At 59.5% G+C, this 53964-nt stretch carries 46 protein-coding genes and 4 pseudogenes (1 of these 50 only partly in view); 23 read left to right on the forward strand and 27 right to left on the reverse strand.

The features are described 5' to 3' along the window. The 11 genes from repC (BHD07_RS26840) to BHD07_RS26890 all read left to right on the forward strand — a co-directional run. Window positions 1–969, forward strand: partial view of a plasmid replication protein RepC gene (repC, locus tag BHD07_RS26840; RefSeq protein WP_153313800.1) — the 3' portion only. It extends 309 nt beyond the left edge of the window; 969 of the gene's 1278 nt are visible here — the last part of the coding sequence; its start codon lies off the left edge, out of view; its stop codon occupies window positions 967–969. Window positions 970–980: 11 nt separating this feature from the next. Further along, complete coding sequence (locus BHD07_RS26845) at window positions 981–1478, forward strand: thermonuclease family protein (protein ID WP_127615513.1); 498 nt, start codon at window positions 981–983, stop codon at window positions 1476–1478. A 398-nt stretch (window positions 1479–1876) separates the two neighbouring features. Beyond that, on the forward strand, window positions 1877–2209 hold the full coding sequence (locus BHD07_RS26850; protein ID WP_015241541.1) for a DUF736 family protein: 333 nt from the start codon (window positions 1877–1879) through the stop codon (window positions 2207–2209). A 120-nt stretch (window positions 2210–2329) separates the two neighbouring features. Further along, complete coding sequence (locus BHD07_RS26855; protein WP_012881325.1) at window positions 2330–2533, forward strand: antitoxin VbhA family protein; 204 nt, start codon at window positions 2330–2332, stop codon at window positions 2531–2533. A gap of 69 nt (window positions 2534–2602) precedes the next feature. Then, on the forward strand, window positions 2603–3601 hold the full coding sequence (locus BHD07_RS26860; protein WP_338283831.1) for a Fic family protein: 999 nt from the start codon (window positions 2603–2605) through the stop codon (window positions 3599–3601). Window positions 3602–3823: 222 nt separating this feature from the next. After that, complete coding sequence (locus tag BHD07_RS26865) at window positions 3824–4708, forward strand: ArdC family protein (protein WP_128205234.1); 885 nt, start codon at window positions 3824–3826, stop codon at window positions 4706–4708. A gap of 227 nt (window positions 4709–4935) precedes the next feature. After that, the gene (gene repA, locus BHD07_RS26870; RefSeq protein ID WP_012881175.1) at window positions 4936–6138 is read left to right on the forward strand and encodes a plasmid partitioning protein RepA; all 1203 of its coding nucleotides are present in this window, start codon (window positions 4936–4938) and stop codon (window positions 6136–6138) included. After that, the gene (gene repB, locus BHD07_RS26875) at window positions 6135–7169 is read left to right on the forward strand and encodes a plasmid partitioning protein RepB (protein WP_153313793.1); all 1035 of its coding nucleotides are present in this window, start codon (window positions 6135–6137) and stop codon (window positions 7167–7169) included. The genes repA and repB overlap by 4 nt, the downstream gene beginning before the upstream one ends. Window positions 7170–7343: 174 nt before the next feature. After that, window positions 7344–8558, forward strand: coding sequence for a plasmid replication protein RepC (gene repC / locus BHD07_RS26880; RefSeq protein ID WP_153313794.1), 1215 nt, complete (start codon window positions 7344–7346; stop codon window positions 8556–8558). Window positions 8559–8612: 54 nt separating this feature from the next. Then, complete coding sequence (locus tag BHD07_RS26885; RefSeq protein ID WP_153313795.1) at window positions 8613–9347, forward strand: NYN domain-containing protein; 735 nt, start codon at window positions 8613–8615, stop codon at window positions 9345–9347. 185 nt (window positions 9348–9532) lie between these two features. Further along, complete coding sequence (locus BHD07_RS26890; RefSeq protein WP_318851710.1) at window positions 9533–9868, forward strand: hypothetical protein; 336 nt, start codon at window positions 9533–9535, stop codon at window positions 9866–9868. 6 nt (window positions 9869–9874) lie between these two features. On the opposite strand, the pseudogene BHD07_RS26895 reads toward BHD07_RS26890, so the two are convergent. Beyond that, window positions 9875–10748, reverse strand: a pseudogene (locus BHD07_RS26895) (integrase). Between BHD07_RS26895 and BHD07_RS26900 the strand changes: the two are divergent. The 3 genes from BHD07_RS26900 (at window position 10677) to BHD07_RS26910 (ending at window position 11596) form a co-directional block, all read left to right on the forward strand. Then, complete coding sequence (locus tag BHD07_RS26900) at window positions 10677–10832, forward strand: hypothetical protein (RefSeq protein ID WP_318851711.1); 156 nt, start codon at window positions 10677–10679, stop codon at window positions 10830–10832. The pseudogene BHD07_RS26895 and the gene BHD07_RS26900 overlap by 72 nt on opposite strands. A gap of 67 nt (window positions 10833–10899) precedes the next feature. Beyond that, complete coding sequence (locus BHD07_RS26905; protein ID WP_153313797.1) at window positions 10900–11178, forward strand: type II toxin-antitoxin system Phd/YefM family antitoxin; 279 nt, start codon at window positions 10900–10902, stop codon at window positions 11176–11178. Next, entirely contained in the window at window positions 11165–11596 is a 432-nt protein-coding gene (locus BHD07_RS26910) for a plasmid maintenance toxin (PemK-like) (protein ID WP_153313798.1), read from the forward strand. The genes BHD07_RS26905 and BHD07_RS26910 overlap by 14 nt, the downstream gene beginning before the upstream one ends. Here the strand turns inward: BHD07_RS26910 and BHD07_RS32000 are convergent. After that, on the reverse strand, window positions 11532–11900 hold the full coding sequence (locus BHD07_RS32000) for a DUF7673 family protein (protein WP_420376731.1): 369 nt from the start codon (window positions 11898–11900) through the stop codon (window positions 11532–11534). The two genes, BHD07_RS26910 and BHD07_RS32000, sit on opposite strands and share 65 nt — an antisense overlap. A 273-nt stretch (window positions 11901–12173) precedes the next feature. Between BHD07_RS32000 and BHD07_RS26920 the strand changes: the two are divergent. Beyond that, a pseudogene (locus BHD07_RS26920) lies at window positions 12174–12416 on the forward strand (helix-turn-helix domain-containing protein); the annotation flags it as partial. A 136-nt stretch (window positions 12417–12552) separates the two neighbouring features. Here BHD07_RS26920 and BHD07_RS26925 read toward each other — a convergent pair. The 5 genes from BHD07_RS26925 to BHD07_RS26945 form a co-directional block, all read right to left on the reverse strand. Next, entirely contained in the window at window positions 12553–14778 is a 2226-nt protein-coding gene (locus BHD07_RS26925; protein WP_338283832.1) for a hypothetical protein, read from the reverse strand. 162 nt (window positions 14779–14940) lie between these two features. Then, a complete protein-coding gene (locus BHD07_RS26930; protein WP_338283833.1) occupies window positions 14941–16911 on the reverse strand; it encodes a DUF3732 domain-containing protein in 1971 nt (656 codons plus the stop codon). Beyond that, window positions 16908–17393 (reverse strand): three component ABC system middle component, encoded by a 486-nt coding sequence (locus tag BHD07_RS26935; RefSeq protein ID WP_338283834.1) that lies wholly within the window; start codon window positions 17391–17393, stop codon window positions 16908–16910. The genes BHD07_RS26930 and BHD07_RS26935 overlap by 4 nt, the downstream gene beginning before the upstream one ends. Then, the gene (locus BHD07_RS26940) at window positions 17390–18598 is read right to left on the reverse strand and encodes an ABC-three component system protein (protein ID WP_338283835.1); all 1209 of its coding nucleotides are present in this window, start codon (window positions 18596–18598) and stop codon (window positions 17390–17392) included. The genes BHD07_RS26935 and BHD07_RS26940 overlap by 4 nt, the downstream gene beginning before the upstream one ends. Before the next feature lie 257 nt (window positions 18599–18855). Continuing rightward, window positions 18856–21825 carry a Tn3 family transposase gene (locus BHD07_RS26945; RefSeq protein WP_338283836.1) on the reverse strand — a complete coding sequence of 990 codons (2970 nt, stop codon included), beginning with the start codon at window positions 21823–21825 and terminating at the stop codon, window positions 18856–18858. A 71-nt stretch (window positions 21826–21896) separates the two neighbouring features. On the opposite strand from BHD07_RS26945, the gene BHD07_RS26950 reads away from it, so the two are divergent. The 3 genes from BHD07_RS26950 (at window position 21897) to BHD07_RS26960 (ending at window position 25023) form a co-directional block, all read left to right on the forward strand. Beyond that, window positions 21897–22538: a recombinase family protein gene (locus BHD07_RS26950; RefSeq protein WP_445190502.1), complete on the forward strand. Its 642-nt coding sequence runs from the start codon at window positions 21897–21899 to the stop codon at window positions 22536–22538. Window positions 22539–22968: 430 nt separating this feature from the next. Beyond that, on the forward strand, window positions 22969–23631 hold the full coding sequence (locus BHD07_RS26955; protein WP_338283837.1) for a CBS domain-containing protein: 663 nt from the start codon (window positions 22969–22971) through the stop codon (window positions 23629–23631). A gap of 63 nt (window positions 23632–23694) precedes the next feature. Then, on the forward strand, window positions 23695–25023 hold the full coding sequence (locus BHD07_RS26960; RefSeq protein WP_338283838.1) for a glucoamylase family protein: 1329 nt from the start codon (window positions 23695–23697) through the stop codon (window positions 25021–25023). Between the two features lie 129 nt (window positions 25024–25152). On the opposite strand, the gene BHD07_RS26965 is transcribed toward BHD07_RS26960, so the two are convergent. The 20 genes and pseudogenes from BHD07_RS26965 to BHD07_RS27060 all read right to left on the reverse strand — a co-directional run bounded on the left by BHD07_RS26965 (window position 25153) and on the right by BHD07_RS27060 (window position 46780). Continuing rightward, window positions 25153–25335 carry a hypothetical protein gene (locus BHD07_RS26965; RefSeq protein WP_338283839.1) on the reverse strand — a complete coding sequence of 61 codons (183 nt, stop codon included), beginning with the start codon at window positions 25333–25335 and terminating at the stop codon, window positions 25153–25155. A gap of 58 nt (window positions 25336–25393) precedes the next feature. Further along, window positions 25394–25957: pseudogene (locus tag BHD07_RS26970) on the reverse strand (acetate/propionate family kinase); the annotation flags it as partial. Window positions 25958–25989: 32 nt separating this feature from the next. Next, window positions 25990–26076: pseudogene (locus tag BHD07_RS26975) on the reverse strand (acetate/propionate family kinase); the annotation flags it as partial. Window positions 26077–26085: 9 nt separating this feature from the next. Continuing rightward, window positions 26086–26352, reverse strand: coding sequence for a hypothetical protein (locus BHD07_RS26980; protein ID WP_338283840.1), 267 nt, complete (start codon window positions 26350–26352; stop codon window positions 26086–26088). Between the two features lie 85 nt (window positions 26353–26437). Continuing rightward, a complete protein-coding gene (locus BHD07_RS26985) occupies window positions 26438–28843 on the reverse strand; it encodes a phosphoketolase family protein (protein ID WP_338283841.1) in 2406 nt (801 codons plus the stop codon). A gap of 238 nt (window positions 28844–29081) precedes the next feature. After that, window positions 29082–29507: a Spy/CpxP family protein refolding chaperone gene (locus BHD07_RS26990; protein ID WP_338283842.1), complete on the reverse strand. Its 426-nt coding sequence runs from the start codon at window positions 29505–29507 to the stop codon at window positions 29082–29084. A 234-nt stretch (window positions 29508–29741) separates the two neighbouring features. After that, the gene (locus tag BHD07_RS26995; RefSeq protein WP_338283843.1) at window positions 29742–30962 is read right to left on the reverse strand and encodes a YVTN family beta-propeller repeat protein; all 1221 of its coding nucleotides are present in this window, start codon (window positions 30960–30962) and stop codon (window positions 29742–29744) included. A gap of 66 nt (window positions 30963–31028) precedes the next feature. Then, window positions 31029–31298 (reverse strand): hypothetical protein, encoded by a 270-nt coding sequence (locus BHD07_RS27000; RefSeq protein ID WP_338283844.1) that lies wholly within the window; start codon window positions 31296–31298, stop codon window positions 31029–31031. Between the two features lie 304 nt (window positions 31299–31602). Then, on the reverse strand, window positions 31603–32694 hold the full coding sequence (locus BHD07_RS27005; RefSeq protein ID WP_338283845.1) for an efflux RND transporter periplasmic adaptor subunit: 1092 nt from the start codon (window positions 32692–32694) through the stop codon (window positions 31603–31605). A gap of 129 nt (window positions 32695–32823) precedes the next feature. After that, complete coding sequence (locus tag BHD07_RS27010; RefSeq protein WP_338283846.1) at window positions 32824–35187, reverse strand: ABC transporter permease; 2364 nt, start codon at window positions 35185–35187, stop codon at window positions 32824–32826. Between the two features lie 4 nt (window positions 35188–35191). Then, a complete protein-coding gene (locus tag BHD07_RS27015; RefSeq protein ID WP_338283847.1) occupies window positions 35192–35899 on the reverse strand; it encodes an ABC transporter ATP-binding protein in 708 nt (235 codons plus the stop codon). A 108-nt stretch (window positions 35900–36007) separates the two neighbouring features. After that, window positions 36008–36907, reverse strand: a complete 900-nt coding sequence (locus tag BHD07_RS27020; RefSeq protein ID WP_338283848.1) for a ribose-phosphate pyrophosphokinase — start codon at window positions 36905–36907, stop codon at window positions 36008–36010. After that, window positions 36904–38415, reverse strand: coding sequence for a thymidine phosphorylase family protein (locus BHD07_RS27025; protein ID WP_338283849.1), 1512 nt, complete (start codon window positions 38413–38415; stop codon window positions 36904–36906). The genes BHD07_RS27020 and BHD07_RS27025 overlap by 4 nt, the downstream gene beginning before the upstream one ends. Further along, window positions 38412–39797 (reverse strand): MBL fold metallo-hydrolase, encoded by a 1386-nt coding sequence (locus BHD07_RS27030; protein WP_338283850.1) that lies wholly within the window; start codon window positions 39795–39797, stop codon window positions 38412–38414. Before BHD07_RS27030 ends, BHD07_RS27025 begins: the two co-directional genes overlap by 4 nt. Before the next feature lie 37 nt (window positions 39798–39834). Next, window positions 39835–41106 (reverse strand): MFS transporter, encoded by a 1272-nt coding sequence (locus tag BHD07_RS27035; protein ID WP_338283851.1) that lies wholly within the window; start codon window positions 41104–41106, stop codon window positions 39835–39837. Further along, window positions 41103–43517: a heavy metal translocating P-type ATPase gene (locus BHD07_RS27040; protein ID WP_338283852.1), complete on the reverse strand. Its 2415-nt coding sequence runs from the start codon at window positions 43515–43517 to the stop codon at window positions 41103–41105. Before BHD07_RS27040 ends, BHD07_RS27035 begins: the two co-directional genes overlap by 4 nt. Before the next feature lie 70 nt (window positions 43518–43587). Beyond that, the gene (locus BHD07_RS27045; RefSeq protein ID WP_338283853.1) at window positions 43588–45030 is read right to left on the reverse strand and encodes a multicopper oxidase family protein; all 1443 of its coding nucleotides are present in this window, start codon (window positions 45028–45030) and stop codon (window positions 43588–43590) included. 108 nt (window positions 45031–45138) lie between these two features. Continuing rightward, window positions 45139–45807: a methyltransferase family protein gene (locus BHD07_RS27050; protein WP_338283862.1), complete on the reverse strand. Its 669-nt coding sequence runs from the start codon at window positions 45805–45807 to the stop codon at window positions 45139–45141. Between the two features lie 2 nt (window positions 45808–45809). Continuing rightward, entirely contained in the window at window positions 45810–46136 is a 327-nt protein-coding gene (locus tag BHD07_RS27055; RefSeq protein WP_338283854.1) for a DUF2933 domain-containing protein, read from the reverse strand. A gap of 230 nt (window positions 46137–46366) precedes the next feature. Continuing rightward, window positions 46367–46780: a hypothetical protein gene (locus tag BHD07_RS27060; RefSeq protein ID WP_338283855.1), complete on the reverse strand. Its 414-nt coding sequence runs from the start codon at window positions 46778–46780 to the stop codon at window positions 46367–46369. A 251-nt stretch (window positions 46781–47031) separates the two neighbouring features. On the opposite strand from BHD07_RS27060, the gene BHD07_RS27065 reads away from it, so the two are divergent. The 5 genes from BHD07_RS27065 to BHD07_RS27085 form a co-directional block, all read left to right on the forward strand. Then, on the forward strand, window positions 47032–48324 hold the full coding sequence (locus tag BHD07_RS27065; RefSeq protein WP_338283856.1) for a hypothetical protein: 1293 nt from the start codon (window positions 47032–47034) through the stop codon (window positions 48322–48324). A gap of 679 nt (window positions 48325–49003) precedes the next feature. After that, window positions 49004–49879 carry a pentapeptide repeat-containing protein gene (locus BHD07_RS27070; RefSeq protein ID WP_338283857.1) on the forward strand — a complete coding sequence of 292 codons (876 nt, stop codon included), beginning with the start codon at window positions 49004–49006 and terminating at the stop codon, window positions 49877–49879. Continuing rightward, the gene (locus tag BHD07_RS27075) at window positions 49876–50571 is read left to right on the forward strand and encodes a nucleotidyltransferase domain-containing protein (protein WP_338283858.1); all 696 of its coding nucleotides are present in this window, start codon (window positions 49876–49878) and stop codon (window positions 50569–50571) included. The genes BHD07_RS27070 and BHD07_RS27075 overlap by 4 nt, the downstream gene beginning before the upstream one ends. 741 nt (window positions 50572–51312) lie before the next feature. Continuing rightward, complete coding sequence (locus tag BHD07_RS27080; protein ID WP_338283859.1) at window positions 51313–52203, forward strand: hypothetical protein; 891 nt, start codon at window positions 51313–51315, stop codon at window positions 52201–52203. 469 nt (window positions 52204–52672) lie between these two features. Beyond that, a partial coding sequence (locus tag BHD07_RS27085; RefSeq protein ID WP_338283860.1) for an SIR2 family protein occupies window positions 52673–53964 on the forward strand: 1292 nt, incomplete at its 3' end.

The raw sequence follows: 53964 nt of genomic DNA on the forward strand, positions 1-53964 counted from the left end.
AGCCTCTTCGACGCTGGCCTGATCACGATGCAGGACAGCGGCAACTATAAGCGCTATCCCATCCGCAATGGCGACGGCGAGATCACGGACGGTTGCGGGATCGACCTTCGCATCTTGATCGTGCGATATGCCGAGCTTGACGAGCTCGTGAGACAGGCAAGGTCTCAGAAGAAAGCCGCCGACGCGGCGCTGCGGCGCTATCGTGGGGCGCTTCGCAATGCTCGCTATGCCCTCGCGGCCGCCGCGCGTCTCTCGGAGGATTCTTTGAGCCGTCTCGGCGCCCGGATCGAGCGGGTGAGCAACATTGTCGGAATCGCCGGCAAGGCATCGAGTCGCGTGCTACGGCGGGCAACGGCTCTTCTGGAGTGGTTGATAGAGCGGATGATGCAGCTCCCGCGCCGATCGGCAGAAGCGCAGAAAACGCAAAATATGACATGCCCGTATGTCGAAAACGGCATGCACAAACAGATTACAACCCCTCATCCCTTTGACGATAGTAGTGAGGAACGGCGTTCGGCTTACGCCGAACAACTCAGTTCGCCAAAGGCTGGCTCCGCCAGCAAATGGGCTTTTGAAGAAAGCCTGAGGCGGCGCCGGAGCGAAATCAACCAGCCACGGCGCTTGCGGCACGCAATGGTGGCATTGCAAGACGTGCTTAGGGCGGTGCCAGCGTTGAAGACCTACGGGTTTGTCCCCACCACTTGGGCCGACCTGGCGCGGGCCGTGCCGCTGATGTGCCGGTTTGCCGGGATCTCCGAGGATGCCCGCGCTCGCGCCGTGGAGCAGATGGGCGAGCAGCAAGCCGCCGTCGCCGTTGCCGTGACACTTGAGAAATACGACCGGCAGGAAGTCAGCTCGCCGGGAGGATATTTGCGGGCTATGACGGACCGCGCCGCCGCGGGCGAATTGCATCTCGCCCGCTCTGTCTTCGGGCTCGCCGCCCGAAATTCCATGGAGGTCAGACATTGAGACGTAACGCTTTGCCGGCGCTTTTCGCGGCCCTCGTCATCGTTCACGGGCCGGCGGAGGCGGCCGATTATTCCGGCCGTGCCCGCGTGATCGATGGCGACACCATCAGTATCAGGAATCAGCGGATCAGGATCGCGGCCATCGATGCTTGCGAGCGCGACCAGACCGGATTGAAAGACGGGAAGGTTTGGCGCTGTGGCGTCGCAGCTCGCAGCTATCTTGGAAAAATGATCGACGGCCAGCACGTTCGCTGCGACATTATCGATCAGGACCAGTATCGCCGCCTGGTGGGCCACTGCTTCATTGGAGACGTCGATATCGGCCTTGCGATGGTGAACGCCGGACTGGCAGAGGCAATGCTGCGGTATCTGCCGGCGACCCACTCAATCAGCGAGGTCGAGTACGGCCAGGCCGAGAACCGCGCTCGCGATAACGGCTTTGGCATGTGGTCGGCCGAGATCGATAGGCCGCACGTCTATCGTCGTGCCAAATCTTCCGGAAACCAGTGACCCGCGAGATATCCAGTACGGAGCATTGGCGCCGATGGTTCGCGAGCCATATTGCTTCAGTATCGCCGTCGGAATTGCCGGAAAACCCGTTGATCAGGCTGCTTAATTGCAGCATATTGGCGCAAATTGTGCGGTTGGTACGTCGCTGACAAACGGGGAAACGTTGCCAAAACGGTTCAAGCCATACTCCTCCAGGGCGGTTGCTTTTGACGCTCGTTCGCACGTCGACGCGATTTACGCAAAGCGGACGCCACAAAAATTTCCCCGCCTTCGGCTTCCTCGCGAAGCAAATTTTTGCGGCCTCTCGCCTCCTCCGCTCACGCTCCGGCCTACGGTGCGCACCGCTTTCCGCCGTGCCTTGGAACGATCATCGCAACCACCAAAGAGGAGTGAAAGACATGAACATCACCAACTACATCCAGTTCGACGGCGACAACCTCGACACCGCAAAGGGCGCCGGCCTCATCTCCACCATCGACCGCGACATGGACATCAAGGTTGTGCCGTTCGCGTCCGACAATGAAAAGGCTCCGACGCACCGCGTCTACGCCAAGTCACCGCGCGGCCATGACATCGAGGTCGGCGGCATCTGGAAGAAAGATAACCAGGACGGCAAGCCGTACTACACCCTCTCTATCCGCAAGCTTCGCTACAACGCCAATCTCGGCCGGTTCCCCGGCCAGGACGACGCCTCCCTGCAGGCGATCATCGAATGGGAACCCCGCGATTAAACCGTTCACAGCGCCCGGCGAGCAGCCGGGCGCCCACCTTCGAAAGGCCGGAGAATCCGGCAAAGTGCTGGATTTTCAGCATTTTTTCTGCTAGGGTGGCCCGTAACTGGAGATTTGCCGATGAACGTTCATTCCCGCCGTCCGGATCGTTCCCCGGAAGCTATCGAGAAGAGGCGCAAGGCCGCCGAGCAGGCGCGCGCTGCCAATATCCGGCAGGGCTACGTTCACGATCCTGCTCTCGAGGAGGCGACCGCGCGGTATGTCGCCGGCGACATCACCCGCGAGGAATACCGGCAGCTCATGATCGAGCCGCCTGTCAGATAACCTCCCGATCAACCTTTAAGAGCAGAAGGCCGCCTGCTTAGAGCTGGCGGCTTTTTGTTGAGCTTCTCCATGGCTGATGAGCGCCTCAAAGGTTCCTACACCTATCCCAACAGGTCGGACGATCCAGACCGGACGAACGTTCTGAAAAACAGATGGGGAATTGAAACCGATTCCGAGCTGCGCGTGAAAGAATATCGCGCGACCGCCGTGCGGATGCAGGAAATTGCTGAAGGAGACGGCCCGAAAGGCAATTTCGACAAAGCTCACCTGAAGGCGATTCACGGCTACATTTTTCAGGATGTGTACGAATGGGCCGGTCATACGCGCAACGAAAGTCCCGTCGTTGAGGGTCAGCGCGTAGAGCCGATCGGCGGCGTCTCTAAGGGCGGCACGTCCTTCCTGCCCGGCTCGCGCCTAGAAATGGGTCTGGACGGGGCGCTGAAGCCGATCCGAGATCCACAGGCCCTTCGCAATGCAACGCCTGAGGAGTTCGCTGAGCGCGCCGGGAAAGTCCTCTCAGAGTTGAACTATGTGCATCCATTCAGAGAGGGAAACGGACGTGCCCAGGAAGCGTTTATTTCCGAGCTGGGCTGCCATTACGGCCACGAAATCGACTTCTCCGTAATCACCAAGCCGCGCATGATCGAGGCGTCGATCGAGACCACAAACGACCCGTCCAGTCCCGCGATGAAGCATGCGATTGAGGACGCGATGAACCCGGGGCGCCGGGAGGCTCTCCGATCCGCATTCGAAGACTTGCGGGAGGTCGGCGAAGAGCCCCTGCAACACCATGTCCGCACCGCCCGCGCCGGCGAGGAGATCACAGGGATTGTCGTCGCCGATCGCACGGATTTGCCGGAGAGGTTGCCGGACGACGAGGAGATTACCTTCACTGCCCGGTCGGACTTTTCCCGAGTGAGGCGCGAGCAGTCGGCCCAGGTGGCGCAATCGCAGCCGGCGCCAGCGCGGCAGCCACAGCAGGACCATAACCCGGAGTTGAAGGCGATCGAGGCGCAAATGGCGGCACAGCGCAGTCTGGAGCGTGATGACGACGATCGCGAGCGGTAACCTGCCCACCGGCTCTTTAAGCTGCAAGAGCTATCCGTGAGCAAGAGGCGCCGATGTTCTGCGCCCTCTCCTTCCGTTGGGTGATTTGACGGACAAGCTACGATAGCCCCTCCCCCACGCAACCGCTGGCGCGGTCCTCCACTCTGTTGCGGCCCTTCGGGTGCATGGGCTCGCTTCTGCTATCTCCGTTTTTTTGCCGTCAACCAACGGAAGGAGACGGTAATGCAGAGCATCAAGGACACCTACCAGCGCATCACCGATACCATCATCGAGCAGCTTGAAGCCGGCACAAAGCCGTGGATCCGGCCCTGGCGCGGAAACAGCCGCGGCTCCCTCGTTCCGCGCCGCGCAACAGGCGAAGCCTATCGCGGGATCAACGTCCTGATGCTGTGGCTCGCAAGCGAGCTCGCCGGCTACGAGGAAAACACCTGGATGACCTACCGCCAAGCTCAAGATCTCGGCGGCCAGGTCCGAAAGGGCGAGAAAGGTTCCCTCGTCGTCAAGTACGGCACCTTCACCCCCAAGGAGCGCGAGGATGACGACGAACGCGCAATTCCCTATCTCAAGGGCTACACGGTCTTCAACGTCGAGCAGATCGAGAACCTTCCAGACCGGTTCTATCGACCTGCCGCGGATCTGCCGGCGACGCCAGTTCCGCATCTTGAGACCGTCGAAACCTTCGTCCGCAACACCGGCGCGGCTATCGCCTACGGCGGAACGACCGCCTGCTATCGTCCAACCCCCGACGACATCCTCATGCCCGACCGGGCACGCTTCGTCGACGAGGTACACCTTTACTCGACCTTGCTTCACGAAATGTCGCACTGGTCAGGTGCAAAGCATCGCCTGGACCGTGACTTGAGCGGCCGATTCGGCAGTGAAAGCTACGCCATCGAGGAGCTGGTAGCCGAGCTCTCCGCTTCGTTCCTCTGCGCTGATCTTGGAGTGGTTCACGATCCTCGCGACAATACCGCAACCTACCTGGAAAGCTGGCTCAAGGTGCTGAAGAAGGACAAGCGCGCCATCATCACCGCGGCCGCCAAAGCCCAGGCAGCAGCCGACTATCTGCACGGGCTGCATGCGCGGGAGGAGAGCAGGGCCGCTTAGCGGCCCTCTGCCCCGTCGAAACAGGCTCGATGGCATCGAGGTCTACGAGTAGTTTCTTTGCCCTTGCGGCAAGAGTTGACCGTGGTCAACTTAGGCCTTCGCTCTTGATCAAGAGATCTCGGTTAACCTTTCGTTAACTTAAAAACTCTTGCCGGATCGACAGAATCACCTCTACATGCGGTTAGTAGATCAAATTTGCCTTAAAAGTGCATGTGCGAGATTTATCGATGAATGTGAAAGTGAGCATCCAGGACGAGATTGCGGAAGTCGATTTGCTGATCACCCAGCAAGCGAATGAGCTTTCCGCAATGCTCCACGAACATCGCCTTGAGATGTTTCCGCCGAATGCCCAAAAAACGCTGCGGCCGTTTCAGTTGTCGGAGGCCGCGCAATATCTTCGGGTCACAAGCGGATACCTCAAGAACTTGAGCTTGGAAGGGAAAGGACCGCAGCCGATGGTAACACCAACCGGCCGGCGTTCCTACACGGCCGAGCAGATGCTCGAGATGCGCTATTTCCTGGACAGGAATAGCCGTTCTGCGGCCAAATATGTACCCCACCGACGTGGCGCTGAGCACCTTCAAGTAATTGCTACTGTCAACTTCAAAGGCGGCTCTGCAAAGACGACCACGACTGCTCATTTGGCTCAGCATCTTGCGCTTACGGGACACCGTGTTCTCGCCATCGATCTCGATCCGCAGGCATCGCTTTCAGCCCTTCACGGATTCCAGCCGGAGATCGACCACAATGAATCTCTGTATGAAGCCCTTCGGTATGACGACCAGCGGAAGTCTCTTTCGGAGCTGGTTAAGAAGACCAACTTTCCTGGTTTGGACATCGTTCCAGCGAACCTCGAACTGCAGGAGTACGAGTATGATACTCCGCTTGCGCTAGCCCGGAATGACGGCTCCATGGGCCGCATTTTCTTCGGTCGTCTCGATGAAGCCCTAGGCGACGTTGCGGATAACTACGACGTGGTCATCATCGATTGCCCGCCGCAACTTGGCTACCTGACCCTCACAGCTATGTCGTCCTCGACGGGTATCTTGATCACTGTCCATCCCCAAATGCTCGACGTCATGTCGATGTGTCAGTTTCTGCTGATGATGGGAGAGGTGATGGGGACCCTGAAGCGTGCCGGCGCCAATATGCGTCTCGACTGGCTCCGTTATTTGGTGACGCGGTATGAGCCCACCGACGGGCCCCAAAGCCAGATGGTTGCTTTCATGCGCTCGCTGTTTAAGCAGCATGTGCTCGTCAATGAGATGCTGAAGAGCACGGCGATATCGGACGCGGGGATTACGAAGCAATCACTTTACGAGGTTGAACGCTCGCAATTTACCAGAACAACCTATGACCGGGCAATGGAATCCCTACATCGCGTGAACGATGAAATCGTTGGTCTGATCCACAAAGCGTGGGGTCGATGATGTCCAGAAAGAACCTCCTGACCTCTATCACCGAACGCAAGTTGACCATGGTCAACTCGGCGCCGGCACCCGATAACTCGACGCCTTCGCTTTCGCCAGCCATGGAGCGAAACCGCAATCGAGGTGCCTTCGGCGCCATAACGAAATCGATCGACGAGCTCGCTGAAAAAGCCCAAGCAGCTAAGGAGTTCGAGGCACGATTGCTCGAAGGGGCGACCGTGGTGGAACTGGACCCCGCAACAATAGATGCGTCCTTCGTAGCCGACCGCATGGGTGATAACACAGAGGCTTTCGAGGAACTCGTCGAGGCCATTCGTCAAAGAGGGCAAGACAGCGCGATCCTGGTGCGTCCACACCCGGATTTGGAAGGCCGTTACATGACGGTCTTCGGCCATCGAAGGGTGCGTGCCGCAAGAGTGCTCGGCAGACCTGTTAAGGCGGTTGTTAAGGAGCTCGATAACAAAAACCACGTCATCGCCCAAGGGCAAGAAAACAGTGCCAGGGCCGATCTCTCGTTCATCGAGAAGGCGGTATTTGCGAGCAATCTCGAACGTAGCGGTTACGATCGGGAAGTGATTATGGCGTCGCTGTCGGTCGACAAAACCGTAGTTTCCAAGATGATGTCCGTCACCAATGACATCCCTGTAGACGTCATTCGCGCCATCGGACCTGCCAAGAGCAGCGGCCGCGATCGTTGGTACAGGCTCGCCCTCAAATTCCGTGACGGCGGTGCAGAAGAGAGGGTAGGGGAGCTTACGGGATCTCCGGAATTTCAATCTGCTGATAGCGATCAGCGCTTGGAACTCCTGACGCGCCACCTCGATACCGAAACGCCAAAGAAGAAAATCAGCAATTCGAGACCGAACGGCCAAGCTTGGGTCCCTGAGGACAAGTTGGTTAGCGTCGTGGCAAAGGCACAACCGAAAGGCTTCTCGCTCGACATCAGAAATAAGGATGCGAAGCCATTCGGCCAGTGGATTTCTAGCAATCTTGAGAGCCTATACGAGGCGTTCAGGAAGTCGGAGCAGTAGGAAAAACGGAGACAATAACCGCAAAGAAAAAGGCCCCCAGACATCACTGTCGTGGAAGCCCTTCTCATATCCTTAAGCAAGATCGAGAATCGCATTTCCACGAATCCCTGTCAAGAGTCGCAACGTCCGTTTTGGGCGGCCGGTATTCTTTGCCTAATTGAAGGCGGAAGTGAAATGCAGGTTGGAAATGTGACGACGCCCTTCGGGCGGCGGCCGATATCGCTTGCCCAAATCAAAGGGCAGATGCGGACGGCCGAAATCAAAGCCGGTAAGAAAGCCGACAAATGGAAGGTGTTTCGCGACGCCTGCGAGGCGAGGGTGGTGCTCGGCGTCCAGGACCGCGCCTTGGCGGTGCTGGACGCGCTGCTGACGTTCTATCCGGACAACGAGCTCTCGGAGGACCGCGGCCTGGTCGTATTCCCATCGAACGACCAGCTCTCCGTGCGTGCGCACGGCATTGCCGGAACGACGTTGCGCCGGCATCTCGCCGCGCTGGTCGACGCTGGCCTGATCCAGCGCAAGGACAGCGCCAACGGCAAGCGCTACGCCCGCAAGGACGAAACCGGCGGGATCGAAGAGGCGTTCGGCTTCAGCCTGGCGCCGCTGCTTGCGCGCGCCGAGGAACTAGCGCACGCCGCACAACAGGTTGCCGCGGAGCGCAAGCGCTTCCGCATCACCAAGGAAGCGTTGTCGATCTGCCGGCGCGACGTCCGCAAGCTGATCAGCGCCGCGATGGAGGAGGGGGCTGCCGGCGACTGGGGACACATCGAGGGGATATTCCTCGGCCTGACCGGGCGCATCCCCCGAACGCCGACGATCGCGGATCTACAGCAAATCCTCGAGGAAATGGAGATGCTCCGCGAGGAAATCATCAACCGGCTGGAAATCCACGATGATTCCCAAAATATGAGCAGCAATGCTGTTCAAAACGAACGCCACATACAGAATTCAAATACCGAATCCAGCAATGAACTTGAACCTAGCTCTCGAAATGAGCAGGGGGCGAAGTCAAACCAGACCAGCCGGCCGACGAGCGAGCCGATAAAGGCATTTCCTTTGGGCATGGTGATGAAGGCCTGCCCAGAGATCAACGATTATGGGCCGGGCGGCGCGGTTGGAAGCTGGCGCGACCTGATGTCCGCGGCGATCGTCGTGCGATCGACGCTGGGGGTCAGCCCGTCAGCCTATCAGGACGCCTGCGAGGTCATGGGACAGCAGAATGCCGCGGTTGCTGTCGCATGCATCCTCGAAAGGGCGGGGCACATCCACAATGCCGGCGGCTATCTCCGGGATCTCACGCGGAAGGCGGCGCGCGGCGAGTTTTCGCTCGGGCCAATGCTGATGGCACTGATGCGGGCGAACCAGGACACGGGCCGGAAGGCCGGATAGTGCGACCGCAAAGCGGCTGTTAAGCTTTGCCGATCTGGAGGAGGGGAACATAGCATGCCGTCGGAACCTCGATCACCACGCCTTGCGGTCCTAATCGATGCCGACAACACGTCGGCTAAGATTGTCGACGGGTTGTTCGAAGAAGTTGCCAAACTGGGGGAGGCTAGCGTTCGTCGCATCTATGGCGATTTCTCAGGCACACGGTCCAAGGCGTGGGCGGATGTGCTAGCGAAACACGCTATTATTCCACAGCAACAGTTTGCCTATACGACGGGAAAGAATGCCTCCGATATCACCCTGGTGATTGACGCAATGGACTTGCTGCACAGCGGCCGCTTCGACGGCTTCTGCCTTGTTTCCTCCGACAGTGATTTCACAAGGCTGGCCGCCCGGATACGCGAGCAAGGTGTCGATGTGTTCGGCTTCGGCGAGCAGAAGACGCCGGAGAGTTTTCGTCAAGCCTGCCGACGGTTTGTCTACACCGAGAACCTGCTTCCCGGCGCGATCAAGGACGAGCAGGACACAGTGACTGTCGACAAGCCGCTACAGCCGGCGAACGCGGCCGTTCCGCTGATCAAGAAGGTGCTCTCACAGGAGGACACCGAGGACGGCTGGGTCAATTTAGGCACCGTCGGCAAGCAGCTCCTGAACCTGGCACCGGATTTCGACCCCCGCACCTTCGGCTTCCGAAAACTCAGCGATCTTATCCGCAAGACGAGCCAATTCGAAGTTCGCCAGGCCGAGGGCGGTCCCATCAGCATCCGGATGAAACAACGAAGCAAAAAATAGCGCCACCGCCACGGCGATTGGAGAGGACGGGCGACAAATCGTTCGGCTTTCCCCTGCGGTCAGAGGCGAAGCCCGGGTGGATCTCTTCCCGCGCCGGGCTTTTGTCGTATCCGCAAGAACTCTATTGTGATTTTGCCATTCTATCAGTCAATTCCGGGCATGAGCAGTTCCAAGGAGGAGGGATGGTGGAAGTCAGCGCCAGTGACCGCGAGCTGATCGCGGTGATGAGACAGTATTTTGCTGCGAAAGCCGAGCTCGAGAGTTTGAAAGAACAATTGGAGGCGGCGAGACAGGCCGCCGGCGAGGCAATCGGCGTCTTTTACGATCCCCGCCAGAACGCCGCGTACGCCGCCGACCTGCAACGCTCGCATCATTTGAGGGGAGAGATGGCGTCGCTGATGCAGCGTGCCGAAGCCTGGGGTAGGGCAGCATCGGCCGCTGACCGGCACGATAGATCGGAGGCGGAACCGGAAGAATGGCAGTCGTTTGAGAGGCGAGCCGACGCACTGTTCGGCGCTTAGTCCCGCCTAGACGATCAGCCGGGCCGCTCGTCCATTCTTTCGTTCCGCGTTGTTGTAGTAGCTCGCCGCTTGAGTCACCGATTTGTGCAGTGACTGCTGCATCGCTTCCGGCAGGGAAACACCGCGGTTTGCCGCCTCCGTCAGATAGCCGGATCTCAGGCCATGTGCCGAAAACAGCGCCGGATCGAGGCCGGCCTGTTTGCAGCGGGCTTTCAGGATCAGGTTGACCGATTGTGGCGTCAGCGCCCGCCGGTCGATATTGCCCCACTGATCGATGCGCCGGAACACCGGCCCGTTCTTGATTCGCGCGTCGGACAGCCATCAGTGCCTGGTCGCGCACATCCACCGGCCTGTCGCCGGCGCAAGCCTCAAGCAGTTTCGTCAGAATAATGCGGGTCACCGCCTTCTTGCTCTTGCGCTGGCGCGGGCGGTTACTGGCCTTGACTGCCAGCCGGAGCGCGCTCTTCAGCGACGGTGCACCGAAGGCCCCAGTGAGACCGCGCCAACGGGTGAGGATCGACCAGGAGCTCAGCCGCCGCCGCACCGTGCCCGAAGCGTGCGGTCCGTCGGCCCTCAGCAGGCGCTCGGCACGCAACCCGAGCTCGACGTTCGCCGGCATACCGTGGGCCGGATCCTCGGCGCGCTTGACCGGGTCCCAGAGGTGATGCGCGACGAATTTTAACAGCAGCGATTCTGGCGCCGGCCAGGGGAGGGGGGCGCCGGTCGCCAACTGGCACCAAGCCTCGAGGTAGCCGAGATCGGAGGCGAGCGCCCGCAGCGTGTTTTCGCCCATGCCTTCGCTGGCGAGGTGCTTCAGGGTTTCGACATCGTCGTCGGTCAGCAAGGCGGCGAGCTGGTCGCGCCGGTCGAAGGGCAGGATGGCGTCGAGCGCGTCTTGCTGTTCCGCACGCCGGTGGACCGCTTGGCTGTCCGATTCCGGCCCTCTATGATTGTCGATCATTGACCCTAGTCTCCGACGATCTTGCGGAAATTACGGAAAATCCGTATATTCCGGAAAAAGGAGTTTTGTGATGACGTCGACCGTGACCGCCGCGGCAGTTTCCAAGAATTTCGGGGCCTATCAGGATGCTGCCGTGCGCGAGCCGGTGATCATCACCAAGAATGGCCGACCGCGGACCGTGCTCCTCGCCTACGAGGACTATCTGCGGCTGGCGCGGCGCGACCGTCGCGTCGAGGCGACGGCGGACCTGAGCGACGATGACATCGCCGCGGTCGAGAAGTCCGAAATGGAGTCGGGCTTCGATCATCTCAATGCCGAACTGCTGACGCGCAAGCATGCTGCCGACTGAAATCAAGATCGGCCACATCTTCCGTTATTCGTATCTCTGGCACTGGCAACATCTCGAAGGCCGCGAGGAGGGCGACAAGGACCGCCCCTGCCTGGTGCTGGCGCTGGTCACCACGCTTGAGGACGGAACGCCGGTCGTGCGCGTCCTGCCGATCACCCATACGCCACCGGCCCGCGGCGACGAGGCGATCGAGATTCCGCCGGCAACCAAGCGGCGGCTCGGGCTCGATGACGAGCGCTCCTGGATCGTGCTTTCCGAAAGCAACCGCTTTGCCTGGCCGGGTCCCGACATTCGGCCGGTCGACAGCGACAGCGGTTATTTCGGGCCGTTGCCGCCGGCGCTGTTTGCCGAGGTCAAGCGCCGCTTCGTCGAACTTGCCCGCGCCCAGCGACATAGGCCGACCACCCGTACCGAGTAAAGGTGGCATAACAGCGTCCCTTCTCAGACCGTCTCCGGCCGCCAGCGTTGATGATGCCTTCGATCTCGCCACGGTTTCCGTCGGATAGACGGCGTCCCCCTCGCGCGCGAGCCAGGTGAACACGGTGGCCATGTCCTCGGACACCTCGCGATCCACGGCAAACAGGCTCAGCGATATCGACTCCGCCGAGCGCCTCGGCGTTCCACCAGGCGAGCAGGAAGTTCGCCACTCGGCGGCCTTGGCCGGTATCGTCGTGGGCGATGTTCAAGAGCTTCTCGAGGGCAAATCTGACGCGGTCTTCCATGTTTTAAGCTTCCAGCAGCCGTGATTGGCGGCGAGCTTAGGCCATTTGCGACTCGAAAACCATCACTATCGATACTTGGTCCCTATCGATAGTGACAGGCCGCGAAAATTGGCGTCTGCGTGACGGAAGTAGAAAGTCAATTGACTTCCGTTGACGAAATTTACCGCGTTAATACAGATGGTTAATGATCGCCTAAGATGGTCAAAATGGCTTCGAGGATGGTAACCGGGCAAACTTACTGGATGTTTTTTGCTTTGTGAATCGAAGCGCTTTGCTCACGCCCTGGCTGGGGCCGCAGAAATTGGGCTGAAGGAACATGACCGGCTGGCGCTGGCGCAGCAGTTAATGGAGCGAAGGTTATCAGGCCGACAACCCTCGTTCAAACTGCCGGAACTGGTTGGATTGTTCATGGCAAAGCCTCTCACCTCAGTTAGCATGGCGGAGACGCTTGAGGTCACGCCGCAGGCCTCGCCGCGGATTGTGCGGAGTTCGGGCTCCTATTCAGGGCAACTTTGATCTTCGACCTGGGGGCGCAACATCCATTGACGCCAGCAGCAGATCAGCCTCTGTCCGACTGCGAGGAGATTTTTCGATATAGAGACAACGCAATCCACCGTCGATTTTCAGGTATTCGACTCTGCGTATTGGATTGTCAGCCTAGCGAGGAAGTGCCGGCAAAATTGAGTTGCGGGTAGGGCGCTTGGGGTTGGCGCTGCTTGACGAGTCCAATAAAGTCATATGGTTCTGAAGTACGTGGCATGAACCAGTATAGAACCAAAACGTCGCCCTGATCTCCCTGTGAACGTGCACTCTCAGCGCAAGTCAATAGGTTGAGGGCAAACTGCGATGGTGGTACTTCCGCGCCGACAGCGACTGAGATCGTCTGCATCTTAACGCGCGTGCCGAAAGTAAATTCGGAATGAAAGAAAAGATCCGACCGTTTCCGCGTCTTTTTTATTCCCTCTTTCACGGACTTCTCAATCTGCTTCTGGTGGGAAACATGTACGTTCAGCAGGCGATGACCAAAACGGGTCCAGCCTTCTGGCATCCTATCTTCTAGCGCGTCCAAAAGCTTTGCCCAGAACTCGGTGGTGATCGCAGACATCGCGGAAAGTCGAATCCGACGGTTTTCGTCTGGAACGTACGTCAGAGACCCGGATAACCCGTACCAAGGATGATGCCTCCCATCGAATTCGTCCTCACCGATGTTGAATCGGGTTCTAGAATACAAGGCCAGAAGATCCAATTCGTCGGCTGTATAGATTGCATTCCGCTCAAGTTCCGCCCTTCTGCTCAGATAGTGGCAGCGTTCGAGCTCCCTGGGCACAAGCTCGAAAACCGTTTCTAGATCGAACACCGACATTGTTGGCGCGATGTCCGAGTTTTCGGGAACAAACCCAGCGTGCTTCAGCTGCGGCCAGTGTGATGACAGTGGGCCAACTGCATCGTGGACGATGTTTACTCGAATGACGTCGCGAACCTCGTTTGCCTGAAGGATCAAAGAGCCTTGGCGACTGATGAATGATAGCGAACCGCTTGCTCCGAGGATGTGTTGTTTCAATCTGAGCGACTGTTCCGAAGGGGCGACAATCAGTTCGTTCAGTGCGGCTTTTAAGCTGCGGAGGGCTCCCCGGCGGGCAGGAGCACTTATCTTAGCTGACTTCGCTTCGAATATTAGTACGGTCTTGTCGATGATCGCCACGAGGTCAGATTCCCACGTCGTTATGCCACCGTTATCGCTCCATTTTACCTGCTCGTGAACATCTGCATGAGGTAAGAATTGCCGCACCGTCGCGCTTAGTCGACCTTCAAGCCAGTCGGCACGGGCTTTCTCAGCGGCCCTCTTGAGGTTGTCCCCCTTCCCGCAGAGGTTCTCGACAATCTCGGCCAAGTGAACACCGAGGATCTGATGTCCAGCACAAAAAAAGTTGTTACCGTCGAGCCTAATGAGCGGTTTGCGTTGGACCGGATTATCAAGGTGCAGGTGTTGAAGGTTCGCCTCTGTAACGTCGCCGAAATCCAGCGACAACTTCGAAAGCACATCGATGATAGAATGCCTCTGTTCGATTGGTGCCGTTGCGACCAGATCAAGATACGAAAAATTGAAGAGCGTCATCCAGCGACGTTCGTTGATGTTCCACAAAAGTGCGAATAATTGTTCGCGATCATGTTGAACCATCGCAGCGCGAGACGATATCTCCGCCTGTTCATCGGGTTCGAGGTTGCGGATGAAAGCCTCCAGCATCCCTTTTCCGGAATGTTTCAGCATCATCCACGATCGCAGGTCTTCCAGATGAGCTTTAATCCGGTCTTCGCAAACGTCAATGACTGCGGAGAGCGCCTTGACAACTTCGGTCGCTTCGCAGCCGTAATGATGCCGAAACGATCCATTGACCGACAGCGCTAGCTCTAAGGCATATTGCCGAGTTTGATAGCCTTGTCGCGCGCCCCTTACTGCCAGCGTCCAACGTTGGATGAGGTTCAACATTTCCTGTCGAAAGTCCTCGAGCACGTCAGCCGAGACCTTGCTTTTAGCCTGATCTTGATGTGCTTGCGCATTTTGAGCGATCAATTCGACGATACGCTCCGTGACCAGTGGGTAATCGGTTTTTGAATCGGCCGACGCGCGCGGACGCGAAAGGGCTAGCGCCTGCATCAATTCAAGATGAAAAAGCTGCAGGTCCGTTTTCTTCTCTGGCTTCTGATTCAATCTATTTATTATCACCGTCATTGCGCCCCGCGCTAGAAATTCCAGTGCGTCGACGGCGGTCGTCTCTTCCACGAGTGCATTTAGCGTCTGTCGAAAATGTTCCGTGGCGACGCCCCCAGCTAGATGCGCGGCGACTACCTCTTCATCGGTTAGCTGCTTCCGTTCCATTTGATAACACTGCCCTTAACTATTTTCTCACGACCGCCAAGCCCGTCCTCTTACGATTTCGGGCGCCGTTAATCTCTCTGCGATCTGCGTCAGACACTTCGTTCTCGAACAACGGCGACCCATCGCTGAATGGAGCCGCCAGCGGGGAGCGATGCGACTACTCTAGTCGACGGCACGCACGGGCCAATTGCTCGGGACTAAACCGCGTCCGGAGGCTCGGGTCCACCGTTCCCGTGTCGCCGCGACATAACGGGGATCATCGGCGAAAAACGCGTGCTCGATTAGGATAACTTGCAGGCCGGCCCGCCGAGCGGTTTCGGCGAACAAGAAATCGACGTGGCGTCGCATGGCAATGATGTCTTCGTCCTCTTCATCGTCGCCTGTAGCCGTAATCGTCCGTTCGTCGCGCTGCTCTTCGCCCTTTGCAGGAAAATAGGGGCGACTGATCTGATCAAATACCAGCACACCTGGAACCGGCGAGCCGGCCTCGCCAAGGAAATGCTGGAGGGCGAAAGAAAGTGCGATATGGATGGCGAGATAGTTCTGGTCAGAGCCAACATCTGCCATCTGCAGCACGATGCTGCTGTCGGACTCGATCACCGCGACCTCTGGTTCTGACGATGAGAAATATAGCTCAGATCCCACGCACGGCTCGATCGTTGGAAGGTTCGAGAAGGCCTCGGTGGCATATTGCGAGATTTTGCGTTCGGCACGGCGCAACCTGACGAGACGAGCGTCGCGGTCTACCAGACCTTCAAGTTCTCGAATCTGCGATTTCAAAACGGTCAGGTCACGTTCATCGGGTCGGCGTTCATCATTCATCGTCTCAACGAAAAATGATACGCGTCCCAAGAGATGAGCGCGCAGATGAGCGAGACTCGCGAACATCCTGGCGTCGTCCGACTGCCGCAGCCAAGTCCTGATTTTGTCGTCAACGCTCTTGAGATCCTTATTAATCGCCGCGCGCTTGGTCTGCAGTGCGCCATCGAATTCAATGAGTTTGGGCTTTACTCGGTCGACAGCGGCACTTTCGCTGCTCACCTTGAACAGGGTTGCTCGCAAGGCTTCGACGGTGTTGATGCCAACGTCGGACGGCTGCTCGCAGACCGGGCAAACATGCCCGACACCATCGAGTTTAAGATGGGAAGCCAGCATTAGCTTCTCACGTTGTTTGCGGACTGTGCCCTCGAACCCCGAAACTTCCTCCATGACACTCTGCGCTGCGGCAGCTTGGCGCCTGATCTCACTAAGTTCTGCCAACAATGCCTTTCTTTCCCGGTGCAGTTCCGCAAGTTGACCTTCACTTGGAACGACCTTTGCCTTGGCCGTATCTTGGTTCAATGCATTCAGCCTTTCCAATAATTCGGCATCCGGAGTATCAGCTGGCGTGGGTTCGGCCATCTCCAATCGCTCTGCCTCCGCCAAAAGACTGAACGCGCGGTCACGAAATGCACTGGCCGCAGTCGCACGGGTGCGTGCTCGACGCTCCTCCAATTCCAAGGTTCGCTGTAGTTGGCGGAGCCGCCGCTCATTTAGGGCGCTAGCCTCGTCGGTTGCGCGCAAAAAATACGGCATCGTCGCGACGATGTCGGGTGCCTTGTCTGCGCGTTCAAGACCATGCAGAAGTACCTGTTCGCTGTAGATCACCTCCTTGGTGACGAACATGTACGGAGTGACGTGGCGAACGGTGGCGCGGCCGCGCGTCTTTCCCCAGGCGTCAGGCTCCCCGGGCAGGTCGCCAATGCCGAATGCGCGCTCGAGGAAGGCTTTGGCTGCGAGGAGGGTCGTCGGCCCCTCGAATTGGTCCACCGTTGTCGGCAGAGGCAGATGGCGTCCTGAGCTCGCGAACATCTGATGACTTGTGCCCTGACCCATTGCTGGAATCAGCCGGCCGACAATCATCTCGTCTTCGCCAGCAGTCCACTTGATACCGACTGCAATGCTGCGCTTTCGGACATATGCGGGCAGTTCGCACCGGCTTGACCCCAAACAATAGTCGATCGCCTTGATGAGAGCCGATTTACCTGTGCCGGACGCGCCAGTTATGATGTTGACGCCTGGTTCAAAGGTGACAGGACGATGCCGGCCATCAAGGCCGAGGAAGAAGATCGAGGCGATGTTCCAGCGGTTCAAAGGGTCAGTCCCATCATGTCATAGATAGTTTTTGTCGAGCCCGCAGTCGCGCTCCAATACCCGAGGCGGTCGGCATAACGCACAGATTGAGTGAGGTCATCCGAAAGCCCGGAGGTGAGATCCTTTTTCAGACCTCGAGTACCCACAACCAGACGCGCGCCCTCAGACAGTCTAACCGCGTGCGAGAAACAGCCCAGCCGGATCGCGCCTGCGACAAAATCCATAGAGCTGTTTAATCTTTCAGCCAGATTGACCTGGATTTGCGGGCTACGCTCAAGCCATTCCTGAAGACCTGTCTTGCGGTTCGTTCGATCGAAACTCGGATGCAAATCGCCTGAGATCGCGAGCGGCAACGCCAAGTAGGCGACTGGCAGTTCCGGGCCGTTTGGATTGACTTCGACGAAGCCACGTACGAAGGAGACGAGCAGGTATGCGCCAAAGGCGGGATTTGTCTCTGCATAAAGGTCATGCGCGATCTTCATGCGTCGTCAGCCAAAAGGGCCAGGTAGTCGGGGTGCCAGCCAACCTCCCGGTCGATTGCCAGCACCTGATAACTCCCTCGAATATAGTAGGGGGCCTCGAATCCGGCAACGATCGGTCGAATTGTCATCGGCGCGTCGTTGTGTGCCCACCGCAGAAGCCCAAGACCTTTATTGCGCTTTTCGACCTCCTCAAGCGCCTCGCAGATTTCGACAATTTCTACATGCTTATCCGACCAATGTTCCTTGAGGACATGATCATAGGAGGCGATCTGGGCCGCCATTCCGGGTCGTTCGTTCACCCATCGCGAACGCTGCTGACGTGCCTTCCATTCTTCGCGAATTGCCTTAGCCAGATCATGACTTTTGCCGTCGACCAAAATGATTTGCCGGGTGAGCATGCCGTCTGGCTGATAGTCGGCTGGATAGGCCATCGTCTCGAAATCTGCGGTAAGCCTGTCATGCTCAATATCACCGATCAGTTCGGTAATATGCTCTTGCAATTCGCCGCGCGAGATGAATTGAGGTCTTTTCCCGCAGAGGGAATAGACAACCTGCCGATCCCACCACTCGATAAGGCGTCGTGCAACACTTTCGCGATCGTCCGGCTTGATCAGCGTCAGCAGCTGCGCGATCACACCCTCCATCTCATCGATCGGCAGACTGCCTGCCTGTGTTCGAGCCTGACGCAATAAATTCAGTCTGGCATCCGGCGTCAGGTTCAGGAAGGCTTGGCATCCCGCTACCCGGTCCTTGTGTGGAAGCGGCCTTTCTTCTTGGGCTGCTGCCTCCCGTTCGGCGATGACACGTTCTGCCTCGTTGACGAGTGCGGCGACAAGTGGTTTCCGGTCAGCCTCGGGTGTGCCGAGAGCCTCCAAGACGCTCCCTACGGCGATAGGAGCGACCGTGACAAGGTAGAATTGCGTCTCCGATAACGTCAGCCGGGGAAGAATGTCGATCCAGACCTTGAGCGTCCGCCAAAGCCCCTTCGAACTGATTGTTATCGCCGTTGGGGAAGACATGAGGGAGTGTTTGAGCTGAAACAAAAGGCGCTGCCCGTTATCTTTCAGCTCAACGTCGTCCGCGCTTTCAATAGCAACGGCTCCATCGTCACTTGTTAATGCAACCAGGGTCTTCAACGCAAAGAATGACTGATAGTAAAAGCCAAGGGCGGCTGGACCGGCTGCATGGCTGCTATCGTCTGTCATAGAAAAGCGCTTTCATAAATTGATCTAAAGCGCCGCTGGTCGCACCGGAGAAGCTCAGTCGTTTTTGGGTATTGGTTCTGAGGTCTTCGATAACGCCGTCAGCGGTGTTATCCGTATCCAGAGCTCGGAACAGGGGGTACTCACATTGGTACACGTAACCGATAAACGACACCGCGGCTGAAAACTTCGCACTATCTGAGGGCATAGCGTTGGTTTCCCGCTAAACAACGATAAGGGAGAACGGAGCCTGAACGCCCTCACGCTGCTCGCTGTTTTCCGGTCAGGTTGAGTGGTTTCCGGCCGGTCGCGGTCGCGGCACGATCCCAGAGGAAATCCCCGGAGAAGGCGATGTGTTCCCATCCGACCGGCGAAGTATGGGCCAAGAGATCATCTGGGACGATTTTGCCTTCTGAGCGCAGATGCGCGACGGCATCGGTGATATAGACGGAATTCCAATGGACGATCGCCGCGGTGACGAGGTTCAAGCCTGACGCCCGGTATTGTTGGGCCTCATGACTGCGATCGATGACGCGCCCCTGCCGGAATGTGTAGATCGCCTGCGCTAGGGCATGGCGTTGTTCGCCTTTGTTGAGCCCGGCGTGGCATCGGCGGCGCAGTGCCGGATTCTCCAACCAGTCGAGCATGAACAGGGTCCGCTCGACCTTGCCGATTTCCTGGAGGGCAATATCCATCTGGTTCTGACGCTCATAGGCGGCAAGCTTCCGCAACATCACCGAGGGCGCGACATGGCCGGCCTTGAGCGAGGCGACGAGCCGCATGACGTCATCCCAATGTTCGCGGATGACGTCGGCACGGATGCGTTTTCCGAGAAGCGGCGTGATCGTCTGGTAGCTCGCAGGGTGGTCGATCGGGATCAGCCGCCGGTCCGGAAAGTCGCGCAGTCTCGGGCAAAAGCGGAAGCCGAGCATGGCGCAGAGCGCAAACACATGATCGGTGGCGCCGCCGGTGTCGGTGTAATGCTCCATGATTGAGAGATTGCTCCCGTGGTGAAGCAGGCCGTCGAGGACATAAGGTGCCTCGTGCGTCGTCGCCGAAATCACCTTGACGTGATAAGGGCCATGCTGGTCGGAGACGTGAGTGTAGAAGCTGAAACTGGGATCAACGCCGTAGCGGGCGTTGATGTCACCGCCTGAGGCGCCGCGCTTTGCGCCGCGGAAGAACTGCCCGTCCGAGCTTGAAGTCGTGCCATCGCCCCAGATCCGTGCGATCGGCAGGTGATGTTGAGCGTTGATGATGGTGGCGAGCGCTGCCCGATAGGTATCCTCGCGGACATAGGCATCCTGCGTCCAGATGAGCTGGTCGCGGGTCACCCCCTGGCTGGCAGCCGCCATCCGGGAGAGCCCAAGATTGGTGGCATCGGCCAGAATAGCGGCGAGAAGGGCACTCTCGTTGGGACAGCATTCGCCGGTGCGCAGGTTTGTGAAGGCCGCCATGAAGCCGGTTTCGCGAGCGACTTCATGCAGGAGTTCGGTGATGCGAATACGCGGCATCAACGCGTCAAGCTGATCGGCAAGCGCTTCTGCTTCGGAGGGGACTGCGGTCTTGACCGACGAGATCTGCAGGCGATCCTCGACAAAGCGCACGCCTTCGAGCTGGTCCCGTTTGAGGCGCTGCGCAAATTTCTTCAGCCGCCAGTCGAGCTCGCGGCCACGTTGTTGGAGCCATTCATCGGCGGCCGTGGGCAGTCCGAGGTCGGCAACGATCGGCGCGGCGGCTCGCTCCGGCAGGAGATAGCTGTCGAAACGCCGATAGGCGGAAGATCGCTCGACCCAGACGTCGCCCGAACGCAGCTTGTTGCGCAGGTGAGCGAGCATCGCCGTCTCGTAGAGCCGGCGATTGATCCTGCCGTCCGGCCCGATCACGAGTTTGTGCCACTCCTTCTTGAAGGGCATTGGCGCATCGGGCGGCACATCGCGTTTGCCCGATCTGTTGAGATCGCGAAGCAAATGAATGCCGGCGATCGTCCGAGCGCTTCCTCGTCCGGCCTTGAAGTCGAGCGCCTCGATCAGCGCCGGAGCGAACTTTCTCAGTGTCGCATAGCGGTCCACCGCCACCATGAGCGGATCGATATCCGCGTTCTCAGCGAGTGCTGCGACTTCGGGTCTCGCCTTAAGCAAGTTCGTCCAGCCGACGGTCTCGTCGATCGCCTCGATCGGGTCGGAGTCGTTGTCGAGAGCGGTGGAAAGTGCGTCGATTGTCCCGCGAAACAACCGCATCAGTCGGCCGACATCCTTGGCGGTGGCAGCGTATCGCCGGGTTTGTTTGTTCTGGGCACGGCTGAAGGCATTGCCGATCAGCTTGTCGGCCAAGCCAATGGCGGCGTCTGTCAGACGTTCTTCCAGATCGATCAGGCAAGCGACAAGTGTCGCGCGCCGGCGTGATGCCGTGTAGCGTTCGAGCAAATAGGCAGGAGACGCGCGACCCTCGCGCACGAACTGTCGATATCGGTCGGGGTGCACGGCGGCGGTCAGTTTCGCCGGAATCCCGATTTCCCTCACCATTCGCAGGCGCTCGAGAATGTCGCGAACGTGATCGGGCTTTGCCGCCGTCGGGATTGTCTTGAGCCACGTGAGCGGCATGGTACCCTTGCCGGCCTCGGGGATCATTAGGGCATCGAGCGCGTCCAGTTGCACCGGCCGAAGACCGGCGACAAGCGCATGAGCCGACTGTTTCCTGGCCCGCGCCCGGCCCGCGATGCCGGCGCGCTCGATGGTTGAGATCGCGGGGAGGAGAATGTTGGCCTGGCGCAGCGCGTCAATGATGCGGGCGGCGATCACTATGCCTTTATCTGTGTCCCAAGCCGCCTCGGCAGCCGCCTCGATCATGATGGGGATATCTCTCCTGATCGCCCCGCGAAGCCCATACGCTGCCGCGAGCTCGCGCGCGTGATCCGACATTGTCTGCTCTCGGCCTGCATAGTCGGCGAACGAGGCCGCCTGTATGTCGAGCTGCTCGGCGATGAAGAACACCAGTTCTTCGGGGAGACCGGCGGAGCTCTGAAGTATCTGCGCGAGGGTCATGCCAGGGTGGCGAACCAACGCAAGCTGTAGAGCAACACCGAGACGATTGCGGTCTTCCCGGCGAAGCCTGATCAGGTCGAGGTCGCCGCGCTCGAAGGTATAAAGCCGGGCGAGATCGTCACGCTCGGTCGGGATTCCCAGCAACTGTTCCCGCTCCGCTTCGGTCAGTAGTTCGTGCTTCCGCATTTGCTATCCTCCCGGCGTCCATAAAAGGCTCATGGATTTCATGGACAGGCAAGGGTAAAGAGGCATATTCTGTGGACGGAATCAGAGCCGTTCCACAGGTCAATGAAGTTTGTCCACAGAACGGCCGTTTTGGAGACACACGAATGGGGGACATCCTTGGCTATGCGCGCGTCTCAACCGGCGATCAGGATGTCGCCGGTCAAATACTGCGCCTTCAGAGCGCCGGAGCCATCAAGGTCTTCTCCGATGTCAAATCCGGAAAAAGTATGGATCGGCCAGGTCTGGCCGAACTGTTTGCTTTTGCGCGCCCCGGCGATACGCTCGCCGTGGTGCGCCTCGATCGCCTCGGCCGGTCGCTGGCGGAATTACTCGCAACTGTGAAGATGCTTCGCGAACGGCAGATCGACCTGCTCAGCCTCGAAGAGAAGATCGACTCGTCTTCGGCCGCTGGCGAGCTCGTGTTCCATGTATTCGGCGCCATTGCGCATTTCGAACGCCGACTAATCTCGGAACGGACAAAAGACGGTGTGGCAGCGGCAAGGGCGAAAGGAAAACGACCCGGTCGGCAACCGCTCGACGTGATGAAGGTCGAGGCCGCGATCAAACTGATCAAAGCCAACGTGTCGCCGGCCGAAGCGGCAAGGCAACTGGGTCTCGGCCGCTCCACGGTCTATCGAGAAATGAGACGACTAGGCATCAGTCGGCCGGCGTAGAAAGCGTTTCCGATGCTTCCAAACTCTCGCTCTGGGAACTTCGAGAGCAAATCGTGATGCAATGCCGTTGAGGCCGGCATCGGTCGGACGAACGTGTGCCGTGAGATCCAGAGCGCCGGTCCGCTGACCCGCGCAAAGTGAGCGGCAGGCGCAGATTCCAAGCGTTGGAGGGGGTCTGATCGGTTCGGTCTCGAAGGCCAACATTCAAGGAACATGCCTTCGAGAGAAACAACACCAAAACCTTCGGAGCGAGGACGATTGTGTTCGGACCGGATTGATCTGCCTCAAGGAGGCGGCAGTTGCTTGCGATATGATGCGATCGCATTGGAAATGACTTGTTAGACCCTAACGGGCGGACGAGAAGTAATAGCATCGACGGACACGTCGATCCTGAAGGCAAATTCCAACTAAGTTTGGGGGTTCAAGGGAGATGAATGCAAAGGATGTAATGACTTTGGACGTGGTTACCGTTTCGCCGGACCATAGCGTAAGACATGCAGCGCGGATCATGCTGGATCACCGCATCAGCGGCGTGCCCGTCGTTGACGATGATGGCCGCGTGGTTGGCATTCTGACCGAAGGCGATTTAATGCGACGATCGGAATTCGGTTTCAAAGCGCTCGCGTCCATCAATCGGCAGTTCGACTCGAGTGAGGACAACGCGGGCGCTTATGTGAAAAGCCACAGCTGGAAAGTGGCTGATGTGATGACCTCGGATCTCGTTGTGATCGACGAGGAGACTCCGGTATCTCGAATAGCAGCCCTCATGGAGGAGCATCGCATTAAGCGCGTCCCGGTCATGAACGGAGAGCTTCTGGTTGGCGTCGTCAGCCGCGCCGACCTCCTCAACGCTCTTGTCACCGCCAAACTCGACGACACGGCGCCAGGCGATGATGCGATCCGGCGCAGCATCCTTACGCGATTGCGGGAAGACGCGGGCGTCAAGGGAGACGAGCTAACCCTCACCGTCGCTGACGGCTTGGTCCATTTTTCGGGAGTGGTCTCCTCGCAGAGCGAGCGGGATGCCGCCCGCGTGGTTGCAGAGGGCGTAAAGGGAGTCAAAGGGGTATTCGACCACCTATCGGTCGCCTAACTCCACACCGGCTGCCAACGCTATGCAAAGGGCATCGATCGGAAACCCGCAGCAGGTGCCATCGTGAGTACCTTGGACGCATACGACGACCTGGCGACGCTGCAACGGGAGACGTTCGACTACTTCATCCATGAAGCGAACCCAGCAAACGGCCTCGTTCGCGATAAAACCGAAGCGGACTGGCCAGCAAGCATCGCCGCCACTGGCTTGGCACTGGCGTGCTATCCGGTCGGCGTCGAGCGCGGATTCATGAGCCGGAATGCCGCCGTTGAACGCACTTTGGCCACGCTACGCTTCTTTTGGAACAGCCAGCAGGGGCCGGAGCCGGATGCCACGGGATATCGTGGCTTTTACTATCACTTCCTCGACATGCAAACCGGCCGGCGGGCCTGGCGCTGCGAGCTGTCGACCATCGACAGCACGTTCCTGCTAGCGGGCGCTCTCGCAGCGGCAGAGTTTTTCGATGCGGAGACCCAGGCCGAAGCCGAGATCCGCACGCTGGCTGAAGCGCTCTATCGCCGAGCCGATTGGCGATGGGCGCAGGACGGGGGAGAAACCGTCACCCATGGCTGGACACCCGAGCGCGAATTCCTGAAGCACCGCTGGGAAGGCTATGACGAGGCGCTCTTGCTCTACGTTCTTGGGCTCGGCTCGCCGACTCATCCTCTACCCCCGAGTAGCTATAAGGCCTGGACCGCCACCTTCCGATGGGAGCACTGCTACGGCTACGACTACCTCTATGCGGGACCGCTCTTCATCCATCAGCTCTCGCATGTATGGATCGACTTTAGGAGTTTGCAGGACCCTTTCATGCGCAGCAAAGGAAGCGACTATTTCGAAAACAGTCGGCGCGCCACCTACGTCCAGCAGCGTTACGCTATCGAAAACCCGCGTGGTTTCAACGGCTATGGCGAATACTGCTGGGGAATTACCGCGAGCGAAGGCCCTGGTCCCTCCACGCTCAAGCTGAACGGCATCGAGCGCCGGTTCGAGGATTATGTCGCACGTGGCGTCCCCTACGGTCCCGACGACGGCACGCTCGCTCCCTGGGCCGCGGTGGCCTCCTTGCCGTTCGCTCCGGAAATCGTCCGGCCGACGATCGCCTACTGCATCCATCAAGCCAAGCTCAAGGCCGCCAACGCCTATGGCTTCAAGGCGGCCTTCAATCCGACCCACCCGGGGTCGCCCGATAACGCCTTTGACTGGTGGATTTCGCCTTGGCACTTCGGCCTGAACGAAGGGCCTGTCGTCCTGATGATCGAGAACGAACGCAGCGGCCTGGTGTGGAAATTGATGCGCGCGTGCCCGTACATCCGAAGCGGCCTGCAACGGGCAGGGTTCGAAGGCGGCTGGCTGGCACAGTTCTCACGCGAGCCGCCGCAGCTAAATTGAGCGACATTTCGCTGAGCGCAAGGCCAGGATGACACGGCAACCGTGCTGGTTTCGGCGGAGATTGACGTGCCGGTACAGCCGTCACCACGCGGCTCCTATGGAATTGTTGGTTGATGCCGGCCTCAACTCTCAACCGGAATGCTTATCCGTAATCGGGATGATTGAGAGCATCTGCTCCGCGACAGCTCGTTCCTCGTTAGTCGGGATCACGAGGACATCAACTGCTGAACCGGAAACGCTGATGCACGCCTCGCTTCTCCGGTTTCGTTCCGGATCGACTTGGACTCCAAGCCAGCCAGCGGCCTGGCACATTTTTTTCGCGTATGATCGGAGAGTTCTCTCCGATCCCGGCCGTAAACACTAATGTGTCCAGCCCCCCTGCCGCCGCCGCCAAGGAGCCAATCTCCCTGCCGGCGCGGTAGACAAAAAGATCGATCGCTTCCGCGGCCGCCGCCGCCGTGGCGTCAGCCTCGAGCAGGGACCGCATGTCGCCTGAAATACCCGAAACACCGAGAAGTCCCGACTGGTCGTAAAGAAGCTTGGACAGTCCCTCGACCGACATTTTTCGGTCCCGAAGGAGGTGGATGACAATACCGGGATCGAGCGATCCGCAGCGCGTACTCATGACGAGGCCGTCGAGCGGCGAAAATCCCATTGTGGTGGCGAGGCTTTTGCCCTCTCTCATGGCACAGAGACTGGCGCCGCTGCCGAGGTGGGCGACGATGGCTCGCCCACCGGCATTTGATCCGTAACGAGCTTTGAGTTTCGAGGCAATGTATCCATACGAGATACCATGGAATCCGAAGGATATGACACCTGATTCCGTGAGTGCGCGCGGAAGTCCATAGAGGGTCGCGAGGTGAGGACGATCGGCGTGAAAGGCGGTATCAAAGCAGCCGACCTGAACGGCTTCAGGCAGGACACCCGCGACCAATTCGACGATTTCGAGGTTACGGACTGGTGGATCGGAGCCAGAGGGACAAGCTGACCCAGTGCCTTGAGCGTCGACCTATCGAGGATGGCCGGCGCGGTGAAGCGGCTTCCCCCATGCACGATCCGATGTCAGACGTTTGTGATCTTTTGGGGGAGGCCGCGTTCGCCGATATCCCGTAGGATGAACTCCAGGGTCGCTTGGCTATCAATGGAGCCCTTGCCCAACGTCACTTCCGTTGGCGGCTGATCGAGAGCGGTCGAGACCTTCAGTCGCGGCTTGTCATGAAGCGCCGAAATACTTCCCTTGACCAGCAAAGGAAGCCCGTGACGTCGCTCGAACATTGCGAACTTCAGGCTCGATGATCCCGCATTGAGCACGAGAATTGCGTCGGTCATGGGCTCACCCTGAAAGTCTTGTCCTAAATTCGAGCGGGCCGCGGTTGGGAAGTTCGGCGCCACTCGATCGATCCGGAGTGTCTGTCTACCGCTCAGTTCCTGGTGTCCATTGCCAGGCACGGATTTCCGGCATGTCCTGCCCGTGGGCACGGACATATTCCCGGTGCTGAATGAGGCTGGTTTCCATGAGTTGCTTCAACTGCGCTCCACGAGCTCTTGCCGCCGGTACGCGGTCGAGAACGCTTTGGACCAGGTGGAAACGGTCGAGCCCGTTCAGAACCGTCATATCGAAGGGCGTTGTCGTCGTTCCCTCCTCGTTGTAACCGCGCACATGGAGGTTGGCGTGATTTGTCCGGCGATAGGTCAACCGATGAATTGTCCAGGGGTATCCGTGATAGGCGAAGATGACGGGCTTGTCGGTCGTGAAGAGCCCGTCGAACTCGCGATCGGAAAGGCCGTGCGGGTGCACCTCGCGCGGCTGCAGTGTCATCAGGTCGACGACATTGACGAAGCGGATGTTCAGGTCCGGAATAAGCTCCTTCAGGAGTTGGACGGCCGCCAGCGATTCGAGGGTCGGCACGTCACCAGCGCACGCCATTACGACATCGGGTTCGGCGCTATTCCCGTGCGAGGCCCATTCCCAGATGCCGATACCGGTTTCGCAATGCGCCATAGCCTGGTCCATCGACAGCCACTGCCATGACGGCGCCTTCCCGGCCACGATGATGTTGATCCGGTCCCAGGTCCGCAGCACGTGGTCGGTCAGATAAAGCAGCGTGTTGGCGTCCGGCGGAAGATAGACCCGGACAATGTCCGGCTTTTTATTGAGGGCAAGATCAACAAAGCCTGGGTCCTGGTGGCTGAAGCCGTTGTGGTCCTGCTGCCAGACATGGCTGGTCAGCAGATAGTTCAGCGACGAGATCGGCTGCCGCCATGGGATGTCGTGGCTCGCATCCAGCCATTTCGCATGCTGGTTGAACATGGAGTCCACGATATGGATGAACGCCTCGTAGCAGGAAAAAAGCCCGTGCCGTCCAGTGAGGAGATAGCCTTCGAGCCAACCCTGGCAGGTGTGCTCTGAGAGGATTTCGAGAACACGGCCGTCGTGTCCAAGATGGACGTCCTCCGGTAGGATGTCCTCCATCCAGGCACGCTCGGTCACCTCGAAGACATCTTGAAGCCGGTTGGAAGCCGTTTCGTCGGGGCCGACGATGCGGAAGTTGCGCGAGGCTTCGTTTGCCTCCATCACCGCACGCAGGAAACCGCCCATGACCCTGGTGGCTTCCGCCTTTCCTGCGCCAGGCTTCGTGACGGGGACGGCGTGTTGCCGGAGGTCGGGCAGTTCAAGCGACTTCCGCAAGAGGCCACCATTGGCATGCGGGTTCGCGCTCATTCGCCTTGTTCCGCGCGGCGTGGTCGCGCGAATCTCGGCAACTGGGCAGCCCGTCGCGTCGAACAACTCATCCGGGCGATAGCTCCGCAACCACTCTTCCAAAATCTTCAGATGTTCGGGGTTCTCGGCCAAGGCAGCCAAGGGCACCTGGTGCGACCGCCAAAATCCTTCCGTCTTCAGCCCGTCGACCGTCTTGGGTCCGGTCCAGCCTTTCGGGCTGCGCAAGATGATCATCGGCCACACAGGACGCGAATCCCGTCGGGCTTTTCCGGCTCGCGCCGCCTGCTGGATCGCGCCTATCTTCTGCATCGCTTCTTCCAGGACAGCAGCCATGCGCGCGTGCATCGCCCGCGGCTCATTTCCCTCGACGAAGAGCGGGTCATATCCGTAGCCGACGAAGAGCGAGCGCAATTCATTTTCGGCAATTCGGCCCAATACCGTCGGGTTCGCGATTTTGTAGCCGTTGAGGTGGAGGATCGGCAGCACCACCCCGTCATGCCGCGGGTTCAGGAACTTGTTGGAATGCCATGCCGCAGCAAGCGGTCCGGTTTCGGCTTCGCCGTCACCGACGACGCAGGCGACGATCAGGTCTGGATTGTCGAAGGCCGCGCCATAGGCATGGGACAGGGCATATCCGAGCTCGCCACCCTCGTTGATGGACCCCGGCACCTCGGGCGCGGCGTGGCTTGGAATCCCGCCGGGAAACGAGAATTGCCGAAAGAGCTTTCGCATCCCGTCCTCATCAAGCGAGATTTCGGGGTTCAGTTCGCTGTAGGTTCCCTCAAGATAGGTATTCGCAACCATTGCGGGACCACCATGTCCCGGCCCGCAAATGTAGATCATGTTCGCATCCTGCACCCGGATCACGCGGTTGAGATGCGCATAGATGAAGCTGAGTCCCGGAGACGTCCCCCAGTGACCGAGAAGCCGCGGCTTGACATGTTCGAGCCGCAAGGGCTCGCGAAGGAGGGGATTGTCGAGCAGATAAATCTGGCCCACCGTAAGGTAGTTCGCGGCCCGCCAGTAGGCATCGATCTGCTGCAGTTCCTGGTTGGAAAGCCAGCTGGAACTGACTGGTGCTGTCGTTTTCGCGTTCATTCTCGGATTCCTTCTCTATCGCTCGTTGGGACAGGTGGTCCCGCTAACGTGGAGCATCCGTTTGGAGGCACAAAGGATGCGATTTTCCGCTTTGTTTGGACGATCCACTGAGAGTTCCTCATGCCTCCACCATCATCATGCAAGACACGCTGGACGCCATCGATACCGAAGATGTCTGCCGTGCCGCACACGTAATCCTAAGGACCGCAGCGGCAGCCCGCTGCGGTCGCTGGATGGGTCACATCATGCCCATCGGCGCGGGCACGAGCAGCTTGTCAGCGGCCGCCTTTTGCGTGTCGTCGAGCGCTGCGTAGAATGGCTCCAGCGCCACCTTCAGCTGGCGCAGGCCATCGAGCCTCGACGAGAGCATGCGTTCGTAAAGCTCGATCCTCTGCGGGAGCGGTAGAGGCGCCGAGCTACCGGACATCATTGCGCCAGGCATGCCGTCCATCACGTCCTTTGCTGTCTGCGCGCGGGCACGCAAGGCGTCGGCGACGGCTTCCCAAAGGGGCTGCTGCGTCTCTGTCACCTTGAGTTCTGTCCGCAGGAACGCGATGCGCCCTTCGATATGTTCCGGGGACATCATCTGTTGCATCGGGGTATCCATTGGCCGGTCGCCCCCGGACATCATGCCCATCATCATGCGCATCATGCCTTCGTGCATCATGCCTCCTGGCATCATATCAGAGCTCGAGCCCCCAGAGGGCTGAGCGGCGGCGGCCGGTTCCGATTGAGTACCCTTAGGATGGTGGGATTCCTCGGCGAAGGATGGCGCCGCCAGGAGCAAGGCTCCGACGAGAACGGTCTTGCGAAAGACGGTCATGGCTGTAATTCTCCAATTTTTGCTTCAGATAGGGTCCGCGGGTGCCGAGATCGTTTCGTCACCCGCGTTCGCGTTTCATGGCGCCTCAAAGGTGATGCCGTTCGGTCCCTTGCCAACCGTATAGGTGCTGACGACAGACTGACTGGCGACCGATATCGCCGAAACGGTGCCGTCAACGATGTTGGTTACGAAAGCAAAGCGACCGTCTCGGCTAACGGTCACCCCGTGCGCTCCCGCGCCAGTCCGAATAGTTTTCATGATGGAGCCGCTGGCGGTGTCGATAACCGAAACCGTGTCGTCCGGCTCCGCGGCTGTCCCCTGGTTAGCGACATAGACGAAACGGCCGTCCGGTGTTGCGTGCACTTGGATTGGCGACCGTCCGACATCGATCCGCTGGGTCACCTTGCGCGCTGCGGCGTCAATGACGGCCACCTGGTTCGCGTCCCGAAGCGAAACGTAAACGCGACTCCCATCCGGGACGAACCCCACCTGGACGGGCGTTGATCCGACCTCGACCCTGTCCGTTTCGGTAAGCGCTGCAGTGTCAATCACCGAGACAGTGCCGTCTTCGACATTGGCAACATAGATCGACTTCCCGTCAGGACTCATCCGCAGACCATGCGGGTAGTCACCCGTGCCGATCTTCGCGATGACTTCGCCCTTTCGCAGATCGATAACCGAAACCGTATCGTCTTCGGAATTGGTGACGTAGGCCCGGCTGCCTTCGGTATCAGCGATGACATGGGCAGGGTGAGCGCCAACCCTGATGGAGGTCTTCGCGGCGGATGTGAAGTCGTCTGTATCGAGAACAATCAGCTCGCCGGTGGCGGCGCTTCCCTCATGTCCGCCTCCGCCATGCTCATTGGCGCCGCCGCCACCGTTGTGACTTTCGGCCCCGCTGTCGGAAGCGGATAAGCCTACCGCAAGCAAACGGCTGTTGCCTGGGACGAACTGGACATTATGGGGCGTGATGTCGACAGGAACGATATCGACTTTTCCGCTCTTGAGGTCGATGCGACTGACCGAATTGCCATGTTCGTCGGCCGTGTAGACGAAGCCTGCCGACGCCGGCTCGGCGCCAGCCGGGCGTGCGAACAGGATCGCAACCGCCAAACCCGTGGCTGCGGTAAGGGTGATGAATGTCTCGCGCGACAGGTTCCGCGAATCCAATGCGACAACGGTTCTCATGGGCTTCTCCTGGCGGCGGCCGTAGTGTTCGGGGATGGGATGGCGCTGGCGGCAACACCAAGCGCGGGTGCCAGAAACTGGCACTGGGATAGATGCTTCATCGTTCAAAGTTCTCATGTTCGTGACTCCCGATTTGTGATGGCGGAGCGCACGAGCCGGAACGGCAGCGCGCTCTCAGGCGATTACGAAAACTTTGGGTGGACGCAGCCGGAGCGGAGTGTCGCCCGGCAAGGAGACCGGATCTGGAGCGAAGGCGAGAAGCCCGCGCCCCCTGGAACTGACGATGCCCTCGGCGGGTATCAGGACGCAGATGGTGCATCCGCCTGCCGAAACACAGCAATTGGCGTCGTCTCCGGCCTTGTCCTCGTCGCCGCAAGAACCGATAGGGCCTTGTTCGGCCGCGGCGTCGGCGTGGGTGTTCTCGATGGCAAGAGGAATGCCCACGGCGCCCGCCGCTTGGGCGTGTCCGTTGTGGAGAAGGACGGAAACTGCAAGGACGATCGCCATGGAAAGGGCGAGCCACTGCGAAACATTAAAAGCCCACGGTTCGGTCCGCTGGCCCAATGCTCGCAAAAAGTTCGTATCCGACCTCAACCGATTTCGTCCTTTCGGGGAACACGCGCCAGACTTTAAATCCGAGAATACCAGGCTGCGGGACGGCCCACCTTGCGCGAGATCAAAGTCAGGTGCAGATCTCCTAGACTCAGCGGGTGGAAATGTGATCAGAGCGCTCGCGTTGCCATTCAACTTATCGCACATCGCGCTTCGACACGGTCACGCCTTCGATAATCCGGTCGCTTGGATGCAGGACGACGCGATCCCCGGCGGAAAGGCCGGACTGGACCTCCGCCGCCCGGCTGTTCCGCTGGCCGATCTTAACGACGGTTGTCCGAGCGCGCCCGTCCTTGACTGCGAAGACAGCCCAGTCCTCCCCATTTCGAAACAGCGCTGCCACCGGTACAGTCAGGACATGCTCTGCTCTCCAGGTCACGACGTGCACGATTACCCGATAGTCGTGGCCAAGGGCCGACCACGCGTCAGGAGGATCAAGAAGGTCGATGATCGTGCGGACCCTTTGTTCCTCGATACCGAGGGCGGAGACTTTGACAAAGCCCGCCGGGTCGACGCGGTTTACTCGGCCTTTGATCGAGGATCCGCCCCAGCCGTCGATCCGAACGGATGCACCGGGCTTGATCCGGACGGCATCGGTCGACAGAAGGTCTGCCACGATCTCCAGATCGAGCGGGTCGCCGATCTCAACCAGTGGCGCGCCCGCCTGCACAACGCCCTCGCTCTCCTGAATGATCTTCAGGATACGGCCGGTGACCGGGGCGCGCAGCTGAATGCAGCAGGCGGGATCTGATTGGGGAGTGGCGCCGGACGAACCGCTAAGGCGTGCCGCGACGCTGGCTCGCTCGTTTCGCCGCACTTCGACCTGCGCTTTCGCGCTCGCCAACGCAGCTTCATTGGTTTCGACATCGAACTTCGCCTTGTCCAAGGCCTTGAGAGAGACGGCCCCGGTGCGCGCGAGTGCTTCCGCCCTCTGGAGTTCTGTGCGCGAGAACCCGAGCGCCGCCTCGATCCGGCGCGCTTCGGCTTCCGCAAGCCTCACCGCTGCTTCGGTTGCTGCCAGGGCCGCCTGCAGTTCTTCATGCGTGCGGGCGTCGTGAAAGCTCGGCACGGTCGGCTGCATCACCGCTACGACCGTCTCGTCCACTATAACCTGATCGCCGACGTGGCGAGGCGGAGAAATGCGCAGGACCCTTCCGGCAATCGGCGCGGACACTGTGAAGACGTGCCGCACCCGCGTCTTTGCCTCGTCGTCAATCGTTACCTCCATCGGGCCTGTTGTTAGCGTCGCGAGGTCCGCTGGAATCGGCTGCGGCCATGCGAACCAGATGGCGCCGGCGGCCAACACCCCCAGGGCCGCAGCCCCCAAAGTTCGCTTCCTCCAGATTGCGCGCATGGCTTAGTCTCGCGTTTTCAGGACCTCTACAAGGTCCAATCGGTTGACGCGCTCACGGACTATGAGCGCGGAGAATAGTGCTGCAGCGATCACCATCGCGCTAGCAAAGACATAGGTGGATTGCTCAACGACCAAGGGCGCCCGCATCAACTCGCCGGCCATTTTTTTCTGCAACGTCCAGGCGAGGCCGTAGCCGACGGCCCAGCCGGCCGGCTGCGCGAGCAGCGTCAGCAAAGCCAGTTCGAGCAGGAGGATGCGCAGCACCTCTCGGGTCGTGAAGCCGAGGACGCGCAAGCTCGCCAGCTCGCGCGCCCGCTCCGAAAGCGAGATTCTTGCGCTGTTGTAGACGACGCCGAAGGCGATGACAGCGGCAAGCCCGGTGTAAATGTTTGCCATCGTGGTCACCAGCACCGCCAGTGATTCACGGAAGCTCGCAAGCGATACTCGTTGCAGAGCCACCCCGCTGACCGTCGGCAACCGCTTGATGGCGTCGTAAAATCGGTCACGCTGGTTCGCATCGAGGCTCACGCTCACACTGTTGACCGCCGGCGCCTCTCGCATCAAGCGAGCCAGCGCTTCGGAATCCATCATTCCCTGAATGCCAAAATAATCCTCGACCAAGGCGGTCACGGGAAGCGAAACGGTCCGTCGCTGCCCTTCGAGCAGATCGATTTCGACGAAGTCCCCGACTTTTGTCCCGAGAATCTGCGCAAGCCAATTCGAGATTGCCACTCCGGTCTTGGGAAGGACCACGGGATTAAGGTCTGTATCGACGATCCGGCTAAGGTCTGCATCGACCGGCCGCCCACTGATCATCACGCGTCGCTCGATGGTCCCATTCCGTATCCGGGCGGGAACCACCCGATAGGGTTCCGCGGCAAGAACACCGGGTAGTCGCGCAATTTGATTGACGACGTTGAGCGGGCGCCGTTCGACGAAGCTCAGGGTGGCGTCCTGACGATCGGACATGAAATACGTCACATCGACCAGCGCCTCCATCGTGCCGTTGAGGAAAAGCGAGGCGATCAGGATTCCTGTCGCTAGCGACATGCCTGCTATCGTGAACATCGCGCGGATCGGATGGCGGGAGATATTGCGCACCGTCATCAGGACCGATTGTGATAGGACGTTGTGGATTGCAAAGGCCGCGGGCACGAGACGACGGAAGCGAGGCGGCGCCGGCGGCTGCATCGCGACGGCTGGCGGCAATCTCATGACATCGCGCAGGGCATGTATTGCGCCGACGATCGCAGCACCGAGGCTCAGCGCCGCAGCCGCGACATAGACATCAGGGCTTTGGACAAAGACGAGGAATGGGAATCGGTAAAAGTCGCCATACAGTCCTGTGACATAAGTGCCCAGCCAGGTTCCGACTGCGCTGCCGACGACGAGACCGATCGCGACAATCACGACGACGAATTTGATATAATGCCAGACGATGGCTGCGTTCCGATAACCGAGTGCCTTCAGCAGGCCGATTTGCTCGCGTTCAAGCGCCACGATCCGGCTGAGCGTCAAGTTGATCAGGAAGGCTGCCACCAAAAGAAAAATGGGCGGCAGAGTCCGGCTCATGTTCCTGAGCATATCAAGCCCGTGGTTGAGGTAGGCGTGCGAGATCTGGTCCTTGCGTCCGTAGGTTGCCTGTCCGCCGTAGCGGTCGAGCAGCACATCAAGGCGACTTCTGACGTCGCGCTCTGAAGCGTCGCGGAGCAGCTTGAGACTGACGGAAGAGAATGCGCCGTCGAGGTCGTAGGCCCTCGCAAGCGCTTTTTCGGACATCCAGACGATAGCAAACCGCCGCTCGTCCGGCATCCGGTCGCCGGGGCCTAGGGCGTAAACGAATTCCGGCGAGAGCGCGATTCCCACAATGACGAGATCGCGCTTGCGGCCGTTGAGGATGGCAGAGAAGTGCGACCCCGGCGTGAATGCGTGTGTCTTGGCGAAGCCCTCAGTGACGACAACCTCGTCAACACTCTCCGGCGCGGGCATCCGGCCGATCCGCATGTACAGCCGATTGAGGGTCGGCCGACCCGTTTCGGGCAGCGAAATGAATTGGCCCGTCGCAGGTTCGCGAAACTGCGGGATATCGAGGAGGGCGAGCTTCGTAATGCGCCCCTCCACGGCGGCGACGCCGGGAACCTTCGCAATTTGGTCGAGCAACGTTTTCGGTGCACGTCTCACCAGGGCAAAGACATCCGCAAATTCGTATCTTTCGTAATACGCAATTCGGGTCTCCTCCAGGGAGCGCAAGGAGCCGACGGCAAGCACCACTGTGGAGACCCCGCCCGCGACGACGAGTGCAATCGCAAGCGACTGAGCCCAGAGCCGCCTCAAGTCACGCAACAATTTGGTGTCGAGAACGGACATCGGATCACCAGACAAGCTCGGCGGCGGTTCGGCGCGCTTCGTTTTTATGAATTCTGGAGATTTGACCGTCCGCGAAAAACAGCACGCGGTCGGCGACGTCCTGGATGCTGGCGTTGTGCGTGATGATGAGCACGGTGGTGCCTAGCTGCGCGTTTACGCCCAGCAACGCCTCGATCACTCGAATGCCGGTCTTGGAATCCAGTGCACCGGTGGGTTCGTCGCAGAGCAGCACATCCGGCCGCTTTGCTATTGCGCGGGCGATTGCGACGCGCTGCTGCTCGCCGCCTGAGAGCTGGGCCGGAAAGTGGTGCATCCGCTCCTCGAGCCCGACGAGTGCGAGGGCCTCGTCGGGGCGCATCGGGTGATCGGAGATCTCGGTCACCAGCGCAACGTTTTCATAAGCAGTCAGGCTTGGGATCAGGTTGTAGAACTGGAATACGAAGCCGACGTGCTGCCGGCGATAGGCTGTGAGGCCTCGATCGTCGAGGCCGGTTAATTCCAGTTCCCTGAAGAACAATTGGCCGCTGGTGGCGTGATCGAGCCCGCCCATGATGTTGAGGAGGGTCGACTTCCCGCTGCCCGACGGGCCAAGCAGCACAACCACTTCGCCGGCGAAGACTTCAAGGTCCAGCCCGCGTAACGCGAGCACCTGCGTCTCGCCGGTAATGTAGGTCTTGGTCAGGGCTGTTGCGGTGAAGACGGTCTCGGTCATGGTGTTTGGGTTTAAGCTCTACTGGCTGGCGTGACGCCGGTCCATCTCGGCTCACGCATGTCTGCCTTGAACGTCGCAGGATCGGCTTGGAAACGGTTCAGCATGGTTTCATGATCTTTCGTCTCCGAACAGGTCAATGCTAGCCTTGGCAAGCAAACCGGCTATGGAAATCGCGTTTGAAGGATGGGGAATCGAATCCGTGCTTACGACCCGGTCAACGCCAGTTGCGAGCAGTTGCGCGTAGGCGTCCTGGGCGAACACGGGATGGATGACGATGCAGACGGCCGGAGGCAGGCCGAGCCGTTTCAGGTGACCGATGGTTTCGATCAAGGTTCGTCCCGACGAGACGATGTCGTCGACGATGATTGGGTTTCGGCTCCAAGCCGCATCGATCGAGGGAAGGCTCACTTCGACGTCGCGGTCGCCCCGGCGGATTTTCGTCAAGACCTGATAGGGAATGCCAGCGCGCCGGGCGATGGCGGATACCCATTGCTCGCTTTCGCTGTCTGGGCCGATCAGGATCGCTTGGGGGAGGTTGTCTCGGATCCAGTCGGCGATCAGAGGCGCTGTCGCCAGCCGCCGTACCGGGATTTGATACAGTTTCGAAAGCTCCGGGTTCCTATGCAGATGGGGATCTGCCGTCACCAGCCAATCGAAGCTCTCTTCGAGGAATCGTGCAAATAACGGCGCGCTGATCGCCTCGCCGGGATTGAACCGCTTGTCCTGGCGCATGTAGCCGAGATAGGGCGCAACAAGGCCAACAGAGCGCGCTCCGAATTCGCGCGCCGTCGCCGCCGCAAAGCGTAGAGGGAGCGCAAGTTCATCTGGGTCGCGGAGGGTCGCGACGACCGCAACATCCACGTCATCTAGACTCTCGTCGATCGAGACGAGCGACTCACCATCGGGAAAGTGGTGCCAATCCAGCCGCCCGACTCGCGCATCAAGCAAAGGGGCCATTGCGTCCGCTAGCGTCCGCTGCAGCGGGAAAGGAAGAAGTACACGATTCATTCGCTGGCTCCAATTTCGAAAATGTCCGGATGAGCTGCGGCATAGGCCAGCGCGTATTCCAGTTCTCCGGGTGACTGTGCATGGACCTCGAACAGCGGTTCGCCGGCCTGAATGCTGTCGCCGATGCGAAGACGAGAATCGATTCCCGCAGTGGCGCTGGCTGGCGCGCCGGCCAACTTGGCGACCCTCGCAAGCCGACGGTTGTCGATCCGCTGGATCTGGCCGGTCCGGCTGGCGAGAACCGGACGTGTGTGCGGAGCCAGCGTTGGTTCGGTAAAGCCGCCCTGTGCCTCGCAGATCGCCAAAAACTTGGCGAGCGCCGCGCCGTTGTCGAGCAGTGTGCAGGCGAGCGCTCGCCCCTTGCCGGGTGCGGCCCCGGGTGCCGCGTCGAGCAAGGCGCCGGCGAGGTCGAGCGCGCGGCTGCGGAGATCGCGGGGTGCTCTTGTGTCGTTGCGCAGGACGCTCAGGACATCTCGCGCTTCGAGGGCCGGGCCGATGCCGTATCCAACGGGTTGGAGGCCATCGGTGCGCAGCACCGATAGGTTCAGTCCGAGAGCCTGCGCAGTCGCCAGGAGTCTTGCCTCGAGGGACGCAGCAGCGGCGGCGGAACGCACCTTGGCGGTCGGTCCGACGGGAATATCGACAAGCACATGGGTGGAGCCGGCCGCAGCCTTCTTCGACAGCACGCTGGCGACGAGTTGTCCATCGCTGTCGAAGTCGAGCGGACGCTCGATGCGGATCAAAACGTCGTCGGCTGGGCTGAGGCGCACACTTCCGCCCCAGACTATGCAGCCCCCTTCGCGCTCGACCACGCTTCGCATGGCGTCGAGATCCAATGCCACGGGTGCCATGGTCTCCATTGCATCGGCAGTGCCCGCCGGGGATGTGATGGCACGCGAGGAGGTCTTTGGGATTCGGTGGCCGGCGGCGGCAACGATCGCCACAACGATGGGCGTAGTGCGATTTCCCGGCAAGCCGCCGACACAATGCTTGTCGAGCACTACGCCGCTACCCCAGTCGATACGTTCACCGACCGCCAGCATTGCTTTCGTAAGGGCAGTCGTCTCTTCCATGTCGAGCCGCTCGCCGGCGCAGGCCGTGACGAACGCTGTCAGTTCAATGTCTGACAGCCGATTGCCGACCATGTCACGCATGAGAGCGAGGAAATCCGCTTCGCGGAGCCGCTGGCCAAACACCTTGGCCCGCAGCGCCGCTGCAGACGCGGGGGGCTCGGGGTGACTAAAGACGGCCCATGCATCCCGATCCGGTTGGAGCATTTTCCAGGCGGGCTCGGATAGCGCGGCAACATCGAGTTCGAGGTGGTCGTCCACCACCACGTTGAGCGTGGCGACTACCTCGCGGCCACCACTTCGCGCCAGAACCCGAGTGAGTGCCGTGAAGCCCTCAGAACGACAGACATGGCAATCGCGGTGCATATAGACGACAGGTTGCTGGTATGTGTCGATACCCGCGCGAACGAGACGCAGTTGGTTGTGTTCGCCGCTCATGCTGGCCGCTCCAGGTCAATTCGCTCAAGATGCTCGGGCACACGCGCCTGCCATCCGAATTCGCGATTGATACGGGCACGCAGCGTGTCGGCGGCATCGGGTTCGCCGTGCGTGACGTATGTCATCTTGGGTGGGCGATTGGCTTGTTTCATCCAGTCGAGAATTTCGTCGGCGTCGGCGTGACCGGAAAAGCTTTCAAGCTGAACCACTTCCGCGCGGATCGGCACGTCGTGTCCAAACATCCGCAGGTGGTCGGCGCCGCCCGCCAGAGCTGCACCTCGCGTCCCCCCAGCCTGGAAGCCGGAAAGCAAGATCGCATTGCGCGCATCTGATCCGAAGGCCTGAAGATGGTGCAGCACCCGCCCTCCCGTGAGCATGCCGCTTGCCGAGATGATGATCATGGGCCCTCGCCTGAGGTTCAGGGCTTTAGATTCCTCGGCTGATCGCACCATTGTTGCGATCGAGTACATGGCACGGCACTCTTCCACGCTGACGTGATGCTCGTCATGAAAGCGGTGATAGATATCGGTGGCGTCGATCGCCATCGGGCTATTGAGAAAGACCGGTACGGCTGGGATGTCGCCGCGCTGTCGAAGGCGGGCGATCTGCAGCATGATGCCCTGAGCGCGGCCAACCGCAAATGCTGGGATGACAATCACACCGCCGCGACTAATAACACGCCGGATCACCGGGGCGAGTTCCGCCTCGGCGTCAATTCGTGGGTGTTTGCGGTTGCCGTAGGTCGATTCGCATACGAGAATGTCGGCCTCCACCAGCGGCAGGGGTGGCCTCATCAACGGGTCTTGTGGGCGCCCGAGATCACCACTGAAATGCAAGGTCGTGCCGGCCACATCCAAGCTGATCTGCGCGGCTCCAAGGAGATGGCCTGCGTGAAGAAAACGGGCCCGAATGCCATTTCCGACCTCGAACTCCGTGTCGAAATCCCTAGTTGCGATATGTTTAAGCGAAGCCTCGGCGTCTTCGAGAGTGTAAAGCGGCTCAGGGCTGGCGTGCTTGGAATAGCCTTTCCGCTTGGCATACCTTGCCTCTTCTTCTTGAAGGTGGCCGCTGTCGGGAAGCAGCAGAGAACACAGCTCGGCGGTGGCGAGAGTGCATACCACCTTGCCGCGAAAGCCATTGCGCACAAGCGCGGGAATGTAACCAGAATGATCCAGATGCGCGTGGGTCAGCAGCACCGTGTCGATGGTTTCGGGCGGTACAGGGAACGCCGCGCGATTGCGATCGCGCAGTTGCTTGTAGCCCTGAAAGAGACCGCAGTCGATGAGGACGCGGTTTCCTTCCGCTTCGAGCAGGTACCGCGATCCGGTGACTGTTCCAGCGGCGCCGAGGAATTGAAGCGAGGATGCGGAATTCCGTTTCATGTGACTCTCCAAGCAGAAGGCAAAATCATGGGAATATTCATTTCGGAGCGCTTCTCGCCGAAGCGTCACCTGGGTCACCCGTCTCAACCGCCAGCTGTTGCGGCAGCCTGACGCTTGCCAACGCAGCCGCTCCCATCACGACGGCAGCGGCGAGGAAGGCAGTGCCTTGCAACCCGTTCAAGTCGAAAAGCAAACCAGCCCCGGCAGACCCTATCGACTGCCCGAAGCTCACAACTGCCGACTGAATGCCAAGCTCGACGCCCTGACTGCGCGCGGTGAGCCGCGAAACCCAGGAGGCGAGCAGCGGACCGATCACCCCGGCGGATGCCGCGACAACAGACACCGCCAGCAGCATTTCGTTAAAACCGGCAATTGCCGGAATAATCGCCAGACCGATGGCCATCACCAGGAAGGCGGGAGCAACAAGGCCCCTCGTCGCCGCCGTTTTAACGAACGGCGAGAAGACAAGACCTTGAACAGCAAACATCACTACGCTACAGGTCGCGAACATAAAGCCCAACTCGGCTGGACTCATTGCGAGTTCATTGTTGCGCAACGTGAGTCCCACCTCGAATGCTCCAAGTCCGGCCGCGGCCAAAGAGGCAAGGGCGAGCAGCCGTAACTCCCCGGGTACGAACGACGATGTTTCGCGGTTCTTCGTCTCAGCGGGGTGGCCGGTCACTCGTCCTCCAGGCAGGATCAACCTGACGCCACCGGCCGCGGCCAGGGCGAGGCCGGACGCGAGAAGAAAGGGGGCAGCCTGCAAGGAGGAAGCCGCTCGGCCTGTGTCAAAAGCCCATCCGGCAGCGAGGCCGCCGAGCATGGGACCGAGCAGGAAGCCGGCAATCGATGCCATGCTGACCCAACCAAAGGTTCTGGCGCGCCGATCATCGTCACCTTCCGTGTCGGCAATGAACGCAAGAGCTGTGGGAACTACCGCCGCAGCGAAGGCGCCGTTCAGGATTCGCCCGACATAAAGAACGGGCAAGTTCGGCGCGAGCGCCGAAGCCGCCAAGGTGACGGCGAAGCCGATCAGGCCAACGACAAGGACAGGTCGACGCCCGATCAAATCCGACACCCGTCCCCAGAGGAATGCGACAGCTAGTGGTGCGGCGACATAGGCAGCAGTCAGAAAGCCAATGTGCCGTGCAGCGAATGTCGGATCTGTGGAGCCTGCAAGCCGTTCAACCATTGTCGGCAGGACCGGCAAGACGATCCCATAGCCGAGCGCGACGATGAAGGCCGAGGCCAGAAGTACGCCAAGGCTCCATCGCGACGTCGGCAGGGGACTTTGCATCGATACGCTCATGCCGGCGCGCCAGTCGGGTGCTCATGGACAGCGCCTGCGGCAGTCGATGCGGCCGGACGGATGCCCTCGAGCCTGGTTCGCTTGAGCAGAAGCGCATTGACGGCGACCAGCGCCGAGCTGCCCGACATTGCCAACGCGGCGATCTCGGGACTCAGAAGGAAGGGATAGAACACGCCTGCTGCGAGCGGAAAGGCGACAACGTTATAGCCGACAGCCCACCACAGGTTCTGATGCATCTTGCGCAAGGTGGCCCGTGACAGGGTCATCGCGCCGACCACGTCATAGGGATCGCTTTTCATCAAAACGATATCCGCACTTTCAATAGCCACGTCGGTGCCCGCGCCGATGGCGAATCCGACATCAGCCTGCGTCAGGGCCGGCGCGTCGTTGACGCCGTCCCCGACCATGCCGACCTTGAGGCCTTGTCCCTGCAACTCCTTGATTTTTTCTGCTTTCTGCCCCGGCAGGACATCTGCCAGAATGATGTCGATGCCGAGAACCCCCGCGATGCGCTTGGCGGTGCCGGCATTGTCGCCCGTGAGCATAGCGGTTCGCACACCTTGTTCGTGAAGCTTCCTGATCGTCGCGATAGCGGTTGGGCGCGGGGCATCGGCGATTGCGATGAGACCGAGAAGTTTCCCGGAGCGGGCCACATGAATGACTGTGCGGCCCTCGCCCTTGAGCGCTTCGGCCTTGTCGCCGAGCGACAGCAGGTCAACGTTCTGCTCGTCCATGAGCCGCCGGTTGCCAAGAAACACCTGGTCTTCCCTTACCGCGGCTCTGGCGCCCTTTCCTTCGATGTTGAGAAAGCCCGAGGCCTTGGGAATTTCCAGGCCCTCGGCCCGCTCGACGATGGCGACGGCCAATGGATGATCCGATCCCTGGTCGATGGACGCCGCAATTTGCAAAACCTCGTCGGCTGACACACCTGGTGCTGCCACGATTTCGACGACCTTTGGCTGGCCCATGGTGAGCGTCCCGGTTTTGTCGAAGACAATCACGTCGAGCTTTGTCGCTTCTTCAAGGGAGGCTGCGTTCTTGAACAGGATGCCGTTGGATGCTCCGAGGCCGGTGCCGACCATGACCGCCATCGGCGTGGCAAGCCCGAGAGCGTCGGGACAGGCGATGACGAAAACAGTGATTGTGAGGGTCAGCGCGAACAGCAGCGGCTGGCTCAACCACCAGAACCAGGCGGCAAAAGTCGCCAGGCCGATGACGATCGCGGCCAGAACCAGCCACTGCGAGGCGCGGTCGGCGAGCAACTGGGCCGGCGCCTTGGAATTCTGTGCTTCCTGGACCAGCTTGACGATTTGAGCCAAGGCCGTGTCGGCGCCCACCTTGGTGGAGCGGTATCGCAGCGTGCCACTCTTATTGATCGTCGCGCCAATCACGCTATCGCCGACTTTCTTGGTGACGGGCATCGACTCACCGGTGAGCATCGATTCGTCGATGGTCGACTCGCCTTCGATCACTTCACCATCGACAGGGAGCTTGTTTCCAGGCCGCAGGACGACGACATCGCCGAGCACCACGTCGGCGGTCGCTACCTCGACTTCCTTGCCGTCTCGAAAGACAATGGCCTTGGGCGGCGCGAGGTCGAGCAGCGCCCTGATAGCGGCCGAAGCGCCGGCCCGCGCACGCATCTCCAGCCAATGGCCGAGCAGGATGAAAACAAGCAGCACGCTCGCGGCTTCATAGAATTGCTGCCCCTCGAAAAAGAACGTCGCACCCACGCTGAAGAGGTAGCCGGTGCCAACGCTCAGCACGACCAGCACGGCCATATTGAGAACGCCGTTGCGCAGGGCACGCCAAGCCGCCACCACAAAAGGCCAGACTGGATAGAGGATCGCGGCGCTGGCGAGGAAGAACATCGCAAGGTCTTCGCTGAGCCCGAAAGGCGCGCGCAACCAAGGCTCACCCATGCCCATCGGCTCCATGGCAAAGATGGGCAGCGTGAAGAACAGGCTGACAAGGAAGCGATTGCGCATGTCGCTTACCATGTCCTGCATGTCCATGCCGGCGCCGTGCCCCATTTCGTGAGCCATCGCGTCGCGGGGCACCTTGGCTGCGCCTGCTCTCTCCCGTTCCCCTGGTGCCGCCTGGACCGCCGCGGCGTGGTCGTGCATATGTCTGGATGGCGCACGCGGATGTCCGGGAGGAACCGTTGCGCTGCCGGGCACGCAGAGGTGCCGTGGCACGGGCTCGCCCCTGCAGTGAAAGCCACAGGCCTCGATTTCGCGGGCCAGTGTCTCAGGGTTCGTCAGCGCTTCGTCGAATTCGACGGTGGCGGTGGTCGAGCCAGCGTTCATGGCAACACTGGCAACACCTGGCAAGGCAGCCAGGCGTTTCTCGACGGCCGCAAAATCCAGCATACCGACGAGGTCACGTACTTCCAACGTCGCTTTGTTCATGGTCGGTCTCCGGTGTATCCTGCTGCGTCGCGTGACGGTTGAAGCGCGGACATGGGCGAGGCCTCCTATCCTAGGCGCGATAGGCGAAGGTCGACATCATCCCGGTCGCCATGTGATAGAGGTGGTGGCAGTGGAAGGCCCATTGGCCGGAGTTGTCGGCATCGACGGCGATCGTCACCGAACGGTTGGGGGGTAGCAGGACCGTATCCCTCACCGCACCGGCAACGCGCTGCTCATCGATGGCAACCACCTGGAAATGATGGCCATGCAGGTGCATTGGATGCGCCATCATGCTGGTGTTCCGCAGAGTCACTTCCACACGGTCACCTGGATCCACGACGATTGGCACGTTGGTCTGCAGGCCCCAGCGATAGGCGGACATGTTTCCCGTCAGCGCCATGTCGAACATTTTGTCCGCAGGACGCAGAGCCAGCGGCCGAGTGGCCCTTAGCTGGGCCTCGAGCGCCAGATCGAGCACCGGAGCGTCGTCAGCCCCGGCTGTTGCGACCTTTGCCACCGCCGCCCCAGACGGACGCAGGATGAAGCCGGTCCGTTCCTTGCGCCCTTCACGCAGCGCAAGGATCGGAAATGAGCGGGCTTCGCGCGGCAACTGCACACGGACGTCGATGCGCTGTCCCATCGTCATCGGAAATCGCCGTCCTTTGACCGGCTCGACAGGTTGGCCATCGACGGCAATTAACTCGCCGTCGAGTTCGCCGAAGTCGATCGTAAACGCAGTTGCAGTCGCGCCGTTGATGATGCGCACCCGCGCTCGGCCGCCGGCCTCCATCGGCACGACTTCGGGATCGTCTAGCGTGCGATCATTGGCCAGATAGGCGTCGTACTCGATGTCGTTGAGGTCCATTGCCATGGCTCCGCCGCCATGGGCCATGCCGGCCATTGCGTCGGTTCGCGCCCCCGCCATATCCATCGCGTTGTGGTCCATCGGCATTGCGGCGCCGACATTCTTGCCCTGCAGTCCCGCCAGCAGTTCCTCCGGCGATGAGAAGGAGAAGTCGTGAAGGAGAACGACGATCTCCTGTTCGTCCGCTGCATCATCTTTGGGATCGGCGACGATCAGCGGCGCCGCAAGGAGCGCCTGCTCCTGCAACGTGTGAGCATGCATCCAGTGGGTTCCCGGCTTGCCGACCGGGAAGTCGTAAGAGCGATTGGCTCCAGCAGCGATAAGCGGGAGCGGGGCGTCCTGCACCCCGTCGTTCGGCCACGGAGGCGTCAGCCCATGCCAATGCACGATTGTAGACTCGGCGGTTTCGTTGTGAAGCAGGACATTGAAGGCATCACCTGCCCGCAGGCGGAGGCCCGGCGTGCCGTCCTCCTGCTGGAGGCCGAAAACGCTGGCAGCTTTGCCGTTCACCTCGATCGTGCGGCGCACGATACCGAGGCGCGTGTGGCGGTCCGGCTGTCCAGCGGCGGCTGCAGTGAGCAACGATGAAGGCAGCGTGAAGGCTGCGGCACCGGCCAGTGCAGTCTTAAGAAGTTCTCGCCGTCTCATGATCTTTTCTACTCCAAGTTCTCGGGGATTTCTCGACCCGATTGTTATCCAGCTTGACTGAACTGCCACCTCGCCTCGGGTGCCCCAGCCGACAAGGCAGCAGGGTTCTCAATGCGTACCGGGCTTGCCTGCAGCGCCGAACAGCGCAGTCCAACGAGGGAAGAATGCGGGCACTCGGGCTGCGTAGCGGTCGTATGCCTCGCCGAACTCTTTTCTCGCTTCCCGCTCCTCGGTGAAGGAAAGCCGCGCATACATCGCAACCAGCACGGGGAACATCGCCAGCGTCAGAAGTGTCGGCCACTGCACGAGGAATCCGGTCATAACCAAAACAAAACCGACATATTGTGGATGGCGGACATAGGCGTATGGGCCGCTTGTGGCGAGGCGGCGTTGCCGCTGCGCCTCATAAAGCACGCGCCAGGCCGCCGAGATCAGCACGAATCCACCACCAATCAGAATGAAGCTGAGGACGTGGAACGGGCCAAAATGCGGGTTAAGCCGCCAACCGAACATCATCTCCAGGAGATGGCCGGCATCATGTGAGAACCAGTCGATGCCAGGGAACCGCGATTGCAACCAACCAGAGAGAAGATAGATCGTCAGCGGAAACCCGTACATCTCAGCGAAGAGCGCCACCAGGAAGGCACTGAACGCGCTGAAGGATCGCCAGTCGCGGCCCGTCCGCGGCTTGAAAAAGCTGAAGGCGAACAGGATGAAGATCGCCGAATTGATGACGGCCAGGCCCCAGAGGCCATAAGCGGGAGATTGGTCGACCATGGTCATGCTCCTTTTCCGCGTGTCGAACCATTATGCCCGTTCGCATCGGTTTCCTTGCGCTGGATATGCCTCCCGTGACCGCCGTGCGCCCCGTGGCCCCCATGCATGAACATGTGAAGCAGAGGGCAGGCCACAAGCAGCAGGAAGGGAAGGAAACCGAAGACGTGCGCCCGGTGTTCCGAAAGAAGGAAAAAGGCGGCGATTGCCAGGAAGGCAATGGTGACGAGCCCCACCTTCGAAGCCCAAAATCCAGGCGGTTTTGGTTCGAACTCAGGCTTCGGTCCATGCCCGACCGGGTGATCAGGCGGATACTGTATCTGCGGGTTCATGTTTCGGCTCCTTCCACTGTTTGTTTGAGCAAGAATATCGAAGCGATCGCTCATCGGAGTTATCCACTGATTTGGCCTGTTGCCTCAGCCATTCGCTTAACCGGTAACGGGGATGCGTGGCTGGCACCGCTCCGCCGAGCGCCGGCGCCGGATGTCGCGATTGCGAATGCCAGTGACGAACCTGCTGGTTCTGTCAGCCTAACAAACGCGAGACCTGCGCTGACGCAGGTTCAGACGTAGCTTCGTGGAGGATGTAGAAGAGCCTCGGGATCGATGCCTGTGGCCAGGAGACCAGCGTCCGGCATACCGTATGCGGCGATTGATGTGCGATCGAAAGCGTTGCCTCCTCCGCCGATGGGGGCGGTGGCAGTACAGCAACCTGATCCGGCCCAGGACGCGCAATGCATGCTGCAATCTTGCATGCAATCGTTTTGGTGGCTGTCGTAATCGGTCGCCGCGACGGAGCTTAGCTCTTGGTCTAAACTGTTCTCAGGGAGAGCGATCCCGTCGTCGGCAACGCCCAATTCGAGGGAAGTACCCAAAGTTTGTCCGGCAAGGCCAGATGCACCGCTCACCATCACGCTGCCCACGATCAGGACGATCACGGCAAGTAAGACGCGGACGTGGGTCAGCAGAAGTTCCATACCGATAACCTGGGCTAAATGCTGTTAATGTCTTTGACATAAGTCAAACTCAGAGCATGTGAAGCGCCGTATGTGATAGATAATCATCAAACGCGGACAGGATGTCCTTCTTGTCGTTCTGAAACCGTGGAAGCTTCGCTGGGCCGCTGTTTCAACCGGGGTAAGGAGCATTCTCGACAGCAAGCCAGTTCAAGCCGCAAGCTGTTGTCGCTCTTCCTGGAAAAGCGACGAAGCGCAGGAGAGGACGAGAAATGAATGTGCTCAAGGATGATGCTGATCTACCAGAGACCAGCCAGTCCAAGTCCGCCCGGCTCAATCGGAATTGTTTTTGCATCACCCTCGACCGGACAGCGCTTTGGACAGCTCTGGCTGATGAGGCCGACGATTCCGGTTTCTTCGAGGCTTTCATGAAGTCGCGAGCGCATCTGTTTTCCAATGTCGCGGTATTCCTCGCCCAATCCGTCATCGATAAAATGCGTGGGGTCGTCGGCGCCATCGAGGCAACGACAAAATTGCCGGGCTACCGCGAAGCGGTTCTCTCCTGGGCACCGGAAATAGCGCTGCAGGATTTCGGGCCCGCTGGCGCGCTGATGGGTTACGATTTCCATCTCGATAATGATGAACCCAGGCTGATCGAAGTTAACACCAATGCTGGGGGCGCGTTCCTCAATGCAGTGCTGGCTGAAGCCCAGAAAGCCTGCTGCGCCAGAGGAGAGCAGAGCTTGATTGCTACCCCGGACGATGATTTTGAAACCCGCGTCGTTGCAATGTTCAGGGACGAATGGCGACGCCAGCGCGGCGCCGGTTCGCCGCGAACGATCGCGATCATCGATGATCGACCCGAGGAGCAATATCTCTACCCTGAATTCGTAATCGCTCAGCGGTTGTTGAAGAAGCACGGCGTTGACGCCGTCATCGGCGACGCGAGTGAGTTGCAATATGAAGGCGGCAGGCTCCGGCTCTCCGGCCACGAGATCGACCTCGTCTATAATCGCCTCGTCGATTTTGCGTTGGACCGCCCAGAGCATGCAGCACTCAGAGCGGCGTATCGGGACGGCGCGGCGGTGGTCACGCCCAATCCGCGCAATCACGCGCTTTTTGCGGCCAAGCGCAATCTGACGCTTCTATCCGATCCGGCCGCTCTGGAAACGCTCGGGCTATCCCCGGTCATGAGATTGCGGCTTGCCGGCGTTCCGCGGACAGTTCTGGTCACGCCCGACAATTCGGCCGCACTTTGGCGGTCTCGAAAGGACATGTTCTTCAAGCCGGTCTCTGGCTATGGGAGCAAGGCGGTCTTCCGCGGCGACAAGGTGACGAAAGGAGTATGGGCGGAAATCGCTGCGGGTGGCTTCGTGGCCCAGACCTTTGCGCCACCCGGGCAGCGCATGATCGAGTTCGATGGAGCAGTCGCACCGCGCAAGATGGACGTGCGGCTCTATACCTACGATGGCCGGTTGTTACTTACGGCCGCACGCCTCTACCAGGGCCAGACCACGAATTTCAGAACGCCAGGCGGTGGCTTTGCTCCCGTGCTGGTGGTCTGAACATGCTCATTCATCGGTGCCGACGATCAATGGCGGCTCGATGAGCTTCAGATTCGCCAGTGACTGGGTCATCCAATCCGACAGCTGCACGGCAAGGCTTTCGACAAATGGCGATAACTAGAGCCATGCCATTGGCAGCGGCTCACCGGATTCACCTTATAAAAACTGTCGGAAGTGACCGTCGATCGGCTCCTCCAAGAAAACAGACGATCTATGGGGCGCACTTTTCTTGGAATCACTGCTTGCGTCGTGAGCGGCAGTTCGACTATCGGATTGGATGGTTCGCACGCCCCTTCACGTTCCAGTGGCCGACGGTTGACTTGAGCGATCCAGGGCGGCGCTCCAAAACGAGCGCCCCCAACAAAATCACCGTCTGTTCACCCTTAGCGTTGTTTGGCGTACTTTCAGCGCGACGCCCTCTATCTGCCAAGATAAGTCTACACCCTTCAAGTACCTGCAAATTCAGAGGCAATCTGCTCGGATTTTGTCGTGAGTTCAACTTTAGGTTTGAGTTTTTCTGATGTTTTGCATAAATATTTTTCGGGGTAGGTCTACTTGTGATCTGATTGATGAAAAATGGTACGCCATATGTGCACGCCGACAGCGGGCTATAGGTGGCAAGTAAGGACGGGTGTCTTCGTAGTGGGGAGCATATCGGCTTGGATCGCGGTGAGTGATTATGGATAACCTTGCAAGTGGCGACACTTCGGACAAACGCCCGCTCATCGACAAAATACCGGACATGCCGGCCATTCAACGAGTTACAGTAGCCCGCAAGACTGTGCGCAATGGCTCGTGGAAGGCATCGGAGATATGCGACTTAAACGCCCTCAAGACGACGTTCGAGAACTGCGACTTCAGCTATTCCATCATTGACGGTGGCTACTTTCGCGATGCCGTGTTCCGCAATTGTCGTTTCTCCGGCACCAAGTTTTTCGACTGCAATTTCAAAAGCGCCAACTTCTACAAATGCGATTTCAGTTTCGCGCGCTTCAGCACTTGCCTGATCGATACAGCCGAGATCATCGCATCGCTGCCGGATCAGCCGAACATTCGACGGGAATCCTTGCAGAACCTCAAGGCCAACGCAGTTGAGGCTGGCGACTTCGCGAGCCTGGGTCTCCTGACCCTACAGGAAATCGAGGCCGCACAACGTCACTACAGGTATGCCCTCAGGGGTTACGACAGCTACTACAGAAACAAGTATCCAAACATGCTTTCCAAGGCGCGTGCCTGCGCGAACCTGGTAGGGCTGTGGTTGGGTGGACTTATATGGGGCCACGGAGAACGGCCTTGGCGGCTTGCAGCAAGCTGCTTCGCGATACTTTGTTTTCTCGCGCTCGTAAATTTCTGGAGCCTCTTGCCGCGTGTTTCTTGGAGCGAAACAGACAAGGGGCTGGCCTCGCTCGACTATGTTTTCAGGCTTTTTCTTGATCTCAATCCCAACCCGACGTTCGCTGGCTTCACGGCGGTCGATTTCGCGATCGTGGCGATGAGGTACATTTACATCGGGCTCTTCATTTCAGTTCTCTACAAGTCGATCTCCCACAGATGACCGGCGGAACTTTGCTCGCATCATATGTTTTTGGATCTGTTGGCAGAGGTCAGGCGGACCATCTCAGCGATCTCGACATTCTCGCCGTGGTCGAAAACGCCAAAGGTAAGGTCGCCGAGAACGTTGTACTGGCAACCGTGCCGGCCACGCTCCGTTGTATGAAATCTTCGATCTCATGGTACAGCGAAAACCGACTGCGTGAAATGTTCGCCAATGGTGAGCTTTTTGCCTGGCATCTCCATCGCGAGACGCGTCCGCTTTTCGATCCTCAAGGGTTCTTGGCCAAAATTGGCACCCCATCGCCTTACAGAGACACGGGGAGGGACGTCGCATCGTTCATCAAGGTTATGCGTGAGATACCCGCACAGATCGCCCTCAACCAAGGCAATGCGATCTATGAGGCCGGCCTGATCTACGTGTGTCTCCGCAATATTGCCATGTCTGCTTCTTGGGACCTCTGTGACGCACCTGATTTTTCCAGGTATTCCATTTTCAATCTTGGAGGGGTGCCGCGTTGTCCGTTGTCCCAGGTTGAGTTTGAGCAGGCGATGTTTTGCCGGATGGCGGGACAGCGGGGCGCGCCGCCACCGGACGGTGTTGACGCGGCGTTCGTTATTGACGTGCATACCCGCGTTTGGCCATGGTTGGAAGCATTGAGCGAGAGGTTATCGGGAGGCGGAACGAGTGGATAATCAAACAAGACGGACCCGATTCGAATCTCGAATTAAAATAGAGCGCGAGTTCTTGTCGGTGGTAAACGCCGTTTTCGGTCAAGGTTGTCCCTTATCCGGAATGACCGGTGACGCAATTAATCACTGGGAAAAGCGGGCTAGCGCTGACGCGCAAGGTCGGAGCGTTGAGGGGATAGCGGCTCTTCTGAGAGAAGCCTCGGCCAGAGCGGAACTTATGGCAGACGACAGTAAAGATGTTTTCGAACCGGATCGGCGGGAGCTGAATTCTCTTGCGTGCGTTCACGATCTTCTAGTCGAAGAGCTGTCCTTGTTTTCAACCGAAGCCCGTTGAATGCAGGTGAGTAGGGAGACTGTCGGAAATTACGACGGTTTTTCTCGCCTGAGAGTTGGGTCGGAGGCCGTAGGCAGACGGCACGCTACCGCTCGAACTGTTCGTCGCCGTGGCTACGGCAAGCTTCTCGGCTGGTCGACATGGGCGAAGCAGGTGTCTTCAGTACTCGCAGCGTTTGTCATGTGGGCATTAGTGGCCAGCTTCGGGAGGCACCGTCGCACTGGTCGGCAGGGGGGTACTGGCAGCCATACCGGTCGTCTTGATGCTCAGGTGTCGCGGAACTGCATCATATCGATCAACGGCTTGTACCTGACCAGAAAGTATGCAGCTTCGACGCCCATTGCCAACCGCATCATAAATTCGTTGCTCGCGTAAATCGTGCAACGAACATCACTCCTCGGATGGTTTGAATGGACTCTGACGAAATCGTTTCTCTGACCGGCTCGGATTTCACTTATAACTACAAGGAGCTTCCAACTCGTTGCTCCGATAGTGAGATTCAAAATTATATCAGCCGAACCCGCGATTTATTTGATCCCATCGCGCGTGTTTTTGGAGACGTTCACAACACCGAATGGTTTATTCGAAGCTATCTTGCACTGAAATACGTGTTGGGCTCTACGGTTCTTGCTAACTCTGCTGAGTATGCCGAAGAACGAAACTTACAGGTGACGCTGCCATATCTCCGATACTACACGATCTTAAACTGCAGCCGCGCATTTCTTCTGACCCTTCCGTGCCTTGATTGGCGGGGTGAAAAGACAATTGAAATGACTCACAGCAATATCCTCAACCTGACTGGCGACAAGCTTAAACGGCTCGGTCAGCGTCACGAAGATACGGTGAAACCGAGGCTGCTCGCCGCTAAAGACCAACGGGAATTGTTCTCCTACAGATTTCCGGCAACGGCTTTGCGCCTATTCGGTGATGACATTGTATCCGTTGAAGAGGCGATAGATATCGCCCGCCTTCTGACGGATTTGGCGCAAATCAATCTCGCCTGCCTCGAAAGTCGGGTAAACAGGTATCATCCCCAAAGAAAGTTCGGTCTGCTCGATATCGATGACATGTGGCATACCATGCAGTACGATGGCGTCTCCGCATCTCTCATCGATGATGAGGATTACAGCCGGGTTGCGTATTTCGTTCGGAATTACACAGGCCCCGCGTCCCTCGGAGCCTTAGCCACGGATGGACTTGTCGACGAGTTCTTTAGCGCGTGGTCTCCAGTGGATGACATTGATCATCAGGTCGCCTTCAATGCCGATCGGCAATGGAACCTGTTGCTAGATGTATGGTGATAGCCTGATGGGTTTCATGGAAGTGATGTTCTCAGAATATTCATGTTAGTTCGTATACGGTCAAGGCGAGGGATGGGAGACATCCGTGCTGTCGGTTACCGGTCGTCGAGTGATCTGATGTCCGAGGAGCGTGTCAGGAGTGGATACTTGGTCAGTGCGACCCGAGCATCTCAATTGGGCCGGGAGCCGACTGTCTCGTTTCGAATTGATTCGGTGCATAGCTGCCGTTCAGGTCATCTACTTCGAATCACCTCAGCAATCAATGTGGTGCAGCTTTCAGAATTTCACTTTGAGAGGCAAACTGCTATGTACCACTCTACACTCCGTTCATGGGGGTTGTAGGGGGAGAATTTGAGATGACAGTAAAGCTGCCGGCCGAGCCACTCGGAACGGTCGAGCATTTGGACGATATCGCGCAATCAAACAGAAAGACGTTAGGTCAGCGCGCGGGCGCTAGACAGGGGGGCGCTTGACCCCTCAGACGATCGCTCGGCTTCTAGCTTCCATGAACGCCGGCCGCCTTTTGGTGGTCTGCGGCGCCGGACTCTCGATGGCGCCGCCCAGCAGCCTGCCATCGGCCCGTGCGGTCGCCGAGCGGTGCTTCGACAAATACCGTCTCGAATCTGACCCGAACTGCGACCTCGGCCTTCGGGACAATCTGGAGGCACTCGCCGAGCACTTTGCAGGCCTCAACACCCTGCAATCGGTCTTCATCGAACATCTCGTGCCCTGGCCCGCTTTTGTGCGGCCTTCGAATACAGGACATGCCGCGATCGCGGATTTTCTCATCACCCGCGCCGCCGTTGCTGGCATATCGAGCAACTACGACACGCTGATCGAGCGACGCGCATGGGACTACGGCGCGGACTTCCGCGGCTCGCTCGACGGAGACGAAGCCACCGCCGATTCCGTCCGTCAGGCACCCTTGTTGAAATTCCATGGCTGCTCCCACCGTGATCGGCAAGCCACTGTGTGGGCGCCTTCGCAGCTCGATGATCCGACCATCTCGGGCCGTATTGCGCGAAGCAAAGTTTGGATGGCTGCCAACCTCCGGCAGAAGGATCTGCTCGTCGTCGGCTTCTGGTCCGACTGGGAATACCTCAACGCCTTGATCGGCGAAGCGCTGATCGACGTGCAGCCGCTGTCCGTGACTGTCATCGACCTCTCGCCGACAAACGCGCTCGAGCAGAAGGCCCCGCAACTTTGGGAGATCGCGCACGCACAAAACGTGACATTCGAACATGTGCAAGAGTCAGGGGCTGCGGCACTCGACGAGCTTCGTCGCGCGTTCTCATCGAACTACCTTCGTCAGGTACTGGAAGCCGGACGGGCCGCCTTCGAACAAGCCACCAAAGCCCAATGTGACCCGGCTTGGCTAGACGTCGGAAATTTTGAGAGCGAGGCCCTTTATGGTCTGAGGCGGGATGCCGAAGGCGTCTCGGCGGCGGAGCCGGCCAAGCTCCTGCGCCCAGCAAATCCAGAAGCCCTCGGCTTCTTCCACTTGCTGCTCCGTCAGGCGGGCGCCGTGCAACGCGCCGACGGCTATGATCTGAACGGCCGGAGCATCCGGGTCATCAACGGGGCGCAATCCATCCTTGGGACGCTACGTGGGAAGTTCGTCGAGCCGCCTGCCGCGATGCAGTGCGACATAGTTGTCGCGGTAGGCGCGACCGACTTGGGCGTGCCGGACAATGTCGTGCGTAGCGGACGCACCGGTGACGTCATTCGTCCGGACCCAGCGGGTGAATGGTACGACCTTCC

The sequence above is a fragment of the Sinorhizobium sp. KGO-5 genome, assembly GCF_036245905.1.
In the GTDB taxonomy this organism is placed as follows: Bacteria; Pseudomonadota; Alphaproteobacteria; order Rhizobiales; family Rhizobiaceae; genus Sinorhizobium; species Sinorhizobium meliloti_A.

What these genes read in the sequence shown, in the direction of transcription:
- BHD07_RS26850 (WP_015241541.1), top strand. Translation starts at nt 1,877, where the DNA reads ATGAACATCACCAACTACATCCAGTTCGACGGCGACAACCTCGACACC.
- BHD07_RS26855 (WP_012881325.1), top strand. Translation starts at nt 2,330, where the DNA reads ATGAACGTTCATTCCCGCCGTCCGGATCGTTCCCCGGAAGCTATCGAG.
- BHD07_RS26860 (WP_338283831.1), top strand. Translation starts at nt 2,603, where the DNA reads ATGGCTGATGAGCGCCTCAAAGGTTCCTACACCTATCCCAACAGGTCG.
- BHD07_RS26865 (WP_128205234.1), top strand. Translation starts at nt 3,824, where the DNA reads ATGCAGAGCATCAAGGACACCTACCAGCGCATCACCGATACCATCATC.
- repA (WP_012881175.1), top strand. Translation starts at nt 4,936, where the DNA reads ATGAATGTGAAAGTGAGCATCCAGGACGAGATTGCGGAAGTCGATTTG.
- repB (WP_153313793.1), top strand. Translation starts at nt 6,135, where the DNA reads ATGATGTCCAGAAAGAACCTCCTGACCTCTATCACCGAACGCAAGTTG.
- repC (WP_153313794.1), top strand. Translation starts at nt 7,344, where the DNA reads ATGCAGGTTGGAAATGTGACGACGCCCTTCGGGCGGCGGCCGATATCG.
- BHD07_RS26885 (WP_153313795.1), top strand. Translation starts at nt 8,613, where the DNA reads ATGCCGTCGGAACCTCGATCACCACGCCTTGCGGTCCTAATCGATGCC.
- BHD07_RS26905 (WP_153313797.1), top strand. Translation starts at nt 10,900, where the DNA reads ATGACGTCGACCGTGACCGCCGCGGCAGTTTCCAAGAATTTCGGGGCC.
- BHD07_RS26910 (WP_153313798.1), top strand. Translation starts at nt 11,165, where the DNA reads ATGCTGCCGACTGAAATCAAGATCGGCCACATCTTCCGTTATTCGTAT.
- BHD07_RS32000 (WP_420376731.1), bottom strand. Translation starts at nt 11,900, where the DNA reads ATGGAAGACCGCGTCAGATTTGCCCTCGAGAAGCTCTTGAACATCGCC.
- BHD07_RS26925 (WP_338283832.1), bottom strand. Translation starts at nt 14,778, where the DNA reads ATGGAACGGAAGCAGCTAACCGATGAAGAGGTAGTCGCCGCGCATCTA.
- BHD07_RS26935 (WP_338283834.1), bottom strand. Translation starts at nt 17,393, where the DNA reads ATGAAGATCGCGCATGACCTTTATGCAGAGACAAATCCCGCCTTTGGC.
- BHD07_RS26940 (WP_338283835.1), bottom strand. Translation starts at nt 18,598, where the DNA reads ATGACAGACGATAGCAGCCATGCAGCCGGTCCAGCCGCCCTTGGCTTT.
- BHD07_RS26945 (WP_338283836.1), bottom strand. Translation starts at nt 21,825, where the DNA reads ATGCGGAAGCACGAACTACTGACCGAAGCGGAGCGGGAACAGTTGCTG.
- BHD07_RS26955 (WP_338283837.1), top strand. Translation starts at nt 22,969, where the DNA reads ATGAATGCAAAGGATGTAATGACTTTGGACGTGGTTACCGTTTCGCCG.
- BHD07_RS26965 (WP_338283839.1), bottom strand. Translation starts at nt 25,335, where the DNA reads ATGTGCCAGGCCGCTGGCTGGCTTGGAGTCCAAGTCGATCCGGAACGA.
- BHD07_RS26980 (WP_338283840.1), bottom strand. Translation starts at nt 26,352, where the DNA reads ATGACCGACGCAATTCTCGTGCTCAATGCGGGATCATCGAGCCTGAAG.
- BHD07_RS26985 (WP_338283841.1), bottom strand. Translation starts at nt 28,843, where the DNA reads ATGAACGCGAAAACGACAGCACCAGTCAGTTCCAGCTGGCTTTCCAAC.
- BHD07_RS26990 (WP_338283842.1), bottom strand. Translation starts at nt 29,507, where the DNA reads ATGCACGAAGGCATGATGCGCATGATGATGGGCATGATGTCCGGGGGC.
- BHD07_RS27005 (WP_338283845.1), bottom strand. Translation starts at nt 32,694, where the DNA reads ATGGAGGTAACGATTGACGACGAGGCAAAGACGCGGGTGCGGCACGTC.
- BHD07_RS27010 (WP_338283846.1), bottom strand. Translation starts at nt 35,187, where the DNA reads ATGTCCGTTCTCGACACCAAATTGTTGCGTGACTTGAGGCGGCTCTGG.
- BHD07_RS27015 (WP_338283847.1), bottom strand. Translation starts at nt 35,899, where the DNA reads ATGACCGAGACCGTCTTCACCGCAACAGCCCTGACCAAGACCTACATT.
- BHD07_RS27020 (WP_338283848.1), bottom strand. Translation starts at nt 36,907, where the DNA reads ATGAATCGTGTACTTCTTCCTTTCCCGCTGCAGCGGACGCTAGCGGAC.
- BHD07_RS27025 (WP_338283849.1), bottom strand. Translation starts at nt 38,415, where the DNA reads ATGAGCGGCGAACACAACCAACTGCGTCTCGTTCGCGCGGGTATCGAC.
- BHD07_RS27030 (WP_338283850.1), bottom strand. Translation starts at nt 39,797, where the DNA reads ATGAAACGGAATTCCGCATCCTCGCTTCAATTCCTCGGCGCCGCTGGA.
- BHD07_RS27035 (WP_338283851.1), bottom strand. Translation starts at nt 41,106, where the DNA reads ATGAGCGTATCGATGCAAAGTCCCCTGCCGACGTCGCGATGGAGCCTT.
- BHD07_RS27040 (WP_338283852.1), bottom strand. Translation starts at nt 43,517, where the DNA reads ATGAACAAAGCGACGTTGGAAGTACGTGACCTCGTCGGTATGCTGGAT.
- BHD07_RS27045 (WP_338283853.1), bottom strand. Translation starts at nt 45,030, where the DNA reads ATGAGACGGCGAGAACTTCTTAAGACTGCACTGGCCGGTGCCGCAGCC.
- BHD07_RS27050 (WP_338283862.1), bottom strand. Translation starts at nt 45,807, where the DNA reads ATGGTCGACCAATCTCCCGCTTATGGCCTCTGGGGCCTGGCCGTCATC.
- BHD07_RS27055 (WP_338283854.1), bottom strand. Translation starts at nt 46,136, where the DNA reads ATGAACCCGCAGATACAGTATCCGCCTGATCACCCGGTCGGGCATGGA.
- BHD07_RS27060 (WP_338283855.1), bottom strand. Translation starts at nt 46,780, where the DNA reads ATGGAACTTCTGCTGACCCACGTCCGCGTCTTACTTGCCGTGATCGTC.
- BHD07_RS27065 (WP_338283856.1), top strand. Translation starts at nt 47,032, where the DNA reads ATGAATGTGCTCAAGGATGATGCTGATCTACCAGAGACCAGCCAGTCC.
- BHD07_RS27070 (WP_338283857.1), top strand. Translation starts at nt 49,004, where the DNA reads ATGGATAACCTTGCAAGTGGCGACACTTCGGACAAACGCCCGCTCATC.
- BHD07_RS27075 (WP_338283858.1), top strand. Translation starts at nt 49,876, where the DNA reads ATGACCGGCGGAACTTTGCTCGCATCATATGTTTTTGGATCTGTTGGC.
- BHD07_RS27080 (WP_338283859.1), top strand. Translation starts at nt 51,313, where the DNA reads ATGGACTCTGACGAAATCGTTTCTCTGACCGGCTCGGATTTCACTTAT.